This window comes from Herbaspirillum sp. GCM10030257 (assembly GCF_042666555.1).
Lineage (GTDB): Bacteria > Pseudomonadota > Gammaproteobacteria > Burkholderiales > Burkholderiaceae_D > Noviherbaspirillum.
In genome coordinates, this window is sequence record NZ_JBHTDH010000026.1 from 1 (window position 1) to 56,725 (window position 56,725).

Below are 56,725 nucleotides of genomic sequence, written 5' to 3' on the forward strand. Positions count from 1 at the left end.
TGGGGTGGCTCGGGAGGCGGTGAGAACCGATGGTTCTCTTCAGCGCTCGCCGAGCCTAAGAGAGGCAGGCGAGGTCTCGGGTGGACAATTGCGCGCGGCCGGCATTCGAGAGCAGATACCCGAATGCGGTGCGGCACTGAACATGGTCAGGAACAAAGCGCGAAGCCATAGGTGACACTCCCTCGTTCAGGGACGAACAGTTGCGATTCATCTGAATGCAGATCTTGTTCACGTTGGTGTCAGTAGGAAGGTAGGCTAATTTCACTTGAGTATATACACATTGCACAATTCGTCAACTCCACCGCTCAACGCCCCTGCGCTTGAGCAACCGTTGATTGTTCATGCTAAATATCAACACATTGCATCATTGTCATTCAAGCACGAGCATGGCCGTCATCAATGCCTTCACGTAAAGCCTGGGGTTTCTAAACATCGCATTTATGGGGCGCGCTGAATTATCGGATGTTGATTGACCTGGCAAACAACCTGGCGGACACAAGACCCTAACTCGTTATGGGACGGGAACGCAGCTGGTTTTGAGGACATCTAATCTCTTGAAACCCTCAGGAGGAGAGGAGCGACAAGGCATGCCCACGGGATCAAAAAGGATGCCCCAATGCCCCATTGCCCACCACACCGAGATCTGCGTCAATTTTCAGCCAGGTACCTGTGCTTTAAGCTGATCACGCAGCGCTCTAAGTAATCGTTGTCGCCGAGAGATGCATGGAAAAAGCCATCTGTGTGTCCGCAGAACTAACACGATTTAAACAAAGAACGGAATGACAGCCATGGACCTGCAAGAACACGAACGATGGAATATCCTCAACAGCCAGGACGAGTTTACGGAGATTGATTGGCGTCGCCTGTTATCCCATCTCGGTGAAGACCCAGATCGTCAGGGTCTTCTTGAAACGCCACGGCGTGTGGAGAAGGCATGGAAACACTGGACCGCCGGCTACCATCAGGATCCAGCTCATATTCTGAAGGTGTTTCAGGATGGCGCACAACGCTATAACGAATTGATTATTGTGCGCGGGATCCCGGTTTATAGCCACTGCGAGCACCATCTGGCGCCATTTTTTGGGACCGCGACGATCGGTTATACCCCTCAAGATGCGATTGTGGGATTGTCGAAGCTGACAAGGTTGGTTCAGTGCTTTTCTCAGCGACTCCAGGTTCAGGAGCGGCTCACCATACAGATCGCCGAGTCCCTCATGTCACATCTGGCACCGCGTTCGGTAGGCGTCGTCATACGATGCCGTCATATGTGCATGGAGAGCCGTGGGATTCAGACTCGCGGCGAAGAAACCGTGACCTCAGCGCTGCTAGGTGAAATGCAAACTTCGGATGCGCTCAGGAGCGAATTCTTTTCGCTTGTCCAAGAGAGGTCATCATCTGTATGACATATAGCTACGCACTATCATAGAAAATGCGGTGTCGGTTCCAGACAGGTTTTCCTGAAAGCTGACACGACACATGAACCTCTGCTGCAACGACTTAGCGGAACACCACGACCGGAATTGAGGAATGTGTAAGTACTTTTTGGGTTTCACTTCCAATTAGCAAGTTTCCAAGCCAGGAACGTCCATGTGTGGCCATGAATATGACATCGCAACGGTACCTCTTCGTCGCCGCGATGATCTCATGCGCAGGGTCATAAGATCGCACTGTAGTCGTTCGGCACCGGACGTTCTTAGCCCTGGCCAGGCTGGCAATTTCCTCGACATGCGCCCGTGCCAGCTTTTCCATGTCTTCGTCGAACTCTTCCGTGTTGGTGGTATCCGCGATGAATCCATCGGCCAGCGCGGAATACATATACGGCTCCGTTACTGAAAATGCGACAATTTCACTGCCATGTTCATTGGCGAACTGCACAGCGGCGTTAACTGCCTTGGCGGATAATTGTGAGCCGTCGGTCGGAACAAGGATCGTATCAAACATAGCATCCTCCATGGAGTTAGATGACACAGGCAGCACTCGGAATGAACGCGGCTAGAAAGATATCGCCCTATGTCAAACACCAACATCAATCAACCGATATCCACATTCATTTGCATCTACATTAAATATATCACAATGTGATATATATTCAAGACACTGTGTCCTATCTTCAGAATTCAATCGATGCGTGTTTTCGATGATATTCTGGACGTGAAGGGTTTCATCTGGTGTCAAAAGAAGGACTTACTGATAAGCAATGGGAACTATTGCAACCATTGCTACACCGTACAGCACGGCACGCGGATGGCCCTGGCCCACGTGAAGTGCACAGCGATCCAGCGGCAAGTACTGAGCATAAGTACGTCCGGATCAGGATCACGGTTAAGGCAAGATAAAAAAAGCAACGTATCGATCAATGCAATGGTTACAGCGTGCAATCAAATGCTCGAGCTGACTGCGCCACGCGGAAGTATGTTGAGCTTTCCAGCGATTGGCGTAACGCCGCCACGCTCGCCTGTCCTGCTTTACCGATTTCTTCCACTTGCGCCTATGTCGCGAAACCAACGCACAACCGCGCTGTGACAAGCTTTCGTCGGGCGCACAACAAGCTTGGTCAGGCGATGGTAATAGCATGTTGGGATGTGCGCGAAGATTGCGGTAACACTTTGCCTCCCGTAACGCGTGGACAATAAGACGCCTGTCAGCGATCCGCAAAGCAAATGCCTTTGCCGCGTCGCTCTTCAGAATGCCATTTTCTATCTCCAAAGCAGCCAACCGTTCACGCATCTGCTCAAGTGCATCGGCCTGTATCTTCCATGCTTGCCATGCGAAGTCTGTGTTTAGTTCGCAATACTGAAATTCCCCCATTGAGCATCGGGCCGGTTTCAAATCGAGGTCATAGGTGGCTGCCCATGCTTCAAACTGCTGGCGCGTTTCGATATTCATTAGCTTTCCTTCAGTTCCTGCTCAAATAGCCACGAAATGGTTCTATGTAGACGCGCTTACATGATCGGAAATTAGCCGCGTAAGGTGGCAACTGACCATTAGCGTTTTATTTCAATACAAACTAAACCTCAGCATCGAGTAAGTGCATTCAGTCGCCGAATGCGCGCTGATAGAATGGCTCATATATGCGTGGAGGCTGAACAATTTTTGCAATAGTTGATCGCGAAACGTTGTACTGTCGTGCGATCGAAGTCACGCTTTCCCCTAATGAGTACTGCGTGATGATCGTTTCTCTGACCAAGTCGTCGTTCTTGTGGCGGGGCCTGCAACCGGACTCAGCGCTTTGGGAAGGACGAGAATCGAAAGCCTTCGGATCCAAGCCGATGATTGCGTTTAGCATCTTGATGGCAGCGCTATTCTCCGGCGCAGCAAGGTGGTGCTCGCTGAATTCAAGGATCACGATTTCTATCATGCGGGACATCAGCGTATTGATCAAGGCAATCGCTTCAAGAGGGCCACAACCGAAATCCTGTAGGCGTTCAACAATCAATGTATCGTCGTTACTCAGAGTTCGTAGCAATTTTTGAAAACGCCGCGAATAGGCGGTGGATCGCACCTCATTGGAATCCTCCATGACCCAGTGATCTACCTTACGGCCTGAGAGGTGTCGGGATAACCGAGTTTTTTCAGCCGCCTGCAGTGCCGGCTCTCGTGCGAGGTAAAAATAGCATGCCATTTCTTAACTCAATGTGTCCATACTTAAACGGAGTAAAACCTGCGTCGGTCGAATAGAGTAGAAGTCAGTAGCGAAATTCCATAGGCGACATTTCCTTAACGATCAAAGCTTGTAATTTAATCATGGGCCGATGTTTGCGGATCAGGCGATAGAGAAGATCCATTGATGTAACAGTAAGGTAATGCGTACGTGCCGGCAGGTCTTAGCCCTAGTACTAAGTATTCAATTTCACACGCTTATCCGAACACTGAACGGAACCGCTTGATTTTCACCATTACAATATATCACAACGTGATATATCTTCAAGATAAACTGCTGTATGCGACTAAATCTTGTTGGAAGACACTGAGGGAAGACTTTCAGTGTAGGTACAGATGACTTAATGTCGATAGCATGAAGCGTTTCCTGGCCATCAAAAACTGGAGAGCTTTCGTATTGCCGTGCTGGATGAGGACAAGTGAATAAAGCAATCTTTTACCGGAACGCCAAGAACCTCAAGTCCATCTAATCAGATATGGTATCGATATGTGCTGCAAATCCACTCTGCAACATCTCTGCGCCTCGGACACCACTTACTGGGCCAATTGCGATGAGCGGTTCATGACGACGTGAGGGTTGCGCAGATTCTGGAGCGTTTCTCACTGGAGAAGATAATGAACGGAAATGACGTTGGCTCCGTATCACTTTGGCACGCGACGTATGACGTACCAATGTTTCCCTCGCTCAACGAAAATGTACACACCGATGTGTGTGTAATAGGTGCAGGAATAGCCGGACTTACTGCGGCCTACCTCCTGTCCAAAGAAGGGCGGACAGTGACTGTGATTGACGCGGTCGGGGTGGGTGCCGGCGAGACAGGACGCACTACAGCACACTTTTTTCCGCCAGACGAGCGCTATTTTCAGATCGAAAATCGTTTTGGTTCCGAAAACGCGGTGCTCGTCGCGAACGCCTTTCGACAAGCGACAGACCTTGTAGAGCGAATTATTCTTAATGAAGGAATTCAATGCGGATTCTCGCGACTGGAAGGCTATCTCTACGCCAGGACTGACACAGGCGTTCCGGACATTGAGCGTGAGTTCCATGCGGCTGTCAGAGCCGGTGTGGATGTGCAGCTAGTTGAGCAGGTGCCCGGGATGAGGTTTACAACCGGACCCGCCGTGTGCTTTCGCAATCAGGCACAGTTCCACCCGATGAAATACCTCGGGGGCCTGGCAGCAGCTATCACTCGACAAGGAGGTCGCATCTACGGTGGCACACGAGCAGTCAAGATTGTGTCCCATGGTTCCGAGAACGTTGTGCAGACAGGTTCCCACGAAATCAATGCCTCGTCAGTAATCGTCGCCACTAATACCCCGTTCAATGATCGTGTAGTCATGCACACGAAGCAATCGGGTTATCAGACCTACGTGTTGGGCCTGCGAGTGATGAAGGGTTCCATTCCGCGCATCCTTCTTTGGGACACGGGAGACCCATACTATTATGTGCGTCTGGAGAGCCCGGAAGGCGACACGGACCATGATATTCTGGTCATCGGTGGAGAAGATCACAAGGTAGGGCAAGATAGCCATCCTGAACACCGTTACAAGGAAATTGAAGCATGGGCTCGGGCTCATTTTCCTGGCGTCGAAACGGTCACCTACCGCTGGTCAGGTGAAGTCATGGAACCGGCAGACGGCCTTCCCTTCTTGGGCCGCAATCCGGTAGACAACTCCAATGTGTATATCATCACTGGCGATTCCGGAAACGGGATGACGCATTGCACCGCCGGCGCGAAGTTGATAACAGATTTGATCCAGGGCCGACCAAATGAATGGAGTGACTTGTACGCGCCCTCACGTAAGCCCCTGCATGGCATTTCAACTTTCCTACATGAACAGGCGAATACCTTGAAACAATACGGTGCTCTTTTAAAAGCCGATGCCCCTATATCGCAGCGGGTACCTGAGTTTGACGAAGGAGCTGTTGTGGAAAGCAATGGAAAGAAGTTGGCGGTTTACAGGGAAGCCGACGGTCAACTGCATGCGCGCTCGGCAATTTGCACCCATCTCGGATGTGTGGTCGCCTGGAATAGCGCTGAAAAATCATGGGATTGTCCTTGCCATGGATCGCGCTTCAATGTTGACGGCGAGGTGCTGCATGGACCGGCCGTAACCCCACTCGCTGCGGTTTCGCTCGACGGGTTGGTAGTCAGTGTGGAGGATAAAAGCCCATCGGAAGCCGGGACGTCCGGCGGGTAGTGTGTCCCGATTTCGGTAATGCCCTACGGGCAAAGGGATTGCGATTGAAGGCGTGATTTTTTCGCTCTGCAGCCAGTCTGAGAGGATGGTCGTCGCTGGGTTTGAGAAGAATTCTACCGAATATCTAGTCGGACATGATATCGGCTGGATGGGCAGGGCGCCCAAGGTAACCGGTACTGTGGCCCACGACGGCCGCATAAGCGTACAGAATTGCATGATCTAGGTCCGAAGACAGTAAAAAATAAATTACGCTACGATCGCAGCCGATGAATGGCCAGGGACGTAGTCATGAATGCCTAAATGCAATTAGCAGCCAATTAAGAATTATTTTTACTTAGTTGCTACCGGTAATTAACGTTTTGCAACTACGCCTACTGACAACAAGGGCGCTAAAGCGGAGCACCTGAAATTCCGATTGACGAAGGCGGGTAAAGTCGAGAGTACAGCCACGCTTAAAACTGCAATAAAGCATTCTGCTATTACGTTTTCTTTGTGATAATCACTGCAACCGCTGACAGATCTGCTTTCGTTTAGTCTGTCGATCAGTTCGATGAAATGCACAAGGGAGCAATGTGAAGGTTCTGTTTAATGTCGTAGGGACTCTCGCTTTACTGCTTGCCATTCTCGGGGTATTTTTGCCGTTGTTGCCGACTACCCCATTTCTCCTCCTGGCATCGGCGTGTTATTTGCGCGGCTCGAAACGGATGCATACCTGGCTTCTACAAGCGCCTGTGCTTGGGAAGGTTTTAAGCGATTATCAGCAACACCGGGTAATCCCACGGCGCGCGAAGGTAATGGCCATTCTGCTTCTATGGCCATCAATAGCGTTCTCGATCTACAAAGTACAGAAATGGCCAGTCACAATATTCCTGATTGCAATCGGGATTGTTGTGACAGTCTATCTCATCCGGTTACCATCGAAACAGAGCGACGGTGGGCCAGACTGAGAGCATCTGCATCGCATTTGCCATACAAAAACTAAATTTATCCAAGGCAGGTTAAGCAATGTAAGCGCTTCAAATGTAAGCGCAAACGAAGGTGGGAAATGACGAGTAGTTGCGTGTAAGTTATTCCATCGTACTGCGGCTCCCCGGAATTACTTGGCCTGCCTGCATTGAAAACCGGTTCAAATAATTTCTCCGTCATAAATGATAAAGTCAAGTTTCTAAGGTATGCTTCGGAAAAACACCCTGAATCTTTTTCCAGCTATCAGAGTCATATTAAGCTTGCAACTCGTACAAAATTTTTATCCATGAGACGTTTGGTTATCCAGTTATTGCTGCTTGTTTTTTCTCTGCAGGTTATTGCTGCGGCAGCAGGAGAGCACGCAATCGCTGGAAAAAATCTGTTCAGTCAAGAGATTGCGAAGAGCCAACCGACCAATCATCTGGTCTCATTAGATGCGTACGGTCAATCGGACTTTGATGAAACACAGGCAAAATGTGCAGTTGAGGAGATGTCTGACTATGTCGTCCTTGAACTGAACGTTCAAGACGAGAGTCGTTGCGCACAACAATTGGAAGTGACTAAATCGCCTTTTGTTTCAATCATCCTTCCCAGACCTATACCCCCTCCTCGTTTCTGAATTTTCGATTGCATAAAGGTTTCTACACTCGCATTCTTGTGCGAGCCTGTAGCGTATCTTCACGCATGTAGAACGCCGTCCGGCTTCGACGAAGAGCGATGTTGAATGACGGTGTCTTCTTTGGAAGCGGGAAAATCATGTTTAGGTCAATACTCGTACCTGTAGACGGCTCACGGCTGTCTAATAAACCGGTGCAAGCCGCGATTGAAATCGCAAAAATGCATGGGGCGACGCTCGTATTCTTGTCGGTTGCCGAGCCACGCTTGTTCACCACCTCGGATCTTGACAAGGTTGACGATGGTAGGGCAGCCGAAGACTTAAATCTGGAGGCTGCTCGTGCAAACGTACAAAAGGCGGTTAACACATCAAAAGAAGCGCATGTTCCATGTGAAGCGGTGATCAGAATGTCACGTATACCGTGCGAGGAGATTCTTGAAACCGCAGCTCGCTTTCAGTGTGAGCTAATCATCATGGCAACTCGTGGAAAAATGGGAATTGCTGACACTGTTTTCAAAGAAAGCACGACTCAGCAGCTGCTAAAGAAAGCAGAAATTCCTGTGCTTGTATTTCCACAGTCCTCGGAAGTTCATTAGTTACCGTATGTGCCATCGTCTCGACGAGCCGTGTGCTGTCTGGCAGGAATAATTACAACAGCCGGCGGCAAATAGTATTGGAGACGAGCAAATGACTCGCCGCGTTGGATATCGACTACAGGGAGAGAAAGATGACTGAGAATGCTATCTGTGCGCAAACACTGCACTATGCCCGGATCGACGAGTGGAATGACATTGATCATTCATTCTGTTCACACGCACAAGTCGAAGGCAGAAAGTTTCTTTATTCAGGTGCTACCGGACATGATGCGCGTAATTATGTACGTATGGTGATTGCATGGCAGTTACATGGTGTTTGACCACCTTCCACTAGCATGCGGATTAAACCATTATGTGTGCAGTGATGACGTCGATTTTCTTGTATTAGCTTCCGGAAGCGTACCCGTAAGCTGAGCACGCTTATCGGCAGTTCAGTCGATGCAATCGATGACCTGTTCGACTGGCTGCCGTGCGACACGCTGATTGTTCCATGCCGACATCAGGACGTGATCGCCCGAGAGAGTGAACCGGCGAACTAGTATCTCTTCACAGCAGCACCGATCAAATGGTAAACGTCGCACTATCGTGTGTGTGCCTCGATTGATGTTTGCCAATTAAGAGTAGAGCAAGGCAAGGCGACTTGATAAGCCCTTGTTGATCAATGCATCGTGGGATGGCCGGTAATATAGATTTCGCTCTATTGCCGGTTATTCAATATAATTCATTCAGGCGTTTGTCGGTACCGATTCAACTTCTGTAAGTTCAGGCTCTTTTACCTTCTTCAACAGGATTAAATGCTCGATACAGCACCGATGCTCTTACTGCTCATAATTGTTCTACCATTCATTGGCAGCACGATCATCGCCTGCATGCCATCACTTGTACGCAAATGGGCGGCAGCAATCACGGGCGGAGTGGCTCTCGTTTGTCTGTTGCTAACCACCTATCTGCATTCCCACGTCGCGTCGAATGAAGTGATGCGTTACGAGGCCGAATGGCTTCCTGCGTATGGTTTGAACTTCGTACTGCGAATGGACGGTTTGTCGTGGTTGTTCGCAGTGCTCGTGCTTGGAATTGGCGTACTGGTCGCACTGTACGCTCGCTATTACATGTCGCCGGAAGATCCCATACCGCGCTTCTTTTCCTTCGTATTGGCGTTCATGGGTTCGATGCTCGGTGTTGTGCTATCCGGGAACCTGATCCAACTGGTGGTGTTCTGGGAACTGACCAGCCTGACTTCCTTTCTGCTTATAGGATACTGGCACCATCGGATCGATGTCCGACGCGGGGCCCGCATGGCGTTCACGGTGACAACGATCGGCGGGCTATGTCTATTGTCCGGCGTGTTAATACTCGGCCGGATCACCGGGAGTTACGATCTAGATGTCGTGCTTGCAGCCGGCGATGTCGTCCGACAGCATGATGGGTACTTGGCAGCACTGATACTCATCGCCCTCGGTGCCCTCACCAAGAGCGCGCAGTTTCCTTTTCATTTCTGGCTTCCCCATGCAATGGCCGCGCCGACGCCAGTGTCGGCGTACTTGCATTCTGCGACTATGGTCAAGGCAGGCGTATTTCTGCTCATTCGCATGTGGCCGGTGTTGTCCGGCACGCCGGAGTGGACGTGGATCATTGGCGGAGCCGGTGTATGTACACTACTGCTGGGTTCCTTTGTAGCGATCTTTCAGCATGATTTGAAGGGGCTCCTGGCATATTCAACGATCAGCCATCTGGGGCTGATCACGGTATTGATGGGCATAGGCACGCCATTGTCCGTGGTTGCAGCAATTTTCCATACGCTCAACCACGCAATATTCAAGGCTTCCCTGTTCATGGCGGCTGGAATTATTGACCATGAGACTGGTACGCGGGACATGCGTGTTCTACGTGGATTGTATAAAGCAATCCCGTTCACCGGGATGCTGGCCATCGTCGCTAGCGCGTCCATGGCTGGTGTGCCCTTGCTCAACGGCTTCTTGTCCAAGGAAATGTTCTTTGCCGAGACGGTGCATGTCGGCGGTACGGAAAACTGGTGGATGTCGATCGCCGCCGTCGCCATGGGCATATTCAGCGTCGCCTATTCACTGCGCTTTATCAGTGTGTTCTTCGGCAAGCTTCCCGACAATCTGCCAAAGGAGCCGCATGAGCCTCCGCGCTGGATGCGTTTTCCCATTGAGTTGCTGGTGTTGCTGTGTGTACTGGTTGGGATGCTTCCCGAGTTAACCGTCGGACCGTTTTTGGCGTTCGCGGCGGAGTCCGTGCTTGGCAAAGACATACCGGAGTACGATCTAGGAATATGGCATGGATTTAACCTTCCACTCATGATGAGTGTTGTTGCCCTGACGGGCGGGGTGCTGTTTTACATTGTGCTGCGAAGGTACTATACCTTGGCCTCAAGCGACCAGGTGCCGGTGTTGCATCGGCTAAAAGGTGCCCAGGCCTATGAGTCCACCATTCTGATGCTTTCGGTATCGGCAGCCTGGCTGGTAAATCGTCTTGGCACGCAGCGCTTGCAGTCACAACTAATGATGGTCATGTTAATGCTCATCGTTGCGCCCTTGCTTTTAGTACAGCCCCTTCCCGATTGGCCGACATTACATCTTGCGAGCACCGACCCGCTGTTTGCTTTAGTGTGGCTGGTGGGTGCTGGCTGTGCACTTGCAGCGGCATGGAAGGCTAAGTACCATCGCCTGGCCGCGCTTTTGCTTGTTGGCGGCACAGGCGTCGTCACCAGCATAACTTTTCTTTGGTTATCTGCGCCCGATCTGGCACTTACGCAACTCATGGTGGAGACCGTCACCACCGTACTGATTTTGCTCGGTTTGCGCTGGCTACCACCACGCTTCAGGCCAGCAGGCCTAAGTGAACGTATTCCCGGCACTGTTCTGCTGCGTCGTACGCGCGACCTTCTCATTGCAGTTGCGGGCGGCCTAGGCTTGGCGACCGTAAGTTACATCGTTCTGGTGCATCCTGCGCCAAAAAGCATCGGCGATTTCTTCATCCTGCGAGCACTTCCTGAAGGTGGAGGCACGAACGTCGTCAATGTGCTTTTAGTTGATTTCCGAGGCTTCGACACCATGGGTGAAATCGCTGTGCTTGCGACGGTGGCACTGACTGTGTATGCGCTGCTGCGGCGCTTTAGACCGGCGCCGGAGAGCGTTTCCATCCCCGCGCAGCAGGTAAGTGACCTGGATCCGGCTGTTCGCCAGGCGCCGCTGGAACATGCAAGCAGCGGCTATTTGATGATCCCGGCAGTGTATCTGCGCTTCTTGCTGCCTTTCATGGGGGTCATCGCAGTTTACTTTTTCATGCGAGGGCATAACTTGCCAGGAGGCGGATTCGTGGCCGGATTGATTTTTGCAACGGCAATCATCGTACAGTATATGGTTGCAGGCACTGCCTGGGTTGAGTCGCATATACGTTTGCGACCGCACCGCTGGATCGCATACGGCTTGCTGCTTGCATGCGGGACCGGGCTTGGTGCATGGGTCGTTGGCTATCCATTTCTAACCAGTCACACTGCGCATCTGCACTTGCCTTTGCTTGGCGAAATACATGTGCCGAGTGCATTTGTTTTTGACCTTGGAGTTTTCTCGGCAGTAGTTGGATCAACAATGTTGATCCTGGTCGCTCTGGCACACCAATCCGTCCGCAGCCATCGTGTTCCAGGTGGTGGGCTGACAATCCCTGCCGCAATTCCCACACAGGAGATTCCGTAATGGAAGTCGTCATCTCAATTGCCATCGGCGTGGTGTTTGGGTCGGGTATCTGGCTCATTCTACGTCCACGAAGCTTTCAGGTGCTGATCGGCCTGATGCTGATGTCCTATGCGGTTAATCTGTTCATCTTTATTATGGGACGCCTGTGGGTAAACCGTCCGCCCCTGATACTGGGCGGTGGCGAACCCAATCCTGCTGCAATCGGCGATCCGCTTCCGCAGGCATTGGTGTTGACGGCAATCGTCATTGGCTTCGCCACCACAGCACTATATCTTGTGCTAATGATCGGCACGCGGGGACTGACCGGTACCGACCATGTCGACGGCGAGGAACCTGATCAATGACTCTTGGATGGAGCGAACACCTCATCGTGGCGCCTGTGCTTATTCCGCTGGTATGCGGCGCTTTGCAGGTGCCCATTAAGCATAATCGCCACAGGCTCAAGTTTTCGATCAGTATGGTTTCCGTGCTGGCGTTGCTGGCCGTGGCAGTGCTGCTTGTGATGCAGACGGACAGTCCACGCTGGCGGAATGGAATGGGCGTTTACCTTGCGGCAAACTGGATGGCGCCGTTCGGTATTGTGCTTCTGGCGGATCGGCTGGCGGCTTTGATGGTGTTGCTGACCGCGCTGCTGGCTGTAGCGACACTGCTATATTCCATGTTGCGATGGAGTCGGGTCGGCGTGCACTTCCATTCGCTTTTTCAGTTCCTGGTCATGGGGCTCAATGGTGCGTTCCTGACCAATGACCTGTTTAACCTGTTTGTTTTTTTTGAAGTCATGCTGGCCGCATCCTATGGCTTGCTGCTCCATGGCTACAACGCGAGTCGACTCCGTAGCGGGATGCATTACATCGCGATTAATCTCGTGGCATCCCTTTTGTTCTTGATTGGCGTCGCGTTAATTTATGCCAGTAGCGGCACATTGAATATGGCCGATCTTGCGGCGCGTATCCCCGCGATGAGCGCAACTGACCTTGCTCTGATGAAGCTGGCGGCGACTGTACTTGCCATTGCCTTCCTTGTGAAGAGCGCAATGTGGCCATTGGGCTTCTGGCTCCCTCCGACATATGCTACAGCGTCCCCGCCAGTGGCTGCAATGCTGGTGCTGATGACCAAGGTGGGGGCCTATGCAATTCTCCGCCTATGGCTGCTTGTATTCTCAGACGATGCCGGGTTGGCGGCCGGTTTTGGATTCACTGCATTATTGTGGGGAGGTATGGCAACCATCATCTATGGTGCCGCCGGAATGCTTGCCAGCGAGACCCCAGGCAGAATGGCAGGATATGGGGCCATCGTGTCTTCTGGCACCCTGCTCGCGGTGATTGGGTATGGCCAGCCGTCGCTTGTTACGGCCGGCCTGTATTACATGGTCGGATCAACTCTGGGGATAGCGGCTTTTGTTCTGCTGATTGAACTGATTGAGCGCATTCGCACACCCGGGGCAGCAGTTCTGGCGGTGACGATGGAGGCATTCGCTATCGAAGACACTCCTGAGGTGCCCGTGGGCGTGGGGATTCCGGCGGCACTCGTATTTCTCGGTCTGTCTTTTGCAGCATGCGCACTGATCATTACTGGTTTGCCGCCGCTTTCCGGGTTCGTCGCCAAGTTCGGTCTGTTCCATGCCCTGCTCAACCCGGAGCCGCCGCAACTTGCTCTGCCTCTGATCAGCTGGACATTAATGGCATTAATTCTAGTGTCCGGTCTGGCCGCCATTATTTCAATGATGCGGTTCGGAGTACGAACCTTCTGGGCTTCCGGTGCCGTTTCGCCACCTCGACTGCAGGTGACGGAAGTGGCTCCCGTCAGTGCGCTGTTGCTAGTGTGCCTGGTCATGACTGTACAAGCCGGTCCGGTCTTTGAGTATCTGCGGCGCACTTCGGAGCAAATTCACCACCCTGAACAATACATACAACGGATATTTTCCGAGCCGGCCGTCCCCAATCCAAGCCGCAAGGAGGGTCAGCCATGAGACGATTGATTCCCTTTCCCTGGATGTCCCTGTCCCTGCTTGTTTTGTGGCTGCTGCTTAACCAAAGCATTGAGCCGGTGCACCTGTTGTTTGGGACCTGCCTCGGCATAGCCACGCCGCTATTGACCCGGAAGCTTCAACCACTGGGTTATCCGCGACTGGCAAAGCCGATCACCTTCGCGCGTCTGTTGTCCATGGCATTGGTGGAAATCGTGCGTTCGTGTATCAGCGTCAGCCGGATCATTTTGTTTGCGAAGCCGGCCGAGGTGAAGTCGCAGTTTATCAAGGTGCCGCTGGACATACGCAACCCGTACGGGCTCGCAATGCTCTCTTGCTTGATTAACTCCACGCCTGGCACCGTATGGGTCGAAATACTGGATGACAAGCATGAGCTAGCGCTCCACGTTTTTGATCTCCACGACGAGCAGTGGTGGATTGAAACGATCAAGGGGCGTTATGAAAAGCCGTTGATCGAAATCTTCGAATAGGAATATCTGACATGCTCACACTACTTGAACTGTCAATCAGCTACGCTTTCGTTTGCGTGCTGCTGGCGATGCTGTTCTGCACAGTGCGTCTGATTATCGGTCCTGCTGCACACGACCGCGTGCTTGCCCTGGATACCTTATGGATGTGTGGAATGCTGCTCGCTCTGGTATTGGGCATCCGGTTCAAAAGCGAGATTTATTTTGAGGCTGCCATGCTGATCGCTCTGCTCGGTTTTGTGTCGACTGTTGCGATTGCAAAGTTTCTCATGCGAGGGGAGGTCATAGAATGAAAGGACTTGAAGACATTTCCTTATGGGCTGCGTTGCCCGTCGCGGTATTGCTTATTCTTGGCGGAAGTATCATTCTCATCGGCGCCCTAGGATTGATGCGACTTCCAAACTTTTACCAAAGGATACACGGTCCGGCCATTACTATTTCGCTTGGAGCCGGCTGTGTCTTAATGGCTTCCATCATATATTTCTCTGTGCTGGAGTCACGCCTGGTGGTCCATGAACTGATCATTACTGTATTCTTGTTCATGACAGCGCCGGTCGTCGCGATGATGATCATGCGTGCGGCAGTGTACCGCGACCTACGGGCAAAGAAGCAGGATACCGGCGTACTAGCCGGAGGCGTATACCAATTCGGTCGCAAGGAATGACTATCTCCATTGGGATCTGGGAGGAACAAGTCAAATGTTGTCGTTGTGGGTTGTTTTTGATTATGCCTGTGCAACCATAATCGGAGTCGCATTTAGCCATTGCAATATGGCTTTTCAATTCCATATCAATAGTTAGAGGTCTCGCTATCATCGCGAGGTGTTTATAGAATACAAGCCGAAGGAGGGAACAGACTATGGACTGTCCAGTATGTCAAAACACGAAGCTAGTCATGTCAGAACGTCAGGGAATTGAGATCGATTACTGCCCAAGCTGCCGTGGTGTCTGGCTTGATCGAGGTGAACTCGACAAAATTATCGAAAGGTCTTCAGTCGGGGGAACCCAACCTGCTACTCAACGACCCGACCAATACACGGGTCAGCCACGTCAATCCGACGGATTTGGGCACTCGCATCAGTCCCATGGCTATCCTCAACATCAACAGGATCATTACAAGAAAAAGAAAAAGGAAGGCTTTCTGAGCGACCTGTTTGATTTCTAATACCTATTATTTGTTAGCGGAAAGATTGCAGCGCAATCGTATAAACTACACTTCGTTTTACAAGACTGCGCTGCAGCGAGTAGCGTGCCGCGAGAGATAATCCACCAGACGGATAAGCTTCGGGCTTGACTGTCGACTCTCGTGCGAGCGCACTCATCAGGTATTGGTTAAATTCCCGGCGATTTACGTAGAACTTGACCATGCCCTGGTATCGACTCATATAAATGCTCAGCCCTTCGCCTGCCTGACACGGCGCGTCGCCTTGCCAGGCAGACCAATTTAAGGCGCCCGGCAAAGGGACGAAAGCAAGGCGCGTCGACGAAGTCAGTATGGACGTACGGCGAGGAGGTGGGACACGGCAAGCGGCATGTTGATTGGGGTATGTAGACAGGTTCATCGCAGCGATTTCGCCAGTTCGTATCCAGGCGACGCTTTTCTTCTCCATAGTCAGTACTATTGAATCGGTTCAATGTGGCAGGCTGGTGGCAACAGCCAGATGTCATTCAGGTTAGTACTTGCTAATTGGAAAACACTGTCTATTCTGGAATCTCATTATTTGATTTACCATTTAGAGCAGTCGGGGGGCAATGTTCAGACGCTGTACCAGTCCGCAATGTAGAAGGCCATTCCAGGTAAACCGGTTTAATGCATCGTTATCAAGGGTTACGCAAGCAGGGCGTATTACCTGCCCTCATTGCGGGCTGATGTATTACGCCGATGCCACGTCGATTTTTCTCACTCATGCATTATCCGAAGCTGAAGAAGCCGAATTTGAGCTGATGGAGGAACGCGAAGTGTCCGAGAGGTAGGCGCTTGTATGTCTCGTCAAACACTAAAACTCCATAATAATCTGATCATTGATGGCTTAAATCACACAGGCAATACAAGCGTTAGTGTTGATAGTTGCGAGCGCGGTAGTGGCCGCTTGATAAGCGCAGTAAGGGTTGGGGGCCAAGCTTTATTAAGCGGTTAATCTGGATGAACGAAATTTACTGCTTATCACGCAGCCTTGGAAGCCAAGTGAGATAACGAAGCAATCAAGTCGGCGAAGCGCTGCCCTTGAATCATGATGTGTTCTCGAAGCAACTGTGCGGTTCGCTCACCATCACCAGCAATGATCGCCTTGACAATTTCATCATGCTCGGTAAATGAAGTTGCCATCCGGTTTCGTACACGGAGCTGGAGACGACGATAAGGCCTCAGTCGCCGGTGTAAATTGCGAGCCTGTTCGGCAAGAAACGCATTATGACTGCCGGCATATATTTGTTGATGAAATGCTTCGTTCTGATAGTAATAATCATCAGAATTACCTTCATCGTGCGCTTCCTTGCACGCTTGATGCGCCTTAAGCAGGTCTGCATGCTCGTCGCTGAACATGCGGCGCGCAGCCAGTCTTCCGCACATTGCCTCCAGTTCGGCCATCACTTCGAACATCTCCACCAACTGTTGCGGCGCTATTTCCGCTACGACCGCGCCGCGGCGGGGTCGTATAACTACTAGGCCCATCGTTGCCAGCTGAATGAGTGCTTCGCGAATAGGTGTCCGTGACACGCCGAATTGCGTGGCGAGTACGGTTTCATCAAGATGTTCCCCCGGGCGTAGTTTTCCTATGGCAATTTGCTCTTCGATGGCGTCTCGCAGGGATTGGGCGCGGCTGGTCATACTATTCTTCAAGGTGGTCGGTCATAAAAGTGCAACATACCATGTCTTTGTATACGTTGCCTCGTGCTTCCGCATACAAAAGCATCGGCCATACGCTTCAAACGCAACCTATCTGAGTGTTTAAGCGATTCTCGGCGATTGTGCACTGCAGTTTGATTTTATTCAAAATAAGCGTATATTTTCTTCGTCTTTGTGTATACAAGAATATCAGACCTGTATAACTTAAGACCAAATCAGACCGCGAAGCGGCAATAACCCTTCCAATCATGGTGGAGACTGAATATGAATATCAAACGGGCGTTACTACTTATCGCTGGCCTTGCAATCTCAGCGGGCGCACTTGCAAACGACTGGCCGACGCGTCCGGTAACCATCGTCGTGCCGTTCCCGGCAGGGGGCGGGACTGACGCCTTCGCGCGCCCGCTGGCTGCACAACTGACGAAGCAGCTTGGCAAGACGGTCGTCATCGATAATCGTGGCGGCGCAGGTGGCACGCTTGGCGCCGGCCTGGCTTCCCGGGCCGCTCCAGACGGCTATACATTTTTCATGGGCGGGGCGCACCATGCTATTGCACCGTCGATCTATCCGAAGCTGGATTACGATATTCAGAAGGACTTTATTCCTGTTTCCCTCGTGGCGACCCCGCCCCAGGTTATCGTCGTCAATCCGCAAAGAGTGCCGGTCAACGACTTGAAGGGACTGATCGAGTACGCACAAAAGAACCCGGGCAAAGTCAATTTTGGTTCGGCTGGAAACGGAACTTCTCATCACCTCGCCGGTGAACTGTTCAAGATTCAAACCAAGACTGCACTGACGCATATCCCCTACAAGGGAGCAGGCCCAGCGTTGCAGGACCTGGTCGCCGGACAGGTTGACATGATGTTCGATGGACTTGGTTCATCCGCATCCCACATCAAGGCCGGCAAGATCAAGGCACTGGCAGTTGCGGCATCAAAACGTGCCCCAGGTTTTCCGAATGTTCCCACAACGGCCGAGGCCGGGCTGCCTGATTACGAAGTGTCAACTTGGTATGGTCTCTTTGCCGTAAAGGGCACACCGCCGGAACTCGTCGAGCGCATGCGAACTGAAGTCAAAAAGGCGCTTGCTTCGCCGGAGCTGCAGACCAATTGGCAAAACGGCGGATCAGAAATCCCGACCATGTCCTCGCAAGAGTTTGGCGCAATGCTGGCATCGGAAGTCACGCGCTGGAACAAGGTGGTTAAAGCCGCGAACGTAAAGATCGATTAAGGCAGCCTGAACGGTAAAAGGAAAGAAAATGGGAGCCCTTGAGCGCGTATGGAATCAGCAGCAAGCGAACCGGGCGACACGGCTTGGTCGCGCCCGGGGCATCCTCGCTGACGGCTTATCCGGCAAGGTCTGTGCAACGGGGCGTATAGCTGATCTTTTGCATGCGATTCTGGAGCCGGGGGACAGGGTTTGCATCGAGGGGAACAATCAAAAGCAGGCGGATTTTCTTGCAAAGGCGCTCGCCGCACTGGACCCCGGCCGGATTAACCGACTGCATATCCTCCAGTCAGTGATCGCGTTGCCGGAACATCTCGATGTCTTTGAACGCGGCATCGCGGATCGTCTCGATTTCTCGTTTTCCGGTCCGCAGGCCGCCCGGCTTGCGCGGCTTGCCGGTAGCGGAAAGCTTAATATCGGTGCGATCCACACCTATCTCGAACTGTTCTCGCGTTATTTCATCGACCTTACGCCGCGTGTCTCGCTGATTGTCGCGGAGGCGGCCGATCGTAACGGTAATTTATATACCGGGCCGAACACCGAGGACACGCCGGCAATTGTAGAAGCCACGGCGTTCAAGGGCGGGATCGTGATTGCACAGGTTAACCGGATAGAAGACACACTGCCACGGGTAGATATTCCTGCCGACTGGGTCGATTTCGTCGTGCAGTCGCCGGCTCCCTATTACATCGAGCCGCTGTTCACCCGGGATCCCGCACAGATTTCCGAGATCCAGATACTGATGGCGATGATGGCGATCAAAGGCATCTATGCAGAGTACCAGGTCGAGCGTCTCAACCATGGTATCGGCTTCGATACCGCTGCCATTGAACTGCTGTTGCCAACCTATGCGGAGTCGCTCGGGCTGCGTGGCAAAATTGCCCGCTATTGGGCGCTCAATCCGCACCCGGCATTGATTCCGGCAATTGAAGCGGGATTCGTTGAATCCGTGCATTCGTTCGGGTCGGAACTCGGCATGGAAGAATACATTCGCGCAAGGCCCGATGTCTTCTTCGTCGGGCCGGATGGTTCAATGCGCAGCAATCGCGCGCTGTGCCAGGCAGCCGGACACTACGCCTGCGACATGTTTATCGGATCGACACTGCAAATTGATTTACAAGGCAATTCGTCCACTGCCACCCTGGGCCGGGTCGCCGGTTTTGGCGGAGCGCCAAACATGGGATCCGATGCACGCGGGCGGCGGCATGTCAGTCCAGCCTGGTTGAAGGCCGGGCGGCAGGCCAGAGAGGGTAAAAACCTGATTCCTCGCGGGCAAAAGCTGGTTGTGCAGATGGTGGAAACCTTCCGCGAGCATATGCAGCCGGCCTTCGTAGAAAGGCTTGATGCATGGGAACTGGCAGAGCAGGCAAACATGGCCATCCCTCCCGTCATGATCTATGGCGAAGATGTCACGCATGTCCTCACCGAGGAAGGTATTGCAAACTTGCTGCTTTGCCGCAGCGAAGAAGAGCGAGAACAGGCTATCCGCGGCGTGGCCGGTTACACGCCTGTAGGACTAGCACGCGACAAGAGAGCGGTGGAAAACCTGCGTGACCGGGGCATTATCCGACGCCCCGAAGACCTCGGAATCGACAAGCGCCAGGCGACGCGTGATCTCCTGGCTGCAAAGAATATGAAGGAACTCGTGCATGCCTCGGGCGGATTGTACAACCCGCCGAAGCGATTCAGGAACTGGTAGGCAAACATGGAAACCTTAAATTTTCGCTTTGAAAATGGCACACGCGGTAGCGGCACCAAAACGGAACTGGTCGGCGTCGTGAGCTCGGGCAATCTGGAGGTGCTGATAGAGCCGGTAGCATTGAACGGCGCCTGCGAGATTGAAGTGAAAACGGCCGCCGTTGGCTTCGCAGCAATCTGGCAGGCCGTGATGTCGGATTTTCATGCGCGCTGGCAGTTGGCCGATACGCGTATCTCGATCAATGACATGGGAGCGACACCGGCAGTAGTCAGCCTGCGCATGGACCAGGCGGCCGAAACCATGTTTGGAGAGCAGACATGACAAGTTATCTGGAAGCGAATGCACGATCACGTATCCGCAGACTCCTGGATCCGAACACCTTCCACGAATTCTTGCCGCCATCCGAGCGTGTTATTAGCCCTCATCTGGGACAACTGGATGCACCGGTGTCGTTCGATGACGGCATCGTGATCGGTAGTGGCCTCCTGCAGGGTCACAGAGTGTTTGCAGCGGCGCAGGAAGGCGGATTCATGGGCGGCGCCGTCGGCGAAGTCCACGGGGCCAAACTGGTCGGACTTTTCAAGCGCGCCATTGCAGAAAAGGTCGAAGCAGTCATTCTCCTTGCCGAAAGCGGGGGTGTAAGACTGCATGAGGCCAACGCCGGCCTGATTGCCGTCTCGGAAGTGATGCGCGCCTTACTTGAAACCCGTTCCGCCGGTATTCCTGTCATCGCGTTAATCGGAGGTGCCAACGGTTGTTTCGGCGGCATGGGAATCGTCGCACGATGCGCGAATGTGGTTGTGATGTCGGAAGAAGGGCGACTGGCGATGTCCGGTCCCGAGGTCATAGAAACCGCCGCCGGTGTCGAAGAATTCGACTCTCGTGACCGGGCACTGGTATGGCGCACCACGGGTGGCAAACATCGGTATCTGCTCGGAGATTGCCAGGTGATTGTGCCGGACAGCACCGAAGCATTCCGCAACGCGGCAATTGATGCGATGCGGTCCGTACACGCCGAAGGCGCAGCACTGACGCTGGATGGGCTGCAGGCAGAAAGCGCAATGCTGGAACGCCGGCTCGCCGATTTCGGCACCCGGATTGATCCGGTTGAAATCTGGTGCGACCTTGGCATTCCCGCGGCGTCGACCTTACCGATGCTGGATGCGGATGCATTCCGAGCTGTCGCGGATATACATCGGATAGGAAGGCAACCATGAATTGGCGAGAGCTCTCATCACACCTGTTCCCGGAAGGGTTCGATATTGTCGAGCGTCACCTGTTCCTGTCCGGCACGGCGCGCGTGGCTGGCACCATCGTGACGGTCATCGGTACAACGGAGCATGCGCCCATTGGTGTCGAGATCGCGCTTGCTCAGGCCAAGGCAGTACTTGATACAGTCAGCCGTTATCCCGGACGTCCCATCGTCATCCTGGTCGATACACAAGGGCAGCGCCTGCGTTATCGCGACGAAATGCTCGGCATTAACAGCTACATGGCGCATCTTGGCAAGTGCATAGACTTCGCACGGTGCCAGGGGCATAAGGTGATCGGTTTAGTGTATGACCAGGCACTGTCGGGCGGCTTCATCACGAGCGGCCTGCTGGCTGATGCCTGTTACGCACTTCCCGATGCAACTATCCGCGTGATGGGCTTACCGGCGATGGCACGCATCACCAAGGTGCCTGAAGAGCGGCTTGTGGAACTTGCAAAAGCCAATCCTGTCTTCGCGCCCGGCGCGCACAATTATTTCATGATGGGAGGAATCGAAGCGATCTGGGAAGGCGACCTCGCAGCCAATCTGGCAAGGGCACTGGAAACAGCAACGCCTGAAGATAAGCGCAGCAGCCTGGGAGACACACGAGGCGGAAGGCGTTCGGCGCATCGCGTTGTGCAAGCAGTGATGTCTGATGCCCATGCGCGGGCGGCATAGTCTCGCATGGCTGTCCGCGGCGGGCTGGCGCGAGGCAATCGAGGCTGCAACGCCTGAATGCCGCGATGCTATTCGTTCATGGCAACTAGCGGATTGGCCAGCCACTGTTCGACGTCAGGACGCCGGTGCACGCATGGATGAGTGCTCATTGGGTATCGCGCTGCCGCCGGATGTCGATAGCGGTGTTAAGAAACGTATCGGCCTGCGTGTATCAACGATGCACCTGACCCACACTTCGGCTCCGCTTGCGCTTTCGGAGGCAATCCCCAAAGCGCTGCCGGTATGGAAAGAAGCACTGACGGATCTGGACCAAAAGGCATCTGCAGCAGGCCTTGTTCTGCGCGTCTATGGCTCGCTTGCGCTGCAAGCCATGACAGAAAAGGATTATCTGAAACCTGGGTCCGACATAGACCTGCTTCTCGCTCCTGTCAGCCGGGAACAGCTGTTGGCAGGCGTAGATCTGCTGCAGGAGGCGGGTGAGATCCTGCCACTTGACGGCGAGATCGCTTTTCCGGGAGGTCAGGGCGTCGCATGGAAGGAATGGCATGCCGCAGCGGCGGGACAGCGTGGTACACGTGTCCTCGTAAAGCATTTGTACGGAGTGCGTCTGGCGACTCCTTCTGAACTGCTTGCAGCGCTGGATGGAAGAGAATGGACAGCCTGATCGAAGTCCTTGCCCTTCGCGACAACGTGCAGTCGCATTGGGCAACCAAGACAAATAGGGCAAGCTGGTCGCAAGAGCAGCGTCTGAGTGATCGCGCGTATTGCGCGGAGATCGGACGCATTGCAACTGTCAGCCTGTACGATGAGCTATCCTTGTACCCGAAACCCGGATTAGTCTCGCTCGTGGACAATGGCAGCCACGATGACATGACGGCCGCGACCTTTTTGCGCAGTTTATTTTCGCTACGTCATTACTTCGTACGGATGGCCGAAGCCGGGATGCGTCAGCAGCCATTTTTTACACTCAAACTTCTTGGCATCGCAGCCGAAAAACGCATGATGTTCGCGACGGGCGGTGTCAATACCCATCGCGGCGCGATTTTTGCAGTCGGCCTTCTTTGCGCTGCGGCCGGGGTTTGCCGAGCGCAGAAAATCCTGATTTCGGCCTCTTCGATCCGGGCGGCGCTTGTCGGTGAATGGGGTGCCGAACTGCAGCGTCACGCTCAGGACATCAAGGGCAGTTCTCACGGTATTCAGGTAGCGAATCGATATGCCGCATCAGGTGCGCGGGAAGAAGCGGCGCTCGGCATGCCATCGGTATTCGACATCGCGCTGCCAATGCTGAAGGCAACATTTGGGAAAACCGACTGCTGGGAACGCGCGCGTATCGATGCGCTTTTTGCATTGATGGCGAGTGTTAGCGATACCAACGTTTACTACCGCGGCGGATCCTTCGGTGCGCAGATGGTCAAAACCTGCGCGCGGGATTTTCTTGCGCGAGGTGGTACCGGGTCGGCCGACTGGAGAGAGTACGCAATTTCCTGCCACCGCCGTTTTACCGAAAAAAAACTGTCACCTGGCGGCGCAGCGGACCTGCTTGGTGCGACCTGCTTTGTTTCCAGGGTAGAAGAAAGATTTGGAAGGCATAGCCTACTACCACTGACACGGGAGCGATCACGACGTCTGAATGAAGGCGGATCGGCAAAATGACGGCACGGCTGGCGATTTTGTGCCCGGGTCAGGGCAGGCAGCATCCGGGTATGTTTGACGTCCTGGGCCTTTCATTTGATGTACAAACCTTGCTTGAACAATGGTCGATGCAGGAGCGTCTTCCAATGCCGTTGGCGACTGTCCTGGCGAACGAAACGCTGCTGTTTTCCAATCGGCTTGCACAACCACTGATCGTGGCCGCGACACTGTCTGTCTGGGAGAGGCTAAAACACGCACTTCCAGCACCAACCGTGGTTCTGGGGTATAGCGTCGGAGAGTTATCTGCGTATGCAGTCGCCGGTGCCATTGCTCCTGCTGCCACATTGACGCTTGCCGATATCCGTGCGCAACTGATGGACGCGAGTGCCCAATCTTCGCCACCGCAAGCTCTTCTGGCGGTCACCGGTCTCGACCTCAAACGTACCGGTGACACTGCCGCTCGCGCCGGCATTTCTGTTGCCATTGAGACGGGACACGACAGCGCGGTTGTTGGCGGGCTGCGCGAAGACGTACAGAAGTATGCAGTTCAACTCGCGCAGGATGGAGTGCGTACCGTCATGTTGCCTGTTGGCGTAGCTTCACATACGCCGCTGATGAACGCGGCGGTTACCCCGTTCCTGGAAGCTCTCGGCAAACATCGTCTTTCTGACCCAGCGATACCGGTTGTAGCAGGTCTGACCGGAGCGACAATCAGAAACGGCGACGAGGCGAGCTGCATGCTGGCACGACAGATTAGCGAAACCATCCGATGGAAGGATTGCATGGATACTTGTGCGGAAGCGGGCATCACGGTTGCGCTGGAACTTGGTCCGGGCAGCGCGTTGGCGCGTATGCTGCACGGGGCGCACCCCCATATCGAATGCCGCTCTATCGACGATTTCCGATCTGTTGAGGGTGTTGTGCGATGGATCGGACGTCACTTTGATCAATAACATGTCAAGTGCAGCGGGGATTATTTGTCCGCAATACAGCGCAAGTCCACCACAATGCTGCGCACCTTATGAACCACATCGCCACGCGGACCATGGCTGAAGTGAACTTAAACCACTTCAGCGTCCAGCGTCTAATCCCCTAATCCCAGTGTACCGGGCGACTGCCTTCAATCAACGAGACTGGAAGCATCGCTCAGTCGGCCTTGATATTACGGGCACGGACAATCTCTGCCCATTTTGCCGTTTCCGACTTCAGGTACTGGGCAAGTTCCGCAGGCGTAGAGCCGACCGGCTCGGCACCGATTTGTGTGAATCGTGCTTTGACCTCGGGCTGCTTCAGCGCTTTCACAAGTTCTTCGTTGAGCCGGTTGACGATGGGCTGTGGCGTCTTCGCCGGCACGAACACGGCATACCAGCCATTGAGTTCATAACCTTTGAGGCCCGCCTCCGCAACGGTCGGTACATTCGGCAGGACACTGGAACGCTTGTTGGTCGTGACTGCCAGCGGCTTCAGACGGCCGGAGTCGATATATGGCTTGGCGGACGACACCGAGTCAAACATCATATCGACCTGACGCCCCATGAGATCGGTGACTGCCGGTGCACTGCCTTTGTAGGGAACGTGAAGAATATCGATATTGGCCATGGAAGCAAACAATTCGCCGGCCAGATGGATGGTGGTGCCACTGCCAGCTGAAGCAAAGGTTAGTTTGCCCGGTTGCTGTTTCGCCAAGGCGACCAGTTCGACCACATTGTTCGCTTTGACTGAAGGATTGACCACCAGTATGTTCGGTACGACACCTACCAGGCTGACCGGTTCGAAATCCTTGATGGGGTCGTAGGAAAGCTTGGGATACAGGCTGGGATTCACCGCATGTCCGATGGATACGATCATCATGGTGTAGCCATCCGGCTCGGACTTGGCGACCATGGTCGAGCCAATGACGCCACCGGCACCTGGACGGTTCTCGATAACGATCGGCTGCTTCATGCTTTGCGACATTTTGTCGCCCAATGTACGGGCCATGGTATCCATCGCGCCGCCGGGTGTGAATGGCACCACCCACTTAATGGTCTTGCTCGGATAGATATCGTCGGCTGCGACGGAGAATGCGGTGCTCAGTATCACACCGCCGAAAAGGGCTTTAATGAGGGAATGCTTCATTTTTATTCCTGCAATTCTGGTGGTTCGGTTAAACGATGGACGAAGGATGCTTTGCCAGTGGGGTGACCTTGATCTTCATATATGGAAACAGGGGAAGTGAAGACAGCAAGCCATGAAGTTCGTCATTCGACTCGACATCGAAGATACTGTAGTTTGCGTATTCGCCGACGACGCGGTACAAGTGAACCCACTTGCCGCTGCGTTGCAAATCTTGCGCATAGGCCTTCTCGCGCGCCTTGATATCTTCGGCAATGGCCGACGGCATATCGGGCGGCAACAAGACATCCATCCGGACTAGGAACAGCATGGTTCTTCCTTTCTGTCATTGATTGTGGCGGCGTGCGTGGCAGACTTTCCTCATCCGACCGTGGTGCGAGTCTTGTCTCGCCTGTAATGGGCCAGCTTGTCTTCATCGATGGCGACGCCGAGACCCGGCGCATCAGGCACGGCGAGCTCGAAATCGACAACCGATGCACGCTCGACGACGATATCGTCTTTCAACAGCAGGGGACCGAACAATTCCGTTCCCCATTCCATTTTTCGGCAGGCAGCAAATGCATGCGCAGATGCAATGCTTCCGATGGTACCTTCCAGCAGCGTGCCTCCATAGCAGCCTATTCCCGCTGCGTCGGCAACTGCTGCCGTACGGACAACGCTCAACGGCCCTCCTGATTTCGCAATTTTGAGCGCGACGATATCTGCGGCGCCATCGCTCGCATAGTCGAACATGTCGGCGGGGCTGCTAACCGCTTCGTCCGCCATGATAGGAATGTTGAACATCTGCGCGAGCCGCGCCATGCCTCGCCGATTGTCGCGTGCAATGGGCTGTTCGACGAGCATCACACCGGCAGCCTGCAGGTCAGGAATATGCCGCGCAGCAGTTGCTTCGCTCCAGGCCTGATTAAGATCCACGGTAATCTCGGCGCGGTCGCCCAGAGCGTTTTTAATGGCTGCCACGTGTTCGATGTCCTGGCGCGGACTGCGTTTGCCGATCTTGAGCTTGAAGACCTTATGGCGGCGGCTCTCAAGCAGTTGCTTGGCTTCTTCGATATCACGGGCACTGTCGCCGCTGGCCAGCGTCCAGAGAACGGGTAGGGAATTGCGCACAGCACCGCCCAGCAGAACATGCACCGGTACGCCCAAGCGCTTCCCCTGAGCATCCAGAAAGGCAGTTTCCAGCGCGGATTTTGCGAGTGCATTTCCTTGTACGGACAATTCGACTTTAGCCAGCACGGCATTCGTGCTCGTGGCATCCATGCCGATGACCAGCGGGCTGATGTAGTGATCAAGCGTTAGCTTGATCGATTCGGGGCTTTGGTCGCCGTAGCTGAGACCGCCAATGGTGGTCGCCTCACCTATGCCTTCAATGCCATCGTCGCAGCGCAGACGCACAATCACCAGCGTCTGCCGGTTCATCGTCGTCATCGCCAGGCGATGTTCACGAATAGTCGGAAGGTCGACGATAATTGCCTCAAGTGCCGTAATACAAGGGCGTTCTGATTTGTTGAGCATTTTTAAATAAATGACGAGATTGACGAGCTAATGGTAAGTTTTACGGCAACCTGCGTCTAATATCATTTAGCTACCGTGCTATACCTTGGAGGTATCGTGGAACTGCGGCATTTACGTTATTTCGAAGCAGTAGGAAAGACCCTGAACTTCAGCCGTGCGGCAGAGCTGTTGCATATCGCACAGCCGCCGCTGTCACGCCAGATACGTCAACTCGAGGATGAGCTAGGTGTGCAGCTCATCGACCGCACGGCCAGGCCGCTGGCCTTGACCAAGGCGGGATCGTTTTTCCTTCAGCAATGCATACAGGTACTTGCCAGAATCGATGAAATTCAGCAAGCGACACTTCGGATCGGTCAAGGTCGGCACCGCTGGTTCGGCATTGGATTTGTTCCTTCGGTACTGTATGGATTTTTTCCCGAGCTGATTCGCAGCTACCGCAAGGCAAGTAACGGCGTGGAAGTCATCCTGTCGGAAATGACCACCATTGAACAAAGCGAAGCGTTGAAAGCAGGGAGGATTGACGTTGGTATCGGGCGACTTATACTCAACGATCCAGAGCTGGTATGCGACGTTATTGAAGATGAACCACTCGTCGTGGCCCTGCCATTGCGCCATTCATTATTAAGGCATGCGCGTCTTAGTCTGAAGCGGCTCGCAACAGAGCCTTTTATCCTCTATCCCGCCAAGCCGCGCCCCAGTTACGCAGATCATGTATTGCAGCATTTCCGCTCACACGGACTCAATCTGGGCTCAGTTGTGGAGGCTAACGAAATGCAGACTGCCATTGGTCTGGTTGCTGCAGGAATTGGCGTAACGCTGGTCCCAAGTTCCGTCCAGCGCTTGCGACGGGATGATGTCGTCTACCGTCCGGTTTCAGATGCGGGCGTCACATCGCCAATTATCATGAATTTTCGCGCCGATGACGCGTCACGGGAGCTTGTCCGGTTTTTTCAATTTGTGAACGAATATAAAGCTGCTAAATGAGATTCGGATCGACGTCCGTAAGCAATTTCGCCAGGTTTGTTGTAGTTATACATCGCCAAGAAATGATGAGTGACTCAAGGCCGATTACCAAGTAATATTTCTTTGCAGAAATGATTTGCGAAATAACTTAAAAGTAAATTAAGGAGACTTGTATGGCCATTCTGAAATACGCGACTTTCGCGTTGACTGCGTTCGCTATCTCAACCCAGGCGCTTGCTGACGATGCAGCCAATGCAACAGCAATGGTAAAAAAAGCAGTTGCGTACATTAAGGAAAATGGCAAGGAAAAAGCTTTCGCAGACTTCAATAACCCGGCTGGTAATTTTGCAAAGGGTGAGTTGTATATTTTCGTGAGCGATATGCAAGGCAAGATGGTTGCGCACGGAGCGAATTCAAAGTTGATCGGTAAAAATCTAATGGATCTCAAGGACGCGGACGGTAAACTTTTCGTCAAAGAGTACACCGATCTTGCTAAAGCCAAAGGTAACGGTTGGGTCGATTATAAATGGGTGAACCCCAGCACAAAGGCGATCGACAACAAGTCAACCTACGTTGAGAAAATCGAGGATCTTGTCGTGGGTGCAGGAATATACAAGAAGTAAAGCCGCGTCCTTGTGAAAGGGAGACAATCGAAGAGCCAGTTCGGTGTCTCCAACAGGTACATATACTCATGCCAGCTACTCTGGGCTGAATCGGGTCCGTTTATTATGAGTGAAACACCGCTAGGCCAGAAGGCCTTCAGGGTTCGACGTAGCGGCACCCCGACTGTCAACTACCAATACCGAATTCAGCTGCAGTTTCATATGTACCTTGCTGTCGTTCTGAAGGCGCAAGCGGCTTTGATATGAAATAGCCCTGTACCTCATCACAGTGCAATTCCTTTAAAGATTTTATCTGTTCAAGCGTTTCTACCCCTTCGGCGACAACTCGCATTCCCAGAGAGTGCGCCATCGTAATAATCGCCGAGAAAAATATTTTTCCTTCAGGGCTTTTTTCAAGCCTGGCAGTAAACGCCTTGTCTACTTTCAAGACATCAAAATCCAACTCCTGCAGTTGTGACAACGACGAGTAGCCCGTTCCAAAGTCGTCTACCAACAAGGTCACGCCCATCGCTTGTAATTTATGAAGTGCTTCGGCCATCGCTGGCCTGTTTTCCATCATCGTGGATTCGGTCAACTCCAGTTCAATTAAGCTGGCCGGGACGCGATAACGCGAAAGTGCTAAAGCTAAGGTGTCGGCAACATCAATCTCCTGAAATTGTTTCGGCGATACGTTGATGGATATCGGAACCAGCTTTTGCCCTGTTTGTGCCCAGAATGCCAATTGAGCGCATACCTTATCGATGACTTGTTCACCGAGCTGAATAATCAAACCGGTTTCTTCTGCCACAGGAATGAAAGCAGCGGGGTCCACCACTCCTCTGGTTGGATGAGCCCACCGGACCAATGCCTCCATACTCGATATTTCTCCAGACGTCATATCGACCCGTGGCTGGTAATACATAATCAACTGGTCATGCTCCAGTGCGTACTGAAGTTCCATTTCGCATTGATGCTTCGATTGCACTGCCTCGGCAAAATGCGCATCAAAAAATTGATAGTTTCGCTTTCCGCTGGTCTTAACGGCGTACATCGCCATATCGGCATTTTTCAGAAGCGTATCTGCGTCTTGTCCATCATCCGGAAAAACACTAATACCGATCGACGTTCCAACTGAGTGCATGCCCTTGGATAAGCGAAAAGCTTCCTGGAACGACTTCAGTATGCGATCAGCAACGTGTGCCGCATCTATCTTGTGCGCCATGTCTTCTACAATAACTACAAACTCGTCACCACCGATCCGGACTACATAGTCATGAGGGCGAATGGCATCCTTGAGACGATGGCCAGCGTTGCGCAAGAGTTCGTCGCCCGCCTCGTGCCCCATGGTGTCGTTGACTGACTTGAATCCATCCAGGTCAATGAATAGAAGCGCCAGCATTTGTTCGCTGTGTTGTGCTGACTCGAGGGCGCCTGGAAGATAGTTGTTAATCCATAACCGGTTCGGCAAACCCGTCAGCGTGTCTTCATTACTACGACGCTCAAGTTCAGAAACATGCTTTTTGATATCGCTTATGTCTCTTAACGTAACTGCGAGGTCTCCGTCAGGCTTCGATATGGTTACGTACAGCCATGATAATCCCGACGGGTCCCCGATACGCGCCTCGATTTCACCGGAAAAGTGACGCGTAGTGAGTGCATGCCTTAGCAAATGCATGGTGCCCTTAGCTGCTTCTCCGTGGTAGACAGTACGAATGGTTTTACCAATGAGTTCGTCTCTCCGGTGTCTTAAAATCGTCGCACCACGCTCGTTACAGTCGATAATCTTGAAATCCACTATATCGCCATTGCTATTTTCAACCGGCCGGGCGATATAAAAACCTTCTTGACCGCCCTCTGTAGCGGCCCGATAAGTCTCCTGCATCGCGTCCAATTGATGCTTACGCCAGCGCAGTCGAGCGAAGGCTAAAGTACCGAACAATGAAAAAGCTATCAGAAGTGCGCTTGCGATTCCTGCATACAGATAGCTGCGGTGACGTTGAACTTGATATGGTGCCAGGACTTCTTCTTGATCGATGCCGGCTAAGGCGATCATTCCGTAACCTTCGGTAGTGTGCCATGCCACATACCGACTACGTTTATCTGAGAACCAGGGCTCACCTGGCAATATTTTTTGCCCCTTTGTTCCACTTATTGGTAGGAGATTGGAGACAGGCTGCTGTGTAGAGTCAAAGATTCTTTCCCCAATCCGGGCGATATGAACACTTCTGTCAGTATCTAGAATAGTCAACAAACGGTTGCTATTTATCACGCCTTCATCAAACTGTGTAATGAAAAATGACGGTTCGACTGCCACAAGAACGACCCCATTAAAGGTGCCGTCTTCCGTCATCAGTTTTCGACTGAAGTGCACAACAGTTTGATTTGTGAATATCCCTTGTACGGGATATCCAATGTATAGAAAGTCGGTTCTGGAACGTTCTTGCTGAGAGAAATACGCTTGGTTAACCGCATTGGCGGGCAAGGGATTGATGATCGTGCTGGATAATAAGAAACCGTAACGGTCGACAATGCTGACGTAAAATCCAGCGCTCGCAGCGATATTCCCGGATTCGGTAATACTTTCCAAATGAAAGCTTGTCCCAGCTTTTTCCCAACCATGCTTCACGTAAAGCGTAATTTGGTCAATTGCTTGAAGCGAGCGGTACAGGCGTTCGGCATATGCATCGGCCAGCAGTTCAGCATGGCGCGAAGCAGCCGTTTCAGCAGTCTCCTTTTGATGTATTAAATTTTTTTCTAAACTAGTCCATCCGATTGCCAGGATAAGGAGGCTGATGACAATCCAGGCAATAAGAAGCGGAGTGCTATGACGCAGAAAGCCACGCTCATCAGCATTTGAATGCCAGGAATGGCTGTTACGAAATTTCATGCGATACCACGTCATTGTGCGGCTTTCTCGCCAGAAACATAAGAGGCTTCAATTGCAAACATGAAATTTTGTACGTTCGCTATCTACATAGCTTCATGAAAATTCATGTCTCGAGTTATGACCTACATTAGAGTCCGTCAATGTTTATGACACGAATTCAGGTCAAAAGCTGCGAAACCGGCCGGGCGGGTTTGCTGAAGATGATTGGATTGAGGGTTACGACGGTTCCGTGAACTGGCTTAACTCCTTCTTTACGCTAAGCGCCAAGCCGGCCTGGCGTAGGCTCATTCGAATCGGTCGCCGGGATAGTCGACAGGTTGTGTTTAAAGACCGCGGCACGGACATGATTCGAGATGCCATATCCGAGTAAAGAGCTGCGGCAGCCGTTGCGGCGTGCCGGGATATGGCCTCATACCGAATAGCAGGCCGGTGATCCGTACCTGCCGTTGCTTGGCATTGAGCCGGTAACCTCGTGGGAACGCAGTGACCGATGTAAGGTCCCCGATGAATAAATCAGATTTGCTTGAGAAACTGTTCAATTGCGGCGTTGACCACCTCGGGGTGGGTGATTGGGCCCATGTGGCCTAGCTCAGGGAACTGCAAAAGACGCGCCTGAGGAAGTGCCGGTAACAGCACACGGGCGACGCCGTGGGCTGACGCGGTCGAGCGGCCACCGACCATGTACAGGATCGGCATGTCGAGTAGGCCAAACGCGGTCAAAGGCGTGGGCTCGGTCATCAAGGCATGCGCCCAACGACGGACGTTCTTCATCGATGCAGCAATGGGCTGTTTGCGAGGCTCCGGCGTCCCTGCCCAACTGCCAGCGCCCATCCAGTAGTCGATGAACGCCTCGGCCGCAGCTTCCGGATTGCCGTCATCGAGCGCAACGCTTGCCCTTTGCACCGCATTTCGAATCCCGTCTGCATCGTTTGGTGGTGGACTGTCAGCATTGACCAGGGAAAAAAGTGTGGGCTCGTACAGCGCGAGTGCACGGACGCGTGCCCGATGGGAAAGTGCAGCGATCAGAGCGACAGCCGCGCCGTAGGAGTGCCCAACTAACACAACAGGATCCTTGGTGTCGGTGAAGAGGGGGCCGATTAATCCAAGTTCGTCGCTGAGCGAAATCACGCTGTCAGAATGCCAGTCAGGGCTCTTGCCAGCGCCGTAAGAATCCGGCGCAATGACGTGATAGTTTGGAGATAGCAGGTCGATAAGGCCGCGCCATTGGGCAGAAGTGCTTGCGTTCGCGTGAATGCAGATAACTCTGGAGCCGGCACCACCTTCACGCAGAAAGGGCTGGGGGTGAGTCATGAGAACTCCGGATTCTCCATCAGGCTTAATGTTGGCCGGACAGCCGACCGATGAATGCATTATGCGTTAGGTCTTACTCTTGGCCAAGAGCTGCTGATACTCGGCAGACATCTTGTCCATATATTCAAGTGCAGCTTTGTATTGATTTGCATGAAACTCCATCAGCTTGTCAAACTGGTCGGCCGCAAGTGAGAAAGGCGCACCAGCGTTACGCATCGAGTCCATCATGGTTTTTTGGGATCGCATTACCATGTCCCATGCTTGATGGGCCTGTAGCACAGCAGTTCTAGACTGTTCCCAGAAAGTCTTGGCGAATTCAACTTGCGTCTGGTCAATCATGGATCGTCTCCTTGGTGACTGATGGGAAAGGACTGGCGTGTCGGACTCCCGAGCCGATATAAATGCACAACGGTCAGTTATCACCTGTATGACCGTTCTACTGTTTCGTGCCTGGCAGCCACTTGCATAGGAAGCTGTCAAGAATCGGTAGCCCGCTCAATGTAACATTCAACAAACAAGTACTTAGAGCACCTATCAAAATGCCGCTTGCCGCGTTGCTACTCCTAGCCGTACTCCTGTACTGTCTTCGTCGGCGCGCCTTGCCATCGTCATTTTGATAGGTGCTCTTAGCTTGCAAGCATATTTGAAGACGAAGTTTGATGCATATCGAATGACTGCCCTCGTCTCTGGAAGACAGTGCCTGATCAACCAATGATGGCTCCCGGAGCCGGCTGCATAGTTGCCTGCAATGATTGTTTCGGGCGTACCGGCCATATTTGCGAACCACCAAGAGCGAACATCGCGTATCAATGGTTTATTTGCGGCAGGACATATTCTGTTTGGCAAGGAAGGAAGACTTCTCATGAGAGAACTGTTAGCAGCGACTGCCGAGCGGGCCATTTGTTACCTCGAAGGTGTGAAGACCAGAAGTGTCGCACCGAATGCGGATGCAGTCGCCCGTCTCGCCTTGCTTGATATGTCACTCTCTGACGAACCAAGCAATCCGGAATTGCTTCTGCAGCAACTGGATGAGATCGGCTCACCGGCGACCATGGCGATGGCTGGACCACGCTTCTTTGGCTTTGTCATTGGTGGTTCGCTCCCCGCCACCGTGGCTGCCGGTTGGCTTGCGAGTGCGTGGGATCAGAATAGCAGCCTCTACAATGTTACTCCGGCTACCGCCGCAATTGAACAAATCGCACTGAGATGGGTGCTTGATGTGCTGAAGCTACCATCTGACTGCGGCGGTGCGTTTGTTACTGGCGCCACCGTTGCGAATTTCACGGCACTCGCCGCGGCGCGGCATGCAGTTCTGGCAAAAGTCGGATGGAACGTGGAAGCCGACGGATTATTTGGCGCTCCTCCCATTACGGTCATTGTTGGTGAAGAGGTACATCCGACGGTGCTAAAGGCATTAGGCATGCTCGGTCTTGGACGTCAGCGGATCGTGACATTGCCAGTCGATATGCATGGCCGCCTCCGGAGCGAGACACTACCTCCAATATCTGGACCGACAATCGTATGTGTGCAGGCTGGGAACGTGAACACGGGCGCATTCGATCCGTTTCGTCAGATTTGCAAACATGCACATGATGGCGATGCATGGGTACACGTTGACGGGGCATTTGGGCTATGGGCTGCGGCAGCGCCGTCCCGCTTCAGCCTGATTGAAGGGATAGGGGACGCCGACTCCTGGGCTACCGATGGACACAAGTGGCTGAACGTCCCGTACGACAACGGCATGGCGTTTGTCAGAGACTCGCACGCTTTGCGGGCTGCGATGGCGATTACCGCGGAGTATCTTCCGACGGTAAGTGAATACCGTAATCCTGCGGACTATACGCCCGAGCTTTCGCGGCGCGCGCGCGGGGTTGAGGTCTGGGCTGCATTACGCTCGTTGGGGCGTCTTGGATTAACCGATCTGATTGAACGCACCTGTGCTTATGCGCGACGCTTTGCAGAAGCGCTTTCTTTCGCGGGATACCAGGTGCTGAACGAAGTTGTGCTGAACCAGGTGCTGGTCTCGTTTGGTACGCCTGAAGTTACAAAGCGCGTGATCGACGACATTCAGGCTGATGGGACTTGCTGGTGCGGCGGTACGGTGTGGCAGGGACATACAGCGATGCGGATCAGTGTCGTTTCCTGGGCTACGACGGACGCGGATGTGGAAAAAAGTATTGAAGTGATTTTGCAGATAGCGGCACGACATCGGCCGCATACATCACCGAGTTGACGCAACAGCTCCGGCCTATTGGCATGGTCGGGAGAAATGCGCAGGGAAGTTAACCAAATTTTCATTTCCTCAGAAAGTTCTGCATCTCGGTCGTCGTAAAGAGCACCTCTATATTCTCGTCGCGTTCGATGCGTGCCAACGAATCGGTCATGGACTCAACAAGTGCAGTTGCGGCAGGCGAGAGCGTACGTCCTTTCTTCTTCACTACATAAAGCCGCCGCCGAAGGGTCGGCTGGATCAGCGGTTTAAAGCAAAGGCCATCGGCAATCAGCGGTTTCGCAGCAAGGGCCGGCAGCGCCGCATAACCGAACCCCTGTACCAGTAAGGGCTGCAATGAGGACATTGAGCCCACCTCATAAGCCGGGTTTTTATACTGGGACGCGATTTTTGAATGCATGTCAATTAACGCGCGAATACCATTGGCGCGATGTAACCCGACCATGGTGTGTGGCGCAAGTTGACTCCAGGTTATAGGGGCTTTTTCGCCAACAAGGGCATGATCCTTTGAATAAACCGCGCCGTAGTCGTCAGTCAATAAAAGCGCGGCGTCCAGCGATGGTGTTTTCTGAAACAAGGTTGTTACCCCAAAGTCAGCCTCTCCTGAGACTACCAGCCGCGCCACGCTTTCGGTAGTCTCCTCCGACAGGCGCACATTAATTCCCGGATAGGTTGATACGGTCTGCGCAACGGCTGGGGCCAGTACATAATTGATGAAAGAAGCAGCGGCTGCAATGATGACGGACCCCCGTTGACGGTTGGCGGTCAGACGCAACTCATCCAGCGACTCCTGCAAGTCACGCAGCAGGCGTTCAGCGACCGGCAGGAAGGATAAGCCTTGTGGCGTCAGCACCACCGAGCGAGTAGAGCGATCCAGCAGCCTCATTCCGATCTCCGCCTCAAGGATCTTCACGGAGGAAGTCAGCGTTGATTGTGTTACGTGCAGACGTTCTGATGCACGGGTAAAGCTGCGTTCTCGCGCAACCGCCGTGAAGGCGCGAAGTTGTTTCAAGGTAATATTCATTTATCGCTCGAATCTATTAATTCATTAAAACTATTCGTTGGACGATTCTACCCTGCGTTATTAGACTTGTACGTAAGATGTCTACCATGAGTAAGGAAAGCCCGATGAACAGCCCTGAACGTTTTAACGAAACAGCAGTTCCTCAGCATATCGATGGCCCATCGGCCTGGTATGGCGCAGAGATGGCGGCCCGTCATGACTGGATTTATGAACTTGATGAATCGGAAATTGCAGAAATTGATGCTGCAATCCGACAAGTCAAATCCAGCGGGCTCAGCTTGGGGGATATCACGCCTGAGACGTTTTGGCTTCCACGGTTGCACATCCGACTGAAGACAGTTCTGAACGAAGTCCTGAATGGCCGCGGATTTGTGCTCGTCCGTGGATTCCCGGTCGATCGCTATAGCCTTGAAGAGACTGCAATCGCCTACCTCGGGCTTGGATCTTATCTGGGAAGCTTCCGGTCACAGAACGCCAAAGGCCATCTTTTGGGGCATGTACGCGACCTTGGCGCTGATATCAGCAAGCCAATGACGCGCTATTACCAAACCAATCGCGAGCTCGAATACCATACGGATTCATGTGACATCGTCGGACTGATTTGCTTGAAGACTTCACGCTCCGGGGGCGAAAGTCGAATTGTGAGCTCGGTGACTCTGTATAACGAGATGATGGCCAAGCGTCCTGATCTGGTCGCCGAGCTCTTTCATCCTTTCCCGACAGACCGGCGGGGTGAAGTGCCTGACGGCATGAAGCCCTGGTTTGATATTCCGGTATTTAACTGGTATGCGGGTCAACTGACCACGATTTATGTCGGCCAGTACATTCGTAGCGCGCAGGAGTTGTTCCCCGAGGCACGACGTCTGACTGAACGCGAGATTGAAGCACTAGCGTATCTCGATACTCTGGCCAATGACCCGAAGCTTAACTTGCAAATGGAATTCCGGCCGGGCGATATGCAATTCCTGCACAATCACCAGCTGCTTCATTCACGCACTGACTTCGAAGACTGGCCAGAACCGGAGCGCCGGCGCCATCTGTTACGTCTTTGGCTTGCGCCGAAAGAAGGACGCCCGCTTCCAGAAGTCTTTGCGACGCGATACGGTTCGACTACACCCGGGGAACGCGGTGGCATCATCGTTAAAGGTACGAAGCTGACGTTTGCGCTTGACCCGGTCTGAAACCGACGCGCTGACATTCAATACAGAATACAAGGAGCGAGACAATGACACTATCAAGACGTCAATTCCTTACCTCGGCAGCAGCGCTCGGCGTTGTCGGCTTACCTGGCATTGTGACCGCTGAAGACTGGCCCTCGAAGCCGATACGGATAATTAGCCCCTATCCCCCTGGAGGCATCGTCGATATTCTGGCGCGTCTCGTTGGTGACAAGCTGTCACAGAGTTTAAAACAGCCAGTCCTTGTCGAAAGCAAGGCGGGCGCTGGAGGTAACATCGGCACTGCCTACGTTGCACGATCACGCGGCGATCCTTATACCTTATTGCTTGGCGCAAGCGGCCCCTTGGCCATCAATGTGTCGCTTTATAAAAATATTGGATATGACGTCGCTACCGATTTCACGCCGATTAGCCTGCTCGCTGCGACCCCTCTGGTGCTAGTGACATCGGCCGATTCAGGCATCAAGACTGTATCGGAGCTTCTTTCGCGTATTAAATCCAGTGGTGCCCAGGCATTCTATGGATCAGCGGGAGCCGGGACGCCGCAACATCTCGCTGGTGAGCTATTCAAGCAAAAAACCGCTACCGCCACGACCCACGTCGCTTATAAGGGCGGCGCGCCCGCAGTGGTTGCCGTGCTTGGATCCGAGGTGCTTTACGCATTCGAGAACCTCGCCCTCGTCGATGCACATATCAAGTCCGGCCGTATGATCCCGCTCGCGGTCACAACCGCAAAGCGCACGGCTTTGCTGCCTTCCGTGCCAACAATGATGGAAAGTGGTATCGCTGATTTTGAAGCGCGTGGCTGGTATGGCCTTCTTGCTCCCGCGGGTCTGCCTGATGCGGTAATCAAGCGTCTGAGTGAAGAAACGATGAAGGCCGGGCGCATGCCAGACGTTCGCGCAAAGATCGCCGCCTTTGGTTCAGACGACGTCATCAATACGCCGGATGAATTCCGCAAGTTGATCGCTGCAGAAACAGTGAAATGGCGTGGAATCGTCGAAGCGGGAAAAATCACGGTGGAAGGCTGATCCGATTTCTTTAGTTCATGGGACAGAGGGGCGTGCCCGTACTTCTTTTGTCGAAAGTCCCCTCACATTTCAAAAGGCATTGCAATGCTAAGGACAGTCTTTGTCCGGCTTTCCGATACGCTGTCAATGTGGCGTCCAGCCACTGTCAGAAAAAACTGGCCCGGCATAGCCATCGCGATCGTTATCGCGCTGGCCGCCTCGTTCATTTCTGATACTTATGGCGGGCCGCAGCTGCTCTATGCGTTATTTTTTGGCCTGTCATTTCACTTTCTTTCGCAGGAAGCTTCTTGTAAACCCGGAATCGATTTTTGCAGTAAAACAGTACTGCGTATCGGTGTCGCGCTCCTCGGGGCGCGGGTCACGTTCGGACAGATTGAATCAATGGGTATCCGCCCCATTTTGATTGTGATCGCAGCCGTGCTGATCACCATCCTGTTTGGCTACGTGCTGGCATTCAAACTGCGGCGCCCTGCGACCGAAGGCGTGCTGTCCGGGGGGGCGGTTGCAATTTGTGGTGCATCTGCAGCGTTGGCCATCGCCGCAGTGCTACCCCAGACAAAGGAAAATGAAAAATTCACATTACTGACAGTGGTCGGTGTGACGACGTTGTCGACCATCGCAATGGTTGTATATCCGGTTGTCGCAAGACTGCTGGACCTGGACCCGACAATGGCGGGAATTTTCATCGGCGGGACTATTCATGACGTTGCACAAGTGGTCGGAGCGGGTTACTTAATGTCCAACCACACCGGCGATGTTGCCACGCTAGTGAAACTAACGCGGGTGGCTTGTCTGGTGCCGGTTGTCATTGGCCTGACAATTATTTTTTCGACGAGAAATAGCACTACCGAGTTCGACACACCACCCTTGGTGCCCTTCTTCCTGATCGGTTTCGTGTGGCTGATGGCTTGCAATAGTGCGGGTTTTATTCCGCCGGAAGTAGCGGCCGGAATTAACCGTGTGTCGCGTGCATGCCTGGTTACCGCAATCGCTGCGTTGGGCGTAAAGACCTCATTCCAGTCATTGGCATCGTTGGGTTGGCGTCCGATTGCAATGCTGGTGGCGGAAACGGTATGGCTTGCAGTATTTGTCCTGCTCGCGCTGGCCGCCCTTTGATAGCGCTTTATGCCTTGAACAGGCTGAAAGCGCTATCCGGGAAAAACTTTGAAACCATTCTCATTCAATTCGGACCTGATGTTTTCGGCGATATTTCTGCGGCGCTTTTCGTCGAGCCGTGAGGCAATTGCCGCAATACTGAGCGCGGCATAGTGGCCTTCGGTAAGCTCGAATGCGACGCCGACCGCGTGTACCCCTGGAATCAGCAGATTAATGCCGGTGGAGTAGCCATCACATCGCGTCCGTTCCACAATTTTCCTTACCCGATTTTCAGTCATGCCGTTCCGTTCGTACTCGGCAGCGTGCCTGTTATAGAGCGCCTTGAGTTCTTCTGCGGTCAGCGTGGCTAGTAAAGCCTGTCCGGCTGTTCCCAGACCAAGAAGGCGGAAGCTGCCGGTCAGGGTGGTCATCACGCGTACCGGGAATGGCCCTCGTTCCAGGTGAAGGCAATGTGCGAAGTCCCCGTTTCGGACAATCAGGAATACCGTGTCTTCCGTCGAGCGTGCAAGAGAGCGCATGAGCGGGCGACAACGTTCTACGATGGGCGGACGAGTCATTGCTGTCAGCCCCAGTTGCATGGCATTTAATCCAAGATGATACCGTTTTGTGACCTCATTCCGTTCTACATACCCACCCTGCGCAAGTCCGCAGAGCAAGCGGTACACAGTGGTCCTATTGAGTCTTGTTAAGGCAATCATCTCAGTAAGATCGGCGCCTCTTTCATGATGCTGAGACAACATCTTGAGCAGCGAAAGCGCACGAGCAATGCTTTGCGCCCCAGAAATACCATCCAAGCTCATGTTCATAATATGCACAATCGATATAAATGGGTTTGCTTAAGAGATCTCTTCCTATGTTAAATGTACTTTGCCTACTTCGTACAGAAGTCATGATGGTGAAGCCTGCAGATCAGTACACCAGGTTCGCGCCCGAAAACCATCGTGGGCGGCAATGCGCAAGGCAATTTCGATTGAGAACAAGGAGACGAAATGAGAAGGTTTTTTGCAATAGTCGCAGCGACATTTGGCTTGCTAGCCGCACCATTTGCTCTTGCCGATAATTTTCCAAACAAAACGATCACTCTGATCGTGCCGTTTCCACCTGGCGGCAGCACCGATGTCCATCTGCGAGCTTTTTCCCAGCTTGCGAGCAAACACCTTAACCAGACAATCATCGTAGAGAACCGATCCGGTGCATCAGGATCGGTAGCACTTACTGCTCTGAAGTCAACGCCCCCCGACGGATACAAACTGTCGGTAGTGGTTCCCACCAGTTTGCGTCTGCCAATCCTGCAAAAGATGGCGTATGACCCACTGACTGATTTCACGTATATCAGCATGCTGTCGAGTTACACCTACGTCGTGGCAGTACCAGCAAACAGTCCATTCAAAACCTGGAAAGACCTGCTTGCCTACGCCAGGGCAAATCCAGGAAAACTCAGTTATGGAAACGCCGGCTTCAATTCAAGCATGCACCTCATCATGGAAAACGCAGCAATGCTCGAAGGCGTGAAATTGAACGCCGTGCCTTATAAAGGCGATGGTGACCAGATTCAGGATCTCGTCAGCGGACAGCTGGATTTTGCGTTGCCAAGTCTCGGCGGCATCGCGCCTATGGTCGATTCCGGAAAAGCACGCATGCTGGCTGTCTTTACCAAGGAACGTGCTTCGCGTTTCCCAGACGTTCCGACCTTGCCGGAAGCGGGTACCAACATGATCGCGGAAGTCCCCTATGGCATTGTCGGACCCGCAGGAATGAACCCAAAGGTAGTCGCAACGCTGGAAAGCGCGTTCCGTAAGGCGTCTGATGAACTCCCCAACAAGCAGATGCTGACGCAGCTTGGCCAAGTGCATTCATACCTGGGATCTGCGGAGTATAAGGAGTGGGCTCAGCGTACCTTTGCGAAGGAAAAAGAGCTTATTAAAAAGTTTGGCAAACCGGTAAAGGATTGAAGAAAATGGCGCAACCTAAAACGGTAGTGATTACCGGGGCAGGATCTGGTATCGGCGCGGCTGCAGCAAGGCGGTTTACAGCGTCCGGGTTAAACGTACTTGCATGTGATATCGATAACGCGGCGCTGTCCAAACTTGGCGCGGAGATTCCCGCTGAACGATTGGAAACACTATGCATAGACATCGCCCAGGATAACGCGGCGGATACTATTGCACAAGCCAGTCAGCGTAGATGGGGGCCTACGCAGATTCTGGTAAACAATGCAGGCATTGCACCCAAGTACAACGGCGTCGCTTTAAACATACTCGACATGACGATGGATGAGTGGAATCGCATCTTGTATGTCAACCTGACTTCCTCGATGCGACTGTGCCAAAGGTTGCTGCCGGCAATGAAAGAGGCGGGCTGGGGACGGATCATTAATGTGTCGTCTTCGGGCGGGCGTACGCGGTCGCTTGGTCCGGTGGGTCCGGCCTATATGGCGTCGAAAGCAGGACTGCTTGGTTTGACGAGGCACATTGCTATCGAGCTTGGTCCGTTTGGAATCACGGCCAATGCGGTAGCTCCCGGACGGATCGCAACCCCACTCGGAGCCACTACCGGTGCTGCAGTCGCCGAGGATTATGCGAAAAGAGTACCGGTCGGCCGCATCGGTACACCCGATGAAGTAGCCGCCGCCATTACGTTCCTTGCGACAGAAGACGCCAGCTTCATTAACGGTTCGGTCATCGATGTCAACGGCGGCATGTTCATGCTCTGATTTTTTAATTCATATTATCGAACCATTCCATGATCTATACAGAAGAGCATCACAAACTGATGGACGCGATCAATCGCTTCATTCAGGTAGAAATCGAGCCTTACTCCGATGAATGGGAAGAAGCAGGTATCTTCCCGGCACACGAGCTGTTTAAAAAAATGGGTAATGCCGGCTTCCTAGGCATCAACCGGCCAGAGGCCTTTGGTGGCATGGGGTTAGATTACTCTTACAATATTGCGGCTGCAGAAGCGCTTGGCGCCGTGACGGCGCAGGGCGTAAGTATGGGAATTATCGTCCAGACCGACATGGCGACACCTGCACTGGCCCGTCACGGCAGTGATGCGTTGCGGCGCGAATATCTGGCTCCTGCTATTGCCGGGGACGTTGTGATTTCGATCGGCGTTTCCGAAACGGGCGCCGGCTCGGATGTTGCGTCACTGAAGACTCGTGCACGTAAGGACGGAGGCGATTACATCATCGACGGGTCGAAAATGTGGATCACCAATGCGACACAGGCGGACTGGATTTGCCTGCTTGCCAATACGTCGGACGGTCCCGTGCACAAGAACAAGTCGTTGATTATTGTTCCGTTGAGGGAAAACGGCAAGCTGCGTCCAGGAATTGAGATGAAAAAAATTCGCAAGCTTGGCAACTTGTCGTCCGATACCGCCCAGATCTTTTTTGACGGGGTTCGCGTTCCTCAAAGTAATCGCATTGGACAAGAAAATATGGGTTTCATCTACCAGATGGAACAATTTCAGGAAGAACGTCTTGCGGCTGCTGCGCGACGACTTGGCGCAGTACATCTGATTACCGAAGTGGCCGACTATTTGCGCCAGCGTGTGGCTTTTGGAAAACCTCTGCTAGACAATCAGTACATCCAGTTTAAGCTGGCAGAACTCAAGACAGAAGTCGAGGCTTTGCGCGGACTCATTTATATGGCCGCGGAAAAATATATTGCGGGGGAAGACGTCGTTGAGCTCGCATCAATGGCCAAGCTGAAGGCCGGCAGACTTGCACGTGAAATTGCCGACTGGTGCGTGCAGTTTTACGGCGGGATGGGATATACCTGGGAGAACCGCGCAGCGCGTGCCTACCGCGACTCCAGGCTTGGATCAATTGGCGGCGGGGCTGATGAGGTCATGTTGTCGATCATTGCTAAAAAAATGGGATTGACGACGGCACGTTCAGCCTGATGTTTCACCCAGTGAACATCGTGCAATACCAATTCCGGCCCATAACGGTACGCGATGCATTTGTGGCGGGGCGGGATTGGTATTAGAAGGCCATCAAGATTGACAGGCCATTCTCCGCGACTCTTATCAATGTTCAGGTCGACGCTGTTCACTTGTTTTAATCGCCGGCGAATGAACGGAATCCAATGCTACGCAACTGTTCTTCGATCAGGGAGGCGATTTCCCTGCACCGGGCGGCAGAAAAGCGCGAACCGATGCCAGCAATACTCACGCCGGCGTAATTGCCTTTGGTAATTTCAAATGCGACTCCGACGCCACAGACACCTTCCGTAATGATATCGACTGTTACAGCATGGCCCTTGGCGCGAATATTTTTTACAGCCTGCCTCAGTTCTGGCAAGCTCAAACCGTGACTCTCGTACTCTTCGCGATGACGCAAATAAATCGCCTCAATCTCTATGTCACTCATGGTGGCAAGCAAGGCCTGGCCAGCAGTTCCTAAACCGAGGATGCGCAACCCTCCTACATGCTGGGTAATCGCCTTAACCGGAAAACTGCCTTGCTCGATATGCAGACAATGTGCGTAGTCGCCATTGCGAACCACGAGAAACACGGTATCTTTGGTTTCACGCGCAAGCAATTGCATCATTGGCTTGCACAATTCAACAATAGGCGCCCGACTCATCGCCATCAAGCCTATCTGCATTGCTTCCACACCCAAGCGGTACTTCTTCGTTATAGCATTGCGCTCAACGAAGCCTGCCTGTACCAGCGCACTGACAAGCCGATAAACAGTAGTACGGTCGAGTTCACTCTTTTCGACAAGCTCTGCCAGTTCAATGCCCTCCTGATGGCTCTGTTCAATCAGACTGAGCAAGCTGAGTGCGCGATCAAGACTTTGTGTGCCGGTACTCATATATCGTTGCTGTTCATAATATGCACAAAGTATATATCGAAGGTTGCGCTTCATGGTCGTCAGGTTTGAAATGGATATCACCAATCGGATATCTTTCAAGGAGACGACATGCAAGACCAAGCACTGGTAATTGAAAACGTGGGTTCCGTAAGGCGAATCTGGCTTAACCGGGGCGACTTTGCAAATGCCCAGACCCGGCAGATGCTTCTGGACCTGGATGTTGCAATCGCTGAAGCCGGTCGTGACGACTCCGTGCGTGTCATTATTCTCGCAGGGAAAGGTAAACATTTCTCGGCGGGTCACGACCTCAAGGAAGCACAAGTCAAGCGATCCGATTTTACTGCGGAGGAGCGATGGGATTATGAAGAGTATCACTACCTCGACTACTGCCTGAACATATGGGACTGTCCCAAGCCAACGATTACACAAGTACAGGGCGCATGTGTTGCAGGCGGTTTCATGCTGGCCAACATGAGCGATCTGGTCATTGCCGCCGATGATGCATGGTTCTGGGATTCGGTCATGTTTTCCATGGGACTGGCCGGGACCGAAGTATTGTTTCAACCCTGGGTGATGGGCCTGCGGCATGCGAAGGAATTTCTGTTCACTGGCGAGCGCATCAATGCGGAAGACGGCTTTCGCATCGGGATGGTCAATCGCGTAGTGCCGCGCGCTGACCTCGACGCGCGCACGATGGAGATCGCGCAGCAAATCGCAAAAGCACCACCATTCGCCATGCGCGCACTGAAAAAATCCCTTAATCGTACCTACGACATCCAAGGTTTCCGAAATGCGGTACAGGCACATTTCGATACCCACCAGGTTACCCATGCGTCAGCGGAATTTGCGGAAATCAGGAACGCCGGGCTTGCAAAGGTGATTGACCAGAATAAAACGACACTTGCGGAGTGTAAATGAACAAGCGTGACATAGCGACACAGGTTGCCCCAGTAACGGAATGTACTTACTTGCGCCCGATGGACTTGTTGCTTAATCCACGGTCCATTGCTTTCGTTGGCGCATCGGCGGAACCGTCGCGGCTTGGCGGGATTGCGATTGATCACCTGGTTAAGTTTGGCTTTGAAGGCAAGGTCTATCCAGTCAATCCGAAGTACACGGAAATGCACGGCCTGCAATGTTATCCGGATATCGAAAGCTTGCCCGAGATACCCGATCTCGCGGTTCTTGCCATCGGTGCGGAAATGGTATTCCCCACGCTCGTCAAATGCCACGAGAAAGGCATCCGCGCTGCAATTATCTATGCATCCGGTTTTGCGGAAGAGGGCGAAGAAGGCGCGAGGTTGCAGCAGAAGATCGCCGCGTTCGCCCGTGAGAATGATATGGCAGTCTGCGGACCCAACTGCATGGGTCTGGCCAACTTGAACACGCGCGCCATTACTGCGTTTGCCACTATCTTTCGCGATTACCCGCCCAATACTGGCGCCGGTCATGTAAGTCTGGTGACACAAAGCGGCAACATGTGCGCCATCTTGTATGTGGCTGGTTATGAACGCGGCATAAAGTTTAACCAGTTCATCAATACCGGTAACGAAGCCAGCATCGAGTTTGCCGAATATCTCGAATATCTTGCCGATGATCCGCAGACACATTCTGTGATCGGCTACCTTGAAGGCTTGCGTGACGGTGAACGCCTGATCAGAGTAAGCGAGAAATTCCATCGTGCGGGGAAGGCGCTGATACTCATCAAATCCGGAGAAACCGAACAGGGCTCCATTGCTGCGATGTCGCATACTGCTTCGCTGGCAGGCAATCAGGCCATCAACCGCGCCGCATTCCGGCAATTGGGCATCATGCAGGCACGCGATCCCATGCAACTGGTCGACGTTGCTTACCTTGCCAGCATGAAGGACAGGACCGCAGGCCGACGCGTTGCAGTGGCATCAATATCCGGTGCAATGGGCGGCTTGCTGACGGATTTGCTGGTATCAGCCGGGCTAGAGGTTCCGGTCCTTCCGCTGGGTGCGCAAAGGGAACTCAAGGAAAAAGCGCCGATGCTGGGAATGGTGGCCAACCCTATCGATCTGACCGCTAACCTGTATAACCGGGAAGGACTCGCGACAGAAGTCTTTGCAACGGTGGTCGCCGATAGCCATGTTGATACGGTCCTGGTCTACGCGACCGGCTACCTGCTTGACCGCATTGCTAATGAACTGATCGACGCATCACGTCGATCCGGCCTTCTGTTCATTGCCATCGATACCGGCAAGGCAAAATCACGCGGTGATCTTGAACGCGCGGGTATTCCCGTCTTTACCGATGTTGCCCGGGCAGTTGGCGCGATGGCGACGTATTTGCCATGGCGTGAAGAGGCAAGCAGGAGGGAACACTGGAGAACGCTGCGCAACGGTCGAACTGCGACAAGCGAGGAAAAGTTCGTCCTTTCACGCAGGATGGATGAACATCAGACCAAGCATCTGCTCAAATCGCACGGCGTGCCGGTTTGTGAGGAGCGGGTGGCCGGAAATGCCGATGAAGCGGCAGCTCTTGCCGATATGGCCGGGTATTCGGTCGCACTCAAGATTCTGAGTCCCGACATTGCGCACAAGACCGAAGCCGGAGGCGTCCGGCTGCATCTAATGAATGCAGATGCAGTCAGAAGTGCTTACGCCGAAGTGATGAAAAACGTCCAGGCGTCACAGCCCGATGCCGAATTGCGCGGCGTGCTGGTGCAAAGAATGGAAGTTGGAGTAGGTGAGCTGATCGTCGGTATCACAAGGGATCCGATCTTCGGGCTATCGATAACGGTGGGACTGGGCGGCATCTTCACTGAGGTATTCCGCGATGTCGCCCATCGATTGCTTCCAGTTGATGAAACAATTGCGCAGGAAATGCTTGAGGAACTGCGTGGCTACAAGTTGCTGACCGGCTTTCGCGGAAAACCCCAAGGCGACATCGCAGCAGCCTGTTCGGCGATCGCGGCTGTCTCGACACTTGCGATGCAGTTCGATGGGGAGATCAATGAACTTGAGATCAATCCACTTCTGGTTCGGGCAGACGGGGATGGGGTGGTTGCACTTGATGCGCTCTTGTCCGTTGCACCAGCTGAATGTAATCGCTAAAGGAATAACGAGATGAATCAACAACGAACTGCTGTGGTGACCGGTGCGGCGCGCGGAATCGGTTTGGCGACCGTAGTCAAACTGCTTGATGCTGGCCACCGTGTCGCCATGGTTGACCTTGATACAGAAGCGCTTGAGGCCACGGCTGCCGATCTGCCGTCGGACCGAGTACTGCCCCTGGCAATCGATCTTCGTCAGCCAGATGCACCCCAACAACTGGATACGGCAGTCCGCGAGCGCTGGGAACCGGTTGCCATCCTGGTAAATAACGCTGCCGTGTCGCCCAAGCATGCGGGTAAGGCAGCCGGGTTGGCAGGCATCTCGCTGGAAGAATGGGAGTTTGTCATGCAGGTCAACGTTACAGCGCCGATGCGGCTTGCGCAGCAGTTCGTGCCGTCGATGCGGGAACGTGGCTGGGGCCGGGTTATCAATACCTCGTCGCGTGCGGGCCGCTCCAATCCGAATCAGGCCAGCTCTGCGTATGCGACCTCGAAGGCGGCCATCCTTGGACTGACGCGCGCTATTGCAACTGAGTTCGCGCCGTATGGGGTGACCGCGAATGCCGTTGCGCCAGGTCTGGTAGAAACCAAACTGGCACTGGCAATGAGCCCCGACATCCTGGCGCTGATCCGCGCCAAGACCCCGGTGGGCCGCGGCGGAACACCGGAAGAAATTGCGGCGGTGATTGCCTTTCTTGCTTCGGAAGAAGCTGCATTTGTGACAGGCGCATGCTTCGATGTCAACGGCGGAGCGCTCATGAACTGACCGGCCATCGTTTCGCGCTGATCGTTTTGCAGGTTAAAACCATATTTAGGAGACACGTATGCGCTTCACACACTTATTTGCGGCTTGCCTGGCTGGAGTCGTCCATCTGATCGCGGCAAACGCTGTTGCTGCCGATAATTATCCGAGCCGCCCCGTCACCGTACAAGTTGCGTTTTCGCCGGGAGGTGCAACTGATCGTCAATTCCGGGTGCTGGCGGGATTGGCATCGAAGCATCTCGGCCAGAGCATCATTGTCGAAAACAAGCCGGGAGCGGCAGGCACACTCGCGTCAAGCACACTCGCCTTGTCCGGCAGGCCCGATGGGTACACGCTTGCCCAGGCGCCGGTCGGCGTATTCCGGGTGCCGCACATGCAAAAAGTGAACTGGGACCCGGTGCGGGATTTTACCCACATCATCGGGATGTCGGGCTATGTACTGGGTGTCGCAGTGCGCGCCGACTCTCCATTTAAGACATGGGAGGACGTAGTTCGGCATGCGCGCGCAAATCCTGGTGCCGTGAGTTATGCGTCGACTGGTATTGGCGGCACGCTGCACCTGGCGATGACGGATATTGAAAAGCAGACAGGGGTTCGCTTCAATCATATTCCTTATAAAGGTGCAGCGGATTCCTCGCGCGCCCTCCTTTCCGGCGAAGTCATGCTACAAGCCGACGCCGTCAGCGGTTTCGCCGGACTCGCCAATGCAGGCAAAGCCCGTATTCTGATGGTATGGGAGCCGACCCGCTACACGGGCTTGCCCGACGTGCCAACCGCGCGTGAACTGGGACTCAACATCGTGTACCAGAGTCCGTTTGGACTCGTAGGGCCAAAGGGAATGCCGGCAGAGGTCGTCAGCAAAATTCACGAGGCATTCAAGAAGGCCCTCGAGGATCCGGAGCATATCCAGCTGCTCGGGCAGATTCATCAGACGCTGTGGTACCGCTCGCCCGCGGATTACGCGGCATACGCGAAATCTGCGTTCCAAGAGGAGCGCAAGTTGATGGAACAGGCAGGACTGATTTCGAAGGACTAAAAACCTCCAAACATGTTGCGATTTAACCAGGAGACCCTTATGAGCATCAAAGCTTTCATCCTAGCTGTCTGTGCCTCTATCACTGCATGTCTCAACGTTACCGTTGTGCAAGCCGAAACCTTCCCGAACCGGCCAATCACAATACAGGTTGCTTATCCAGCGGGCGGCAGTACCGACCGGGAAATCCGTGTTCTGGCCAATCTGGCTAGCAAGGAGCTCGGCCAGCCCGTTATCGTGGAAAACAAATCCGGCGCAGGTGGAACACTGGCGGCCAGCACGCTTGCCAGCACTGGCAAACCCGATGGCTATACCTTGGCACACGCACCGGTGACTGTCTGGCGAATGCCGCACATGCAAAAAGTGAACTGGGATCCTCTGCGTGACTTTACTTATGTGACAGGACTTTCCGGTTATCTGCTCGGTGTTGCTGTGCGTTCCGACTCAGAGTTCAAGTCGTGGAACGATATTGTGAAGTATGCACGGGCCAATCCTGGCAAGGTAAGTTATTGCTCGGTTGGCATTGGCAGCACCCAGCATCTGGGCATGGCTGAAATCGAGCGGCAAACCGGTCTCAAGTTCAACCACATACCTTACAAAGGCGGGTCCGAGACGGCCCGTGCGCTTCTCAGCGGCGAAGTCATGATTTCCGCCGACGCCATCAGCACTCTTACCATGCTTGGTGACAAAGCGCGCATCCTGATGCTGTGGGAGCCCGAACGTTACGCAGGGTTGGCTGATGTGCCGACAGCACGTGAACTCGGCATCAACCTGGTATCCCAAAGCCCTTATGGCTTAGTCGGTCCGAAAGGCATGCCACCTGAAGTTGTACAGAAACTGCATCGTGCCTTTGACAAGGCATTGAACGATCCACAGCATCTGGAAGTCCTTAAATCCATCCACCAGACTCTATGGCGGAAAACGCCTGAAGAATATGCGGCGTATGCCAAAACCGCATATGAGAAGGAGCGCAATTCCCTTGAGCAGGCAGGTTTGCTTCCTTGATTTAGAGAAGATTGGATATTCGCAACGCCCCGCCAGAATTACCAAAGTTTGTCACCCTTTAAAGATGGAGTGCATTCAAGTGTCTAGTTTATTTACCTCGACCCATGAAGACATGCGACGCGGCATTAGGAAATTTGTAGACCAGGAATTGAACCCGCATGCGGACAAGTGGGAAGCGGCCGGCGCTGCGCCGCTGCCAGCGATCTTTGCGCGCGCAGGCGAACTTGGTTTGCTTGGCATCAACAAGCCGGCTGAATTTGGCGGGCTCGGACTGGATTTTTCCTACGTCATGGTCGCAGCAGAAGAGCTTGGACATGCGCATTCGCCCAGCATACCGTTTGCCATTGGAGCGCACTTGTCAGCGATACCAGCACTCACCGCCCACGGCAACGACGCACTGCGTAACGAGTTCCTGGTTCCCGCAATCAGCGGCGAAGCAGTGGCCAGTATTGGGGTGAGCGAATCGGGTGCTGGTTCCGATGTGTCAGCCATAAAAACGACTGCGCGCAAGGATGGCGGCGACTATGTCATTAATGGCGCGAAGATGTGGATCACTAATTCTACGCATGCACGCTGGATCAGCTTGCTGGTCAATACATCGGAGGAAGGTGGGCCATATCGCAACAAGTCCTTGATCCTGGTTCCCATGGACACGCGTGGAGTCAGTGTGGGCAAGCCGCTGCATAAGCTCGGCATGCAGTGTTCCGACACCGCGCCGGTATTCTTTGACGAAGTACGGGTGCCGCAACGCCACCTCATTGGTGAAGAAGGAAAGGGCTTCATCTACCAGATGGAGCAATTCCAGCACGAACGCCTATGGGCTTGCCTGCGCAGCATTTCCGCACTGGACGACGCGATTGCATTAACCGTCGACTATACCCGCGAGCGCCGCACGTTTGGCAAGCCGTTGATTGAAAATCAGGCGCTCTATCACCGGCTCGCCGACTACCTGTCACAGATCGAGGCAGCACGTTCAATGGCTTATCGCGCCGGGGAAGCGCTGGTTTCGGACCTCGATGTTACGCGTCTGGTGTCGATGGCAAAATATCTGGTCGGCAAGCTGGCGCTGGAAGTCCCTTCCACGTGTGCCCAGTATTTCGGCGGCCAGGGATATATGTGGGAAAACCGCATTACCCGCATGCTGCGAGACCTGCGTATTGTTGCCGTCGGAGGTGGTGCGAACGAAATCATGCTGGATGTGATTGCGAAGGAAATGGGCTGGATTGGGAAGCGGAGCCCGCAGCGAGGCAATAAATGAGTGCCCCGTTATCGGAATTTAAACTGCCGGATAGCATGCGGTGCATCGGCCTGCCACGCTTTGGTGGTCCCGAGGTCATGCGGCTGACGCAACGCCCGCTACCACGGTCAGACCCGTCGCAACTTCTTATCCACGTTACCGCTGCCGGCGTAAACCGTGGTGACACAGTTCAGCGCCGCGGTCATTATCCGCCGCCGCTAGGAGCTTCAGATATTCCGGGACTGGAAGTAGCTGGAACCATAGTAGAGGTTGGTTCGGCTGTTAACGGGTGGAAGGTAGGACAGCAAGTTTGTGCCCTGCTGACGGGTGGAGGTTATGCGGAATACTGCAATGTTCCCGCCGCACAGTGTCTGCCTGTACCCGCCGGCTTGTCGTTAACCGAAGCCGCGGCCCTGCCTGAAGCCTGCTTCACCGTCTGGACTATGCTGTGGGACGCGGGACGTCTCGCTCCCGGTGAAACAATTTTGATCCAGGGGGGTACTAGCGGAATCGGCGTCATGGCGATCCAGATGGCCGCAGCCCTGGGACACCGGGTTATTGCAACGGCAGGATCCGATATGAAATGCGAAGTTTGCAAGTCACTTGGTGCTGATGCCGCTATCAATTATCGTACTACTGACTTCGAGTCCGCTATTAAAGAGCTGACTTCCGGTCACGGAGTGGATGTCATTCTGGATATGGTAGGTGGCGACTACGTGAAACGTGAACAGAACATCATGGCTGACGGAGGGCGGCTGGTATTCATTGCATTTTTAGGTGGGACATCGGCCAGTTTTGATATCCGGCAGATGATGCATCGGCGACTGACCTTAACCGGGGCCACCCTGCGTGCGCGGTCGGTCGATTTCAAAGCAGCTATCGCCGAACAATTACGCACGCAAATCTGGCCACTGATCGAAACAAAGCGAATACGGCCAATCATTGATAGTACCTTTCGTCTTGAGGATGTTGCGCAGGCACATGAGCGTATTGAATCCGGCGATCATGTCGGCAAGATACTGTTAACGTTATCTGACGTTAAAAATGGTTCGACTCGCCTTTAGCCTTTAGTGCAAGGGCTTTAATTGAACGACAAATAGAGGAGCAGATGAAATCCGAACAGGTGTTGTGCAGCATCGAGAATGGCATTGCAACAATCACTTTGAATTGCCCGGAAACTGGAAATGCTATCGACCTTTCATTCGCGACGGCATTTTCCGAAGCAGTTGAACGCGTCGCAGGCAATCCAGACGTGCGTGTATTGCTGATTAATGGCAAAGGACGCGTTTTTTGCGTTGGCGGAGATATTGCGGCTATGTCGCGGTCAGAAGACCTGCCGGCTTTTCTCAATGCCTTGCTGGCCACTCTGCACAGCGCTGCACAACGGATTGCTGGGTTACCTGTTCCTGTTGTTTGCGCAATCCATGGCCCAGTAGGCGGCGGTGGCATCGGGATCGCATTATGTGGCGATATCGTGCTTGCATCGGAATCAGTGAAGATTCGTGGTGGCTATTCTGCCATTGGGTTGTCACCAGACTTCGGTGCCTCATGGTGGCTCACCAAACGCGCTGGTCCGGCACGTGCCAAAAGAATTCTGTTGCTTAATGAAGCCACCGACGCTGCTAAATGCCTGGAGTATGGCTTGCTGGACGCCGTGTATCCGGATCAGGAACTGGCGCCCGAAGCGGCATCCCTCACGAATCGCCTGGCGTCCGGTGCGACACAGTCTTTTCAAAAGATAAAACAGCTGGTTGATGGCGTGGCAGACCGTTCTCTGGAAGAGCATCTTGACCTTGAAGCCCGCTACATGATCGCATCAAGCACCACCACTGATGCCTCTGAAGGGCTGCGCGCGTTTCTCCGAAAAGCTACGCCTGTATTTAAAGGGCGTTAGAAAGCGATTTAGCTACGCCCTCACGCTTTATACATGTTCGTAACCTGATCGATGGCGACGTAACGACAAGCGTCGTACACGACAGGTGTTCGCGTGGCACGAACACGCCTTTCGAAACATTGAAATAGCCGGACCGGATTGCCCTATCTATACTCGATTCCGATATCGATAGGAGACAACATGCTTAAAAATGCACTGGCCGGCATTAAAGTGCTCGATCTGTCACGTATTCTCGCCGGCCCCTGGTGCACGCAAAACCTGGCCGACCTTGGTGCCGATGTCACCAAGGTCGAACACCCCGACCGCGGCGACGATACGCGTGGTTGGGGACCTCCCTACCTGGAAGGTGAAGATGGCCAGAAAATGTCCGCGTACTTTGCCAGCTGTAACCGGGGCAAACGTTCAGTGGGTGCCGACTTTTCAACGGCCGCCGGCAAAGACCTGATTCTGAGTTTAGCCAAGGAATCGGACATCCTTGTCGAGAATTACAAACCTGGCACGCTGGTACGCTACGGGCTGGATTACCCGACCCTTGCAAAGGAAAATCCCCGCCTTATCTATATTTCGATCACCGGGTTTGGCCAGGATGGGCCGATGTCCGACAAACCGGGCTACGACTACGTGTTCCAGGGCATGGGAGGCCTGATGAGCTACACGGGCCATTCCGACGGCATGGCGGGGGCTGGCCCATTGCGAACAGGCGTCGCGGTTGTTGACATTACTACTGGAATGTATGCAACCGCAGCGGTGCTGGCAGCACTGTATCAAAGGGAGCGCACCGGCGAAGGTACCTTCATTGACCTCGCTCTGCTGGATGTTGCGGTCGCGCTCAATGCGAACCAGGGTGCAAACTACCTGATATCCGGCGTAAATCCACCGCGGTCAGGGAACGCCCATCCGAATTGTGCACCGTATGAGGTGTTTCGCTGCGCCGACGGGCACTTGATCCTCGCCATTGGCAATGACAGTCAATTTCAGCACTTTTGCGACGTCGCAGGGATGCCCGCGTGGGCGAAGGACGCAAGGTTCAGCACAAACTCGCAGCGCATCTCGAACCTGCCCGCACTCAGGCAACTACTGGCAGATGTCTTCGTCACGCGTTCACGGCAAAGCTGGAGTGAGTCGTTCGACGCGGCCGGGGTGCCGTGGGGACCAATCAATACGCTTGATCAGGTTTTTACCCATCCGCAGGTGCAACACCGACGCATGATGCAACATGTGCCGCATCCCATCATGGGCTCGGTGCCACTGGTAAGAAATCCGATGCTCAGCGATGAGAAAGAGCGAACCCTTTCCGTGGCGGCACCGCCCCTGCTTGGGGAACACGATTGCAGTATTGCCCCTGTCTGCGATTGATCCCGCTTGCAGGCACCCATTCCATTTACGGAGGAGACCATATGAAGACAAACTTGATCATTGCCGCAGCCATGTTCGCAGGCGGGCTGTCCCTGAGTGCGCAGGCCGCCGACTATCCGGACAAGACCGTCCGTATCATTGTGCCGTACGCGCCTGGAGGTACCACTGATGTCATCGCGCGTATCGTCGGCGCAAAGCTCGGCAGTATCCTCAAGCAGCCATTCATCATTGAGAACCGTCCCGGAGCCGGCGGCGGCATCGGCAGCGCCTACGCTGCGAAACAGCCCGCCGACGGCTATACGCTGGTGATGCTGGTAGAAAGCTCGCACGCGGTGAATCCTCAGGTTTATGCAAAGACTGCCTATGATCCGATAAAGGACTTCGCGCCGATCAGCAAGCTCGCCGATGTACCGAACGTCCTGGTCGTCAATCCGTCTATGCCTGCTGCCAGCGTTCCTGCGCTGGTCAATGCGCTCAAGGCGAATCCGCAGAAATATTCATTCGGTTCATCCGGCAATGGCGGCTTGAGCCACATGAATGGCGAACTCTTCATGACGACCACAGGGACGACCATGCTGCATGTTCCCTACAAGGGGCTCGGCCCGGCGCTGAACGACCTGATGGCAGGGCAGGTTCAGGTGGTGTTCGACAACATTCCGTCATCCGCCGGCCTGATCAAAGCCGGAAAAATCCGTCCTCTGGCGGTAGCGGCAAAGCAAAGGTTGCCGATCCTCCCCAATGTGCCCACTTATGCGGAAGCGGGGCTGGCACCAATGAACAACCCGTCATGGTTCGGACTCGGTGCCCCGGCCGAAACACCTCCGGCTGTGCTCGACAAGCTTAACAGTGCGGTGCGTGAGGCCCTGGCCAGCCCGGAAGTCGCATCGGCAATCGAAAATCAGGGAGCGGTACCCAATTACACGCCGCGAAATGAATTTGCGGAGCTGATCAAGTCTGCGAACGCACACTGGAAGAAAGTGGTAACCGATATTAAATTTGAAAAAATGTGACGGGAAAAACAATGGCTGAACAACTAGCAATACGGCATGCGGTCGTTACGATGGATAAGGGCATCGCGACGCTGACTATCAGCGATGCGGGCTCGCTCAATATCCTGAGTACGCCGGTCATTAAAGACGTCATCGCCCGGCTGAAAATTCTTCGCACCGACAGCAGCATCCGTACATTGGTGCTGCGTGGCACTGGCGACAAGGGGCTGATCGGAGGAGCGGATATCAAGGAAATGGCTGCACTGAATCGCCAGACTGGCGAGGATTTCATCAGTAACCTGAGGGAAATGTGTGACGGCCTGCGTCATTTCCCGACGCCTGTCATTGCGCGCATGCCTGGCTGGACGTTGGGCGGTGGTCTTGAAGTCGCGATGGCTTGCGACCTGCGCATCGCGTCCCAGAGTGCAAAATTTGGCATGCCCGAAGTCAAGGTCGGGATTCCTTCGGTCATACATGCATCGCTGATTCCACGGTTGATTGGCGGTGCCCGTGCTGCATGGCTATTGCTGACCGGAGAAACTGTGGATTCTGCAACAGCGCTTGCCTGGGGTTTGGTGCATGAAGTTGTGCCGGACGATGAACTCGACAGCGCGGTTTCTCGTGTCGCCAGCTCGCTTGCGGGTATGGGACCGGAGGTGCTGCGCCAGCAGAAGCGCCTGCTACGGGAATGGGAAGACCAGGCGCTTGACGCCTCGATTGTCGCCAGCGTGCGGGAATTCGGCGTGGCGTTTGAGACGGGCGAGCCGCAGCGCTACATGCAGGAATTTCTCGACAAGAAAGCGGCTAGGCATTCGTCGTGAAACCCGGATGCTGGATCCTGATTTGTACTACCTGTCATGGATTCAGCATGGGTGGCGAAAGTACATATCGCGTTGGGTGGTGCATACCAGCGCGTCATTCACTCATCAGAAACTGGATAAAGGCAGCAGTAAAAGATGGTAACTGTTCGCCTGACTTCAGAATGAGATTTAATTCCCTCAAGGCCCATGGTTCGAGCAAGCCGATC

Annotated in this window: 56 protein-coding genes (1 of these 56 cut by a window edge); 41 read left to right on the forward strand and 15 right to left on the reverse strand. The window is 53.7% G+C overall.

Going from position 1 to position 56,725, the window contains the following annotated elements:
* The first annotated feature begins 788 nt into the window (after positions 1–788).
* The gene (gene folE / locus ACFQUU_RS24065) at positions 789–1,403 is read left to right on the forward strand and encodes a GTP cyclohydrolase I FolE (protein ID WP_382250660.1); all 615 of its coding nucleotides are present in this window, start codon (positions 789–791) and stop codon (positions 1,401–1,403) included.
* A gap of 94 nt (positions 1,404–1,497) precedes the next feature.
* On the opposite strand, the gene ACFQUU_RS24070 is transcribed toward folE, so the two are convergent.
* From ACFQUU_RS24070 to ACFQUU_RS24080, 3 genes are all read right to left on the reverse strand, one after another.
* Positions 1,498–1,941 (reverse strand): universal stress protein, encoded by a 444-nt coding sequence (locus tag ACFQUU_RS24070; protein WP_382250661.1) that lies wholly within the window; start codon positions 1,939–1,941, stop codon positions 1,498–1,500.
* Positions 1,942–2,322: 381 nt separating this feature from the next.
* A complete protein-coding gene (locus ACFQUU_RS24075) occupies positions 2,323–2,886 on the reverse strand; it encodes a hypothetical protein (RefSeq protein WP_382250662.1) in 564 nt (187 codons plus the stop codon).
* A gap of 148 nt (positions 2,887–3,034) precedes the next feature.
* Positions 3,035–3,622, reverse strand: coding sequence for a helix-turn-helix domain-containing protein (locus tag ACFQUU_RS24080; RefSeq protein WP_382250663.1), 588 nt, complete (start codon positions 3,620–3,622; stop codon positions 3,035–3,037).
* Positions 3,623–4,275: 653 nt separating this feature from the next.
* Between ACFQUU_RS24080 and ACFQUU_RS24085 the strand changes: the two genes are divergently transcribed.
* From ACFQUU_RS24085 to ACFQUU_RS24140, 12 genes are all read left to right on the forward strand, one after another.
* Positions 4,276–5,862: an FAD-dependent oxidoreductase gene (locus tag ACFQUU_RS24085; RefSeq protein ID WP_382250664.1), complete on the forward strand. Its 1,587-nt coding sequence runs from the start codon at positions 4,276–4,278 to the stop codon at positions 5,860–5,862.
* A gap of 572 nt (positions 5,863–6,434) precedes the next feature.
* On the forward strand, positions 6,435–6,809 hold the full coding sequence (locus ACFQUU_RS24090) for a YbaN family protein (protein WP_382250665.1): 375 nt from the start codon (positions 6,435–6,437) through the stop codon (positions 6,807–6,809).
* A 167-nt stretch (positions 6,810–6,976) separates the two neighbouring features.
* Entirely contained in the window at positions 6,977–7,447 is a 471-nt protein-coding gene (locus ACFQUU_RS24095) for a hypothetical protein (RefSeq protein ID WP_382250666.1), read from the forward strand.
* A 98-nt stretch (positions 7,448–7,545) separates the two neighbouring features.
* Positions 7,546–8,040, forward strand: a complete 495-nt coding sequence (locus ACFQUU_RS24100) for a universal stress protein (RefSeq protein WP_382250667.1) — start codon at positions 7,546–7,548, stop codon at positions 8,038–8,040.
* A gap of 131 nt (positions 8,041–8,171) precedes the next feature.
* On the forward strand, positions 8,172–8,360 hold the full coding sequence (locus ACFQUU_RS24105) for a hypothetical protein (protein ID WP_382250668.1): 189 nt from the start codon (positions 8,172–8,174) through the stop codon (positions 8,358–8,360).
* 492 nt (positions 8,361–8,852) lie between these two features.
* Positions 8,853–11,759, forward strand: a complete 2,907-nt coding sequence (locus ACFQUU_RS24110; RefSeq protein ID WP_382250713.1) for a monovalent cation/H+ antiporter subunit A — start codon at positions 8,853–8,855, stop codon at positions 11,757–11,759.
* Positions 11,759–12,103, forward strand: coding sequence for a Na+/H+ antiporter subunit C (locus ACFQUU_RS24115; protein ID WP_382250669.1), 345 nt, complete (start codon positions 11,759–11,761; stop codon positions 12,101–12,103). The genes ACFQUU_RS24110 and ACFQUU_RS24115 overlap by 1 nt, the downstream gene beginning before the upstream one ends.
* On the forward strand, positions 12,100–13,728 hold the full coding sequence (locus ACFQUU_RS24120; RefSeq protein ID WP_382250670.1) for a monovalent cation/H+ antiporter subunit D: 1,629 nt from the start codon (positions 12,100–12,102) through the stop codon (positions 13,726–13,728). The genes ACFQUU_RS24115 and ACFQUU_RS24120 overlap by 4 nt, the downstream gene beginning before the upstream one ends.
* Entirely contained in the window at positions 13,725–14,216 is a 492-nt protein-coding gene (locus tag ACFQUU_RS24125) for a Na+/H+ antiporter subunit E (protein ID WP_382250671.1), read from the forward strand. The genes ACFQUU_RS24120 and ACFQUU_RS24125 overlap by 4 nt, the downstream gene beginning before the upstream one ends.
* 11 nt (positions 14,217–14,227) lie before the next feature.
* A complete protein-coding gene (locus ACFQUU_RS24130; RefSeq protein WP_382250672.1) occupies positions 14,228–14,506 on the forward strand; it encodes a K+/H+ antiporter subunit F in 279 nt (92 codons plus the stop codon).
* The gene (mnhG, locus tag ACFQUU_RS24135) at positions 14,503–14,877 is read left to right on the forward strand and encodes a monovalent cation/H(+) antiporter subunit G (protein WP_382250673.1); all 375 of its coding nucleotides are present in this window, start codon (positions 14,503–14,505) and stop codon (positions 14,875–14,877) included. Before ACFQUU_RS24130 ends, mnhG begins: the two co-directional genes overlap by 4 nt.
* 194 nt (positions 14,878–15,071) lie before the next feature.
* Positions 15,072–15,377, forward strand: coding sequence for a zf-TFIIB domain-containing protein (locus ACFQUU_RS24140; protein ID WP_382250674.1), 306 nt, complete (start codon positions 15,072–15,074; stop codon positions 15,375–15,377).
* A gap of 13 nt (positions 15,378–15,390) precedes the next feature.
* Here ACFQUU_RS24140 and ACFQUU_RS24145 read toward each other — a convergent pair whose 3' ends face one another.
* Positions 15,391–15,597 (reverse strand): hypothetical protein, encoded by a 207-nt coding sequence (locus ACFQUU_RS24145; protein WP_382250675.1) that lies wholly within the window; start codon positions 15,595–15,597, stop codon positions 15,391–15,393.
* Between the two features lie 779 nt (positions 15,598–16,376).
* A complete protein-coding gene (locus tag ACFQUU_RS24150) occupies positions 16,377–17,039 on the reverse strand; it encodes a GntR family transcriptional regulator (RefSeq protein WP_382250676.1) in 663 nt (220 codons plus the stop codon).
* Positions 17,040–17,321: 282 nt separating this feature from the next.
* On the opposite strand from ACFQUU_RS24150, the gene ACFQUU_RS24155 reads away from it, so the two are divergent.
* Genes ACFQUU_RS24155 through ACFQUU_RS24190 form a run of 8 tightly spaced genes read left to right on the forward strand, consistent with a single transcriptional unit; the run spans position 17,322 to position 24,498 of the window.
* Positions 17,322–18,287 carry a Bug family tripartite tricarboxylate transporter substrate binding protein gene (locus ACFQUU_RS24155; RefSeq protein WP_382250677.1) on the forward strand — a complete coding sequence of 322 codons (966 nt, stop codon included), beginning with the start codon at positions 17,322–17,324 and terminating at the stop codon, positions 18,285–18,287.
* Between the two features lie 28 nt (positions 18,288–18,315).
* Positions 18,316–19,983, forward strand: coding sequence for a malonate decarboxylase subunit alpha (gene mdcA, locus ACFQUU_RS24160; RefSeq protein WP_382250678.1), 1,668 nt, complete (start codon positions 18,316–18,318; stop codon positions 19,981–19,983).
* A 6-nt stretch (positions 19,984–19,989) separates the two neighbouring features.
* Positions 19,990–20,304, forward strand: a complete 315-nt coding sequence (gene mdcC / locus ACFQUU_RS24165) for a malonate decarboxylase acyl carrier protein (protein WP_382250679.1) — start codon at positions 19,990–19,992, stop codon at positions 20,302–20,304.
* Positions 20,301–21,200: a biotin-independent malonate decarboxylase subunit beta gene (locus tag ACFQUU_RS24170; RefSeq protein ID WP_382250680.1), complete on the forward strand. Its 900-nt coding sequence runs from the start codon at positions 20,301–20,303 to the stop codon at positions 21,198–21,200. The genes mdcC and ACFQUU_RS24170 overlap by 4 nt, the downstream gene beginning before the upstream one ends.
* Entirely contained in the window at positions 21,197–21,913 is a 717-nt protein-coding gene (locus tag ACFQUU_RS24175) for a biotin-independent malonate decarboxylase subunit gamma (protein WP_382250681.1), read from the forward strand. Before ACFQUU_RS24170 ends, ACFQUU_RS24175 begins: the two co-directional genes overlap by 4 nt.
* Positions 21,897–22,577: a malonate decarboxylase holo-[acyl-carrier-protein] synthase gene (mdcG, locus tag ACFQUU_RS24180; protein ID WP_382250714.1), complete on the forward strand. Its 681-nt coding sequence runs from the start codon at positions 21,897–21,899 to the stop codon at positions 22,575–22,577. The genes ACFQUU_RS24175 and mdcG overlap by 17 nt, the downstream gene beginning before the upstream one ends.
* Complete coding sequence (gene mdcB, locus ACFQUU_RS24185) at positions 22,565–23,566, forward strand: triphosphoribosyl-dephospho-CoA synthase MdcB (protein WP_382250682.1); 1,002 nt, start codon at positions 22,565–22,567, stop codon at positions 23,564–23,566. Before mdcG ends, mdcB begins: the two co-directional genes overlap by 13 nt.
* Positions 23,563–24,498, forward strand: a complete 936-nt coding sequence (locus ACFQUU_RS24190; RefSeq protein WP_382250683.1) for an ACP S-malonyltransferase — start codon at positions 23,563–23,565, stop codon at positions 24,496–24,498. The genes mdcB and ACFQUU_RS24190 overlap by 4 nt, the downstream gene beginning before the upstream one ends.
* A gap of 193 nt (positions 24,499–24,691) precedes the next feature.
* On the opposite strand, the gene ACFQUU_RS24195 is transcribed toward ACFQUU_RS24190, so the two are convergent.
* The 3 genes from ACFQUU_RS24195 to ACFQUU_RS24205 are packed head-to-tail and all read right to left on the reverse strand — an operon-like array spanning position 24,692 to position 27,175.
* A complete protein-coding gene (locus tag ACFQUU_RS24195; RefSeq protein WP_382250684.1) occupies positions 24,692–25,663 on the reverse strand; it encodes a tripartite tricarboxylate transporter substrate binding protein in 972 nt (323 codons plus the stop codon).
* 28 nt (positions 25,664–25,691) lie between these two features.
* Positions 25,692–25,970 carry a muconolactone Delta-isomerase gene (catC, locus tag ACFQUU_RS24200; RefSeq protein WP_382250685.1) on the reverse strand — a complete coding sequence of 93 codons (279 nt, stop codon included), beginning with the start codon at positions 25,968–25,970 and terminating at the stop codon, positions 25,692–25,694.
* Between the two features lie 50 nt (positions 25,971–26,020).
* The gene (locus ACFQUU_RS24205) at positions 26,021–27,175 is read right to left on the reverse strand and encodes a muconate/chloromuconate family cycloisomerase (protein ID WP_382250686.1); all 1,155 of its coding nucleotides are present in this window, start codon (positions 27,173–27,175) and stop codon (positions 26,021–26,023) included.
* 96 nt (positions 27,176–27,271) lie between these two features.
* On the opposite strand from ACFQUU_RS24205, the gene ACFQUU_RS24210 reads away from it, so the two are divergent.
* A complete protein-coding gene (locus tag ACFQUU_RS24210; RefSeq protein ID WP_382250687.1) occupies positions 27,272–28,159 on the forward strand; it encodes a LysR family transcriptional regulator in 888 nt (295 codons plus the stop codon).
* Between the two features lie 152 nt (positions 28,160–28,311).
* A complete protein-coding gene (locus ACFQUU_RS24215) occupies positions 28,312–28,761 on the forward strand; it encodes a cache domain-containing protein (RefSeq protein ID WP_382250688.1) in 450 nt (149 codons plus the stop codon).
* A gap of 166 nt (positions 28,762–28,927) precedes the next feature.
* Here ACFQUU_RS24215 and ACFQUU_RS24220 read toward each other — a convergent pair whose 3' ends face one another.
* The 3 genes from ACFQUU_RS24220 to ACFQUU_RS24230 all read right to left on the reverse strand — a co-directional run bounded on the left by ACFQUU_RS24220 (position 28,928) and on the right by ACFQUU_RS24230 (position 33,277).
* Positions 28,928–31,627 carry an EAL domain-containing protein gene (locus ACFQUU_RS24220; protein ID WP_382250689.1) on the reverse strand — a complete coding sequence of 900 codons (2,700 nt, stop codon included), beginning with the start codon at positions 31,625–31,627 and terminating at the stop codon, positions 28,928–28,930.
* Between the two features lie 513 nt (positions 31,628–32,140).
* On the reverse strand, positions 32,141–32,938 hold the full coding sequence (locus ACFQUU_RS24225) for an alpha/beta fold hydrolase (RefSeq protein ID WP_382250690.1): 798 nt from the start codon (positions 32,936–32,938) through the stop codon (positions 32,141–32,143).
* A 66-nt stretch (positions 32,939–33,004) separates the two neighbouring features.
* Positions 33,005–33,277: a hypothetical protein gene (locus ACFQUU_RS24230; protein WP_382250691.1), complete on the reverse strand. Its 273-nt coding sequence runs from the start codon at positions 33,275–33,277 to the stop codon at positions 33,005–33,007.
* 523 nt (positions 33,278–33,800) lie between these two features.
* On the opposite strand from ACFQUU_RS24230, the gene ACFQUU_RS24235 reads away from it, so the two are divergent.
* Positions 33,801–35,171 carry a pyridoxal phosphate-dependent decarboxylase family protein gene (locus ACFQUU_RS24235; RefSeq protein ID WP_382250692.1) on the forward strand — a complete coding sequence of 457 codons (1,371 nt, stop codon included), beginning with the start codon at positions 33,801–33,803 and terminating at the stop codon, positions 35,169–35,171.
* Positions 35,172–35,232: 61 nt separating this feature from the next.
* Here the strand turns inward: ACFQUU_RS24235 and ACFQUU_RS24240 are convergent, their stop codons facing one another.
* The gene (locus ACFQUU_RS24240) at positions 35,233–36,192 is read right to left on the reverse strand and encodes a LysR family transcriptional regulator (protein WP_382250693.1); all 960 of its coding nucleotides are present in this window, start codon (positions 36,190–36,192) and stop codon (positions 35,233–35,235) included.
* A 104-nt stretch (positions 36,193–36,296) separates the two neighbouring features.
* Between ACFQUU_RS24240 and ACFQUU_RS24245 the strand changes: the two genes are divergently transcribed.
* The 3 genes from ACFQUU_RS24245 (at position 36,297) to ACFQUU_RS24255 (ending at position 39,517) form a co-directional block, all read left to right on the forward strand.
* Complete coding sequence (locus ACFQUU_RS24245; RefSeq protein WP_382250694.1) at positions 36,297–37,373, forward strand: TauD/TfdA family dioxygenase; 1,077 nt, start codon at positions 36,297–36,299, stop codon at positions 37,371–37,373.
* 44 nt (positions 37,374–37,417) lie between these two features.
* Entirely contained in the window at positions 37,418–38,401 is a 984-nt protein-coding gene (locus ACFQUU_RS24250; protein ID WP_382250695.1) for a Bug family tripartite tricarboxylate transporter substrate binding protein, read from the forward strand.
* Between the two features lie 84 nt (positions 38,402–38,485).
* Positions 38,486–39,517: a YeiH family protein gene (locus ACFQUU_RS24255; RefSeq protein WP_382250696.1), complete on the forward strand. Its 1,032-nt coding sequence runs from the start codon at positions 38,486–38,488 to the stop codon at positions 39,515–39,517.
* A 32-nt stretch (positions 39,518–39,549) separates the two neighbouring features.
* Here the strand turns inward: ACFQUU_RS24255 and ACFQUU_RS24260 are convergent, their stop codons facing one another.
* The gene (locus tag ACFQUU_RS24260; protein ID WP_382250697.1) at positions 39,550–40,323 is read right to left on the reverse strand and encodes an IclR family transcriptional regulator; all 774 of its coding nucleotides are present in this window, start codon (positions 40,321–40,323) and stop codon (positions 39,550–39,552) included.
* A 183-nt stretch (positions 40,324–40,506) separates the two neighbouring features.
* Between ACFQUU_RS24260 and ACFQUU_RS24265 the strand changes: the two genes are divergently transcribed.
* Genes ACFQUU_RS24265 through ACFQUU_RS24275 form a run of 3 tightly spaced genes read left to right on the forward strand, consistent with a single transcriptional unit; the run spans position 40,507 to position 43,426 of the window.
* Complete coding sequence (locus tag ACFQUU_RS24265; protein WP_382250698.1) at positions 40,507–41,469, forward strand: tripartite tricarboxylate transporter substrate binding protein; 963 nt, start codon at positions 40,507–40,509, stop codon at positions 41,467–41,469.
* A 5-nt stretch (positions 41,470–41,474) separates the two neighbouring features.
* Entirely contained in the window at positions 41,475–42,230 is a 756-nt protein-coding gene (locus ACFQUU_RS24270) for an SDR family oxidoreductase (protein WP_382250699.1), read from the forward strand.
* Positions 42,231–42,259: 29 nt separating this feature from the next.
* Positions 42,260–43,426, forward strand: a complete 1,167-nt coding sequence (locus tag ACFQUU_RS24275; RefSeq protein WP_382250700.1) for an acyl-CoA dehydrogenase family protein — start codon at positions 42,260–42,262, stop codon at positions 43,424–43,426.
* Positions 43,427–43,583: 157 nt separating this feature from the next.
* Here the strand turns inward: ACFQUU_RS24275 and ACFQUU_RS24280 are convergent, their stop codons facing one another.
* Positions 43,584–44,396 (reverse strand): IclR family transcriptional regulator, encoded by an 813-nt coding sequence (locus tag ACFQUU_RS24280; RefSeq protein ID WP_382250701.1) that lies wholly within the window; start codon positions 44,394–44,396, stop codon positions 43,584–43,586.
* A 54-nt stretch (positions 44,397–44,450) separates the two neighbouring features.
* Here ACFQUU_RS24280 and ACFQUU_RS24285 point away from each other — a divergent pair, with 54 nt between their 5' ends.
* From ACFQUU_RS24285 to ACFQUU_RS24335, 11 genes are all read left to right on the forward strand, one after another.
* Positions 44,451–45,260 (forward strand): enoyl-CoA hydratase, encoded by an 810-nt coding sequence (locus tag ACFQUU_RS24285; RefSeq protein WP_382250702.1) that lies wholly within the window; start codon positions 44,451–44,453, stop codon positions 45,258–45,260.
* Positions 45,257–47,422 carry an acetate--CoA ligase family protein gene (locus tag ACFQUU_RS24290; protein WP_382250703.1) on the forward strand — a complete coding sequence of 722 codons (2,166 nt, stop codon included), beginning with the start codon at positions 45,257–45,259 and terminating at the stop codon, positions 47,420–47,422. The genes ACFQUU_RS24285 and ACFQUU_RS24290 overlap by 4 nt, the downstream gene beginning before the upstream one ends.
* Positions 47,423–47,434: 12 nt before the next feature.
* Positions 47,435–48,187 carry an SDR family NAD(P)-dependent oxidoreductase gene (locus tag ACFQUU_RS24295; protein WP_382250704.1) on the forward strand — a complete coding sequence of 251 codons (753 nt, stop codon included), beginning with the start codon at positions 47,435–47,437 and terminating at the stop codon, positions 48,185–48,187.
* Positions 48,188–48,245: 58 nt separating this feature from the next.
* On the forward strand, positions 48,246–49,220 hold the full coding sequence (locus ACFQUU_RS24300; protein WP_382250705.1) for a tripartite tricarboxylate transporter substrate binding protein: 975 nt from the start codon (positions 48,246–48,248) through the stop codon (positions 49,218–49,220).
* Positions 49,221–49,259: 39 nt separating this feature from the next.
* Entirely contained in the window at positions 49,260–50,222 is a 963-nt protein-coding gene (locus ACFQUU_RS24305; protein ID WP_382250706.1) for a tripartite tricarboxylate transporter substrate binding protein, read from the forward strand.
* Positions 50,223–50,301: 79 nt separating this feature from the next.
* On the forward strand, positions 50,302–51,480 hold the full coding sequence (locus tag ACFQUU_RS24310) for an acyl-CoA dehydrogenase family protein (protein WP_382250707.1): 1,179 nt from the start codon (positions 50,302–50,304) through the stop codon (positions 51,478–51,480).
* A gap of 35 nt (positions 51,481–51,515) precedes the next feature.
* The gene (locus ACFQUU_RS24315; RefSeq protein ID WP_382250715.1) at positions 51,516–52,523 is read left to right on the forward strand and encodes an NAD(P)H-quinone oxidoreductase; all 1,008 of its coding nucleotides are present in this window, start codon (positions 51,516–51,518) and stop codon (positions 52,521–52,523) included.
* 44 nt (positions 52,524–52,567) lie between these two features.
* Positions 52,568–53,353, forward strand: coding sequence for an enoyl-CoA hydratase-related protein (locus ACFQUU_RS24320; RefSeq protein ID WP_382250708.1), 786 nt, complete (start codon positions 52,568–52,570; stop codon positions 53,351–53,353).
* Positions 53,354–53,533: 180 nt separating this feature from the next.
* Positions 53,534–54,709 (forward strand): CaiB/BaiF CoA transferase family protein, encoded by a 1,176-nt coding sequence (locus ACFQUU_RS24325; protein ID WP_382250709.1) that lies wholly within the window; start codon positions 53,534–53,536, stop codon positions 54,707–54,709.
* A gap of 41 nt (positions 54,710–54,750) precedes the next feature.
* Positions 54,751–55,719 carry a Bug family tripartite tricarboxylate transporter substrate binding protein gene (locus ACFQUU_RS24330; protein ID WP_382250710.1) on the forward strand — a complete coding sequence of 323 codons (969 nt, stop codon included), beginning with the start codon at positions 54,751–54,753 and terminating at the stop codon, positions 55,717–55,719.
* A gap of 11 nt (positions 55,720–55,730) precedes the next feature.
* Positions 55,731–56,519, forward strand: coding sequence for an enoyl-CoA hydratase (locus tag ACFQUU_RS24335; RefSeq protein WP_382250711.1), 789 nt, complete (start codon positions 55,731–55,733; stop codon positions 56,517–56,519).
* A 94-nt stretch (positions 56,520–56,613) separates the two neighbouring features.
* Here ACFQUU_RS24335 and ACFQUU_RS24340 read toward each other — a convergent pair whose 3' ends face one another.
* Positions 56,614–56,725: the 3' portion of a LysR family transcriptional regulator gene (locus ACFQUU_RS24340; RefSeq protein ID WP_382250712.1), read on the reverse strand. The gene runs 773 nt beyond the window's last position; the window shows 112 of its 885 coding nt (coding positions 774–885); its start codon lies beyond the right edge, outside the window; it ends in the stop codon at positions 56,614–56,616.

Excerpts from the sequence above, each read along its gene's own strand:
- ACFQUU_RS24330 (WP_382250710.1), top strand. The coding sequence starts at position 54,751 with ATGAAGACAAACTTGATCATTGCCGCAGCCATGTTCGCAGGCGGGCTG.
- ACFQUU_RS24075 (WP_382250662.1), bottom strand. The coding sequence starts at position 2,886 with ATGAATATCGAAACGCGCCAGCAGTTTGAAGCATGGGCAGCCACCTAT.
- ACFQUU_RS24120 (WP_382250670.1), top strand. The coding sequence starts at position 12,100 with ATGACTCTTGGATGGAGCGAACACCTCATCGTGGCGCCTGTGCTTATT.
- ACFQUU_RS24205 (WP_382250686.1), bottom strand. The coding sequence starts at position 27,175 with ATGCTCAACAAATCAGAACGCCCTTGTATTACGGCACTTGAGGCAATT.
- ACFQUU_RS24130 (WP_382250672.1), top strand. The coding sequence starts at position 14,228 with ATGCTCACACTACTTGAACTGTCAATCAGCTACGCTTTCGTTTGCGTG.
- ACFQUU_RS24285 (WP_382250702.1), top strand. The coding sequence starts at position 44,451 with ATGCAAGACCAAGCACTGGTAATTGAAAACGTGGGTTCCGTAAGGCGA.
- ACFQUU_RS24100 (WP_382250667.1), top strand. The coding sequence starts at position 7,546 with ATGTTGAATGACGGTGTCTTCTTTGGAAGCGGGAAAATCATGTTTAGG.
- catC (WP_382250685.1), bottom strand. The coding sequence starts at position 25,970 with ATGCTGTTCCTAGTCCGGATGGATGTCTTGTTGCCGCCCGATATGCCG.
- ACFQUU_RS24260 (WP_382250697.1), bottom strand. The coding sequence starts at position 40,323 with ATGAACATGAGCTTGGATGGTATTTCTGGGGCGCAAAGCATTGCTCGT.
- ACFQUU_RS24145 (WP_382250675.1), bottom strand. The coding sequence starts at position 15,597 with ATGAGTCGATACCAGGGCATGGTCAAGTTCTACGTAAATCGCCGGGAA.
- ACFQUU_RS24280 (WP_382250701.1), bottom strand. The coding sequence starts at position 44,396 with ATGAAGCGCAACCTTCGATATATACTTTGTGCATATTATGAACAGCAA.
- ACFQUU_RS24175 (WP_382250681.1), top strand. The coding sequence starts at position 21,197 with ATGAATTGGCGAGAGCTCTCATCACACCTGTTCCCGGAAGGGTTCGAT.
- mdcG (WP_382250714.1), top strand. The coding sequence starts at position 21,897 with ATGCGCGGGCGGCATAGTCTCGCATGGCTGTCCGCGGCGGGCTGGCGC.
- ACFQUU_RS24250 (WP_382250695.1), top strand. The coding sequence starts at position 37,418 with ATGACACTATCAAGACGTCAATTCCTTACCTCGGCAGCAGCGCTCGGC.
- ACFQUU_RS24235 (WP_382250692.1), top strand. The coding sequence starts at position 33,801 with ATGAGAGAACTGTTAGCAGCGACTGCCGAGCGGGCCATTTGTTACCTC.
- ACFQUU_RS24255 (WP_382250696.1), top strand. The coding sequence starts at position 38,486 with ATGCTAAGGACAGTCTTTGTCCGGCTTTCCGATACGCTGTCAATGTGG.
- ACFQUU_RS24220 (WP_382250689.1), bottom strand. The coding sequence starts at position 31,627 with ATGAAATTTCGTAACAGCCATTCCTGGCATTCAAATGCTGATGAGCGT.
- ACFQUU_RS24325 (WP_382250709.1), top strand. The coding sequence starts at position 53,534 with ATGCTTAAAAATGCACTGGCCGGCATTAAAGTGCTCGATCTGTCACGT.
- ACFQUU_RS24270 (WP_382250699.1), top strand. The coding sequence starts at position 41,475 with ATGGCGCAACCTAAAACGGTAGTGATTACCGGGGCAGGATCTGGTATC.
- ACFQUU_RS24305 (WP_382250706.1), top strand. The coding sequence starts at position 49,260 with ATGAGCATCAAAGCTTTCATCCTAGCTGTCTGTGCCTCTATCACTGCA.
- mdcA (WP_382250678.1), top strand. The coding sequence starts at position 18,316 with ATGGGAGCCCTTGAGCGCGTATGGAATCAGCAGCAAGCGAACCGGGCG.
- ACFQUU_RS24085 (WP_382250664.1), top strand. The coding sequence starts at position 4,276 with ATGAACGGAAATGACGTTGGCTCCGTATCACTTTGGCACGCGACGTAT.
- folE (WP_382250660.1), top strand. The coding sequence starts at position 789 with ATGGACCTGCAAGAACACGAACGATGGAATATCCTCAACAGCCAGGAC.
- ACFQUU_RS24215 (WP_382250688.1), top strand. The coding sequence starts at position 28,312 with ATGGCCATTCTGAAATACGCGACTTTCGCGTTGACTGCGTTCGCTATC.
- ACFQUU_RS24155 (WP_382250677.1), top strand. The coding sequence starts at position 17,322 with ATGAATATCAAACGGGCGTTACTACTTATCGCTGGCCTTGCAATCTCA.
- ACFQUU_RS24240 (WP_382250693.1), bottom strand. The coding sequence starts at position 36,192 with ATGAATATTACCTTGAAACAACTTCGCGCCTTCACGGCGGTTGCGCGA.
- ACFQUU_RS24170 (WP_382250680.1), top strand. The coding sequence starts at position 20,301 with ATGACAAGTTATCTGGAAGCGAATGCACGATCACGTATCCGCAGACTC.
- mdcB (WP_382250682.1), top strand. The coding sequence starts at position 22,565 with ATGGACAGCCTGATCGAAGTCCTTGCCCTTCGCGACAACGTGCAGTCG.
- ACFQUU_RS24275 (WP_382250700.1), top strand. The coding sequence starts at position 42,260 with ATGATCTATACAGAAGAGCATCACAAACTGATGGACGCGATCAATCGC.
- ACFQUU_RS24070 (WP_382250661.1), bottom strand. The coding sequence starts at position 1,941 with ATGTTTGATACGATCCTTGTTCCGACCGACGGCTCACAATTATCCGCC.
- ACFQUU_RS24150 (WP_382250676.1), bottom strand. The coding sequence starts at position 17,039 with ATGACCAGCCGCGCCCAATCCCTGCGAGACGCCATCGAAGAGCAAATT.
- ACFQUU_RS24295 (WP_382250704.1), top strand. The coding sequence starts at position 47,435 with ATGAATCAACAACGAACTGCTGTGGTGACCGGTGCGGCGCGCGGAATC.
- ACFQUU_RS24230 (WP_382250691.1), bottom strand. The coding sequence starts at position 33,277 with ATGATTGACCAGACGCAAGTTGAATTCGCCAAGACTTTCTGGGAACAG.
- mdcC (WP_382250679.1), top strand. The coding sequence starts at position 19,990 with ATGGAAACCTTAAATTTTCGCTTTGAAAATGGCACACGCGGTAGCGGC.
- ACFQUU_RS24125 (WP_382250671.1), top strand. The coding sequence starts at position 13,725 with ATGAGACGATTGATTCCCTTTCCCTGGATGTCCCTGTCCCTGCTTGTT.
- ACFQUU_RS24225 (WP_382250690.1), bottom strand. The coding sequence starts at position 32,938 with ATGACTCACCCCCAGCCCTTTCTGCGTGAAGGTGGTGCCGGCTCCAGA.
- ACFQUU_RS24265 (WP_382250698.1), top strand. The coding sequence starts at position 40,507 with ATGAGAAGGTTTTTTGCAATAGTCGCAGCGACATTTGGCTTGCTAGCC.
- ACFQUU_RS24195 (WP_382250684.1), bottom strand. The coding sequence starts at position 25,663 with ATGAAGCATTCCCTCATTAAAGCCCTTTTCGGCGGTGTGATACTGAGC.
- ACFQUU_RS24300 (WP_382250705.1), top strand. The coding sequence starts at position 48,246 with ATGCGCTTCACACACTTATTTGCGGCTTGCCTGGCTGGAGTCGTCCAT.
- ACFQUU_RS24115 (WP_382250669.1), top strand. The coding sequence starts at position 11,759 with ATGGAAGTCGTCATCTCAATTGCCATCGGCGTGGTGTTTGGGTCGGGT.
- ACFQUU_RS24105 (WP_382250668.1), top strand. The coding sequence starts at position 8,172 with ATGACTGAGAATGCTATCTGTGCGCAAACACTGCACTATGCCCGGATC.
- ACFQUU_RS24190 (WP_382250683.1), top strand. The coding sequence starts at position 23,563 with ATGACGGCACGGCTGGCGATTTTGTGCCCGGGTCAGGGCAGGCAGCAT.
- ACFQUU_RS24315 (WP_382250715.1), top strand. The coding sequence starts at position 51,516 with ATGCGGTGCATCGGCCTGCCACGCTTTGGTGGTCCCGAGGTCATGCGG.
- ACFQUU_RS24245 (WP_382250694.1), top strand. The coding sequence starts at position 36,297 with ATGAACAGCCCTGAACGTTTTAACGAAACAGCAGTTCCTCAGCATATC.
- ACFQUU_RS24320 (WP_382250708.1), top strand. The coding sequence starts at position 52,568 with ATGAAATCCGAACAGGTGTTGTGCAGCATCGAGAATGGCATTGCAACA.
- ACFQUU_RS24290 (WP_382250703.1), top strand. The coding sequence starts at position 45,257 with ATGAACAAGCGTGACATAGCGACACAGGTTGCCCCAGTAACGGAATGT.
- ACFQUU_RS24080 (WP_382250663.1), bottom strand. The coding sequence starts at position 3,622 with ATGGCATGCTATTTTTACCTCGCACGAGAGCCGGCACTGCAGGCGGCT.
- mnhG (WP_382250673.1), top strand. The coding sequence starts at position 14,503 with ATGAAAGGACTTGAAGACATTTCCTTATGGGCTGCGTTGCCCGTCGCG.
- ACFQUU_RS24110 (WP_382250713.1), top strand. The coding sequence starts at position 8,853 with ATGCTCTTACTGCTCATAATTGTTCTACCATTCATTGGCAGCACGATC.
- ACFQUU_RS24335 (WP_382250711.1), top strand. The coding sequence starts at position 55,731 with ATGGCTGAACAACTAGCAATACGGCATGCGGTCGTTACGATGGATAAG.
- ACFQUU_RS24140 (WP_382250674.1), top strand. The coding sequence starts at position 15,072 with ATGGACTGTCCAGTATGTCAAAACACGAAGCTAGTCATGTCAGAACGT.